46 protein-coding genes and 1 tRNA gene (1 of these 47 only partly in view) are annotated in these 42,702 nt (G+C 65.5%); 20 read left to right on the top strand and 27 right to left on the bottom strand.

Features of this window, described 5'->3' with window-relative positions; translation table 11 throughout:
- Positions 1-148: 148 nt before the first annotated feature.
- Positions 149-1,039 (bottom strand): UTP--glucose-1-phosphate uridylyltransferase GalU, encoded by an 891-nt coding sequence (gene galU / locus ACFUTU_RS04455; protein ID WP_377961110.1) that lies wholly within the window; start codon positions 1,037-1,039, stop codon positions 149-151.
- An 87-nt stretch (positions 1,040-1,126) separates the two neighbouring features.
- Here galU and ACFUTU_RS04450 point away from each other — a divergent pair, with 87 nt between their 5' ends.
- Positions 1,127-1,585: a VanZ family protein gene (locus ACFUTU_RS04450; RefSeq protein WP_377961108.1), complete on the top strand. Its 459-nt coding sequence runs from the start codon at positions 1,127-1,129 to the stop codon at positions 1,583-1,585.
- Between the two features lie 5 nt (positions 1,586-1,590).
- On the opposite strand, the gene ACFUTU_RS04445 is transcribed toward ACFUTU_RS04450, so the two are convergent.
- From ACFUTU_RS04445 to rfbB, 8 genes are all read right to left on the bottom strand, one after another.
- A complete protein-coding gene (locus tag ACFUTU_RS04445) occupies positions 1,591-2,370 on the bottom strand; it encodes an enoyl-CoA hydratase/isomerase family protein (RefSeq protein WP_377961106.1) in 780 nt (259 codons plus the stop codon).
- A 53-nt stretch (positions 2,371-2,423) separates the two neighbouring features.
- On the bottom strand, positions 2,424-3,650 hold the full coding sequence (paaE, locus tag ACFUTU_RS04440; protein ID WP_377961103.1) for a 1,2-phenylacetyl-CoA epoxidase subunit PaaE: 1,227 nt from the start codon (positions 3,648-3,650) through the stop codon (positions 2,424-2,426).
- A gap of 10 nt (positions 3,651-3,660) precedes the next feature.
- Entirely contained in the window at positions 3,661-4,212 is a 552-nt protein-coding gene (paaD, locus tag ACFUTU_RS04435; RefSeq protein ID WP_377961135.1) for a 1,2-phenylacetyl-CoA epoxidase subunit PaaD, read from the bottom strand.
- 5 nt (positions 4,213-4,217) lie between these two features.
- Positions 4,218-5,129, bottom strand: coding sequence for a 1,2-phenylacetyl-CoA epoxidase subunit PaaC (paaC, locus tag ACFUTU_RS04430; protein ID WP_377961101.1), 912 nt, complete (start codon positions 5,127-5,129; stop codon positions 4,218-4,220).
- The gene (gene paaB / locus ACFUTU_RS04425) at positions 5,126-5,533 is read right to left on the bottom strand and encodes a 1,2-phenylacetyl-CoA epoxidase subunit PaaB (RefSeq protein WP_377961132.1); all 408 of its coding nucleotides are present in this window, start codon (positions 5,531-5,533) and stop codon (positions 5,126-5,128) included. Before paaB ends, paaC begins: the two co-directional genes overlap by 4 nt.
- Positions 5,534-5,586: 53 nt before the next feature.
- Positions 5,587-6,624 carry a 1,2-phenylacetyl-CoA epoxidase subunit PaaA gene (gene paaA, locus ACFUTU_RS04420; RefSeq protein WP_377961098.1) on the bottom strand — a complete coding sequence of 346 codons (1,038 nt, stop codon included), beginning with the start codon at positions 6,622-6,624 and terminating at the stop codon, positions 5,587-5,589.
- A gap of 179 nt (positions 6,625-6,803) precedes the next feature.
- Positions 6,804-8,213 (bottom strand): sugar nucleotide-binding protein, encoded by a 1,410-nt coding sequence (locus ACFUTU_RS04415; protein ID WP_377961096.1) that lies wholly within the window; start codon positions 8,211-8,213, stop codon positions 6,804-6,806.
- Between the two features lie 4 nt (positions 8,214-8,217).
- Positions 8,218-9,216, bottom strand: a complete 999-nt coding sequence (gene rfbB, locus ACFUTU_RS04410) for a dTDP-glucose 4,6-dehydratase (protein WP_377961093.1) — start codon at positions 9,214-9,216, stop codon at positions 8,218-8,220.
- 65 nt (positions 9,217-9,281) lie between these two features.
- On the opposite strand from rfbB, the gene rfbA reads away from it, so the two are divergent.
- Positions 9,282-10,187: a glucose-1-phosphate thymidylyltransferase RfbA gene (gene rfbA, locus ACFUTU_RS04405; protein ID WP_377961091.1), complete on the top strand. Its 906-nt coding sequence runs from the start codon at positions 9,282-9,284 to the stop codon at positions 10,185-10,187.
- Positions 10,188-10,559: 372 nt separating this feature from the next.
- On the opposite strand, the gene ACFUTU_RS04400 is transcribed toward rfbA, so the two are convergent.
- The 3 genes from ACFUTU_RS04400 to ACFUTU_RS04390 are packed head-to-tail and all read right to left on the bottom strand — an operon-like array spanning position 10,560 to position 13,469.
- Positions 10,560-11,705, bottom strand: a complete 1,146-nt coding sequence (locus ACFUTU_RS04400) for a glycoside hydrolase family 26 protein (RefSeq protein WP_377961088.1) — start codon at positions 11,703-11,705, stop codon at positions 10,560-10,562.
- Positions 11,683-12,039, bottom strand: coding sequence for a hypothetical protein (locus ACFUTU_RS04395; protein WP_377961086.1), 357 nt, complete (start codon positions 12,037-12,039; stop codon positions 11,683-11,685). Before ACFUTU_RS04395 ends, ACFUTU_RS04400 begins: the two co-directional genes overlap by 23 nt.
- Before the next feature lie 2 nt (positions 12,040-12,041).
- Entirely contained in the window at positions 12,042-13,469 is a 1,428-nt protein-coding gene (locus tag ACFUTU_RS04390) for a glycosyltransferase family 2 protein (protein ID WP_377961083.1), read from the bottom strand.
- Positions 13,470-13,931: 462 nt separating this feature from the next.
- Here ACFUTU_RS04390 and ACFUTU_RS04385 point away from each other — a divergent pair, with 462 nt between their 5' ends.
- The 5 genes from ACFUTU_RS04385 (at position 13,932) to ACFUTU_RS04365 (ending at position 19,727) form a co-directional block, all read left to right on the top strand.
- The gene (locus ACFUTU_RS04385; RefSeq protein ID WP_377961081.1) at positions 13,932-14,525 is read left to right on the top strand and encodes a hypothetical protein; all 594 of its coding nucleotides are present in this window, start codon (positions 13,932-13,934) and stop codon (positions 14,523-14,525) included.
- Between the two features lie 353 nt (positions 14,526-14,878).
- Complete coding sequence (locus ACFUTU_RS04380) at positions 14,879-15,937, top strand: hypothetical protein (RefSeq protein ID WP_377961079.1); 1,059 nt, start codon at positions 14,879-14,881, stop codon at positions 15,935-15,937.
- Between the two features lie 321 nt (positions 15,938-16,258).
- Entirely contained in the window at positions 16,259-18,319 is a 2,061-nt protein-coding gene (locus ACFUTU_RS04375) for an Ig-like domain-containing protein (RefSeq protein ID WP_377961076.1), read from the top strand.
- 353 nt (positions 18,320-18,672) lie between these two features.
- Positions 18,673-19,098, top strand: coding sequence for an Hsp20/alpha crystallin family protein (locus tag ACFUTU_RS04370; protein ID WP_377961075.1), 426 nt, complete (start codon positions 18,673-18,675; stop codon positions 19,096-19,098).
- 164 nt (positions 19,099-19,262) lie between these two features.
- A complete protein-coding gene (locus tag ACFUTU_RS04365; protein ID WP_377961073.1) occupies positions 19,263-19,727 on the top strand; it encodes a hypothetical protein in 465 nt (154 codons plus the stop codon).
- A gap of 2 nt (positions 19,728-19,729) precedes the next feature.
- Here the strand turns inward: ACFUTU_RS04365 and ACFUTU_RS04360 are convergent, their stop codons facing one another.
- The 3 genes from ACFUTU_RS04360 to ACFUTU_RS04350 all read right to left on the bottom strand — a co-directional run bounded on the left by ACFUTU_RS04360 (position 19,730) and on the right by ACFUTU_RS04350 (position 21,143).
- Entirely contained in the window at positions 19,730-20,122 is a 393-nt protein-coding gene (locus ACFUTU_RS04360) for a hypothetical protein (RefSeq protein ID WP_377961070.1), read from the bottom strand.
- Between the two features lie 40 nt (positions 20,123-20,162).
- Positions 20,163-20,576, bottom strand: a complete 414-nt coding sequence (locus ACFUTU_RS04355; protein ID WP_377961068.1) for a J domain-containing protein — start codon at positions 20,574-20,576, stop codon at positions 20,163-20,165.
- A gap of 144 nt (positions 20,577-20,720) precedes the next feature.
- The gene (locus ACFUTU_RS04350; RefSeq protein WP_377961130.1) at positions 20,721-21,143 is read right to left on the bottom strand and encodes an Hsp20/alpha crystallin family protein; all 423 of its coding nucleotides are present in this window, start codon (positions 21,141-21,143) and stop codon (positions 20,721-20,723) included.
- 133 nt (positions 21,144-21,276) lie between these two features.
- Between ACFUTU_RS04350 and ACFUTU_RS04345 the strand changes: the two genes are divergently transcribed.
- Positions 21,277-21,591, top strand: a complete 315-nt coding sequence (locus ACFUTU_RS04345) for a MerR family transcriptional regulator (RefSeq protein ID WP_377961066.1) — start codon at positions 21,277-21,279, stop codon at positions 21,589-21,591.
- Positions 21,592-22,300: 709 nt separating this feature from the next.
- Here the strand turns inward: ACFUTU_RS04345 and ACFUTU_RS04340 are convergent.
- Positions 22,301-22,726, bottom strand: a complete 426-nt coding sequence (locus ACFUTU_RS04340) for an Hsp20/alpha crystallin family protein (RefSeq protein ID WP_377961063.1) — start codon at positions 22,724-22,726, stop codon at positions 22,301-22,303.
- Positions 22,727-22,954: 228 nt separating this feature from the next.
- On the opposite strand from ACFUTU_RS04340, the gene ACFUTU_RS04335 reads away from it, so the two are divergent.
- From ACFUTU_RS04335 to ACFUTU_RS04325, 3 genes are all read left to right on the top strand, one after another.
- Positions 22,955-23,027: transfer RNA gene (locus ACFUTU_RS04335), tRNA-Lys, on the top strand.
- Positions 23,028-23,091: 64 nt separating this feature from the next.
- Positions 23,092-23,340, top strand: a complete 249-nt coding sequence (locus tag ACFUTU_RS04330) for a hypothetical protein (protein WP_377961061.1) — start codon at positions 23,092-23,094, stop codon at positions 23,338-23,340.
- Positions 23,341-23,478: 138 nt separating this feature from the next.
- Positions 23,479-23,799 (top strand): hypothetical protein, encoded by a 321-nt coding sequence (locus ACFUTU_RS04325; protein ID WP_377961058.1) that lies wholly within the window; start codon positions 23,479-23,481, stop codon positions 23,797-23,799.
- A 29-nt stretch (positions 23,800-23,828) separates the two neighbouring features.
- On the opposite strand, the gene ACFUTU_RS04320 is transcribed toward ACFUTU_RS04325, so the two are convergent.
- The 5 genes from ACFUTU_RS04320 to ACFUTU_RS04300 form a co-directional block, all read right to left on the bottom strand.
- Positions 23,829-24,911, bottom strand: coding sequence for a LacI family DNA-binding transcriptional regulator (locus ACFUTU_RS04320; RefSeq protein WP_377961056.1), 1,083 nt, complete (start codon positions 24,909-24,911; stop codon positions 23,829-23,831).
- Positions 24,912-24,949: 38 nt separating this feature from the next.
- Complete coding sequence (locus tag ACFUTU_RS04315; RefSeq protein WP_377961054.1) at positions 24,950-25,855, bottom strand: carbohydrate ABC transporter permease; 906 nt, start codon at positions 25,853-25,855, stop codon at positions 24,950-24,952.
- Positions 25,852-26,733 carry a carbohydrate ABC transporter permease gene (locus tag ACFUTU_RS04310; RefSeq protein ID WP_377961051.1) on the bottom strand — a complete coding sequence of 294 codons (882 nt, stop codon included), beginning with the start codon at positions 26,731-26,733 and terminating at the stop codon, positions 25,852-25,854. The genes ACFUTU_RS04315 and ACFUTU_RS04310 overlap by 4 nt, the downstream gene beginning before the upstream one ends.
- A 104-nt stretch (positions 26,734-26,837) precedes the next feature.
- A complete protein-coding gene (locus tag ACFUTU_RS04305) occupies positions 26,838-28,169 on the bottom strand; it encodes an ABC transporter substrate-binding protein (RefSeq protein ID WP_377961048.1) in 1,332 nt (443 codons plus the stop codon).
- Between the two features lie 78 nt (positions 28,170-28,247).
- Positions 28,248-29,684 carry a GH32 C-terminal domain-containing protein gene (locus tag ACFUTU_RS04300; RefSeq protein ID WP_377961045.1) on the bottom strand — a complete coding sequence of 479 codons (1,437 nt, stop codon included), beginning with the start codon at positions 29,682-29,684 and terminating at the stop codon, positions 28,248-28,250.
- 209 nt (positions 29,685-29,893) lie between these two features.
- Here ACFUTU_RS04300 and ACFUTU_RS04295 point away from each other — a divergent pair, with 209 nt between their 5' ends.
- Positions 29,894-31,471 carry a glycoside hydrolase family 32 protein gene (locus ACFUTU_RS04295; RefSeq protein ID WP_377961042.1) on the top strand — a complete coding sequence of 526 codons (1,578 nt, stop codon included), beginning with the start codon at positions 29,894-29,896 and terminating at the stop codon, positions 31,469-31,471.
- Here the strand turns inward: ACFUTU_RS04295 and ACFUTU_RS04290 are convergent.
- Positions 31,468-32,019 (bottom strand): DUF3090 domain-containing protein, encoded by a 552-nt coding sequence (locus ACFUTU_RS04290; RefSeq protein WP_377961040.1) that lies wholly within the window; start codon positions 32,017-32,019, stop codon positions 31,468-31,470. The genes ACFUTU_RS04295 and ACFUTU_RS04290 overlap by 4 nt on opposite strands.
- A 155-nt stretch (positions 32,020-32,174) precedes the next feature.
- A complete protein-coding gene (locus tag ACFUTU_RS04285; protein ID WP_377961037.1) occupies positions 32,175-32,369 on the bottom strand; it encodes a hypothetical protein in 195 nt (64 codons plus the stop codon).
- 380 nt (positions 32,370-32,749) lie between these two features.
- Between ACFUTU_RS04285 and ACFUTU_RS04280 the strand changes: the two genes are divergently transcribed.
- Complete coding sequence (locus ACFUTU_RS04280; protein WP_377961035.1) at positions 32,750-33,067, top strand: hypothetical protein; 318 nt, start codon at positions 32,750-32,752, stop codon at positions 33,065-33,067.
- 59 nt (positions 33,068-33,126) lie between these two features.
- Here the strand turns inward: ACFUTU_RS04280 and ACFUTU_RS04275 are convergent, their stop codons facing one another.
- A complete protein-coding gene (locus ACFUTU_RS04275) occupies positions 33,127-33,330 on the bottom strand; it encodes a cold-shock protein (protein ID WP_377961033.1) in 204 nt (67 codons plus the stop codon).
- 264 nt (positions 33,331-33,594) lie between these two features.
- Here ACFUTU_RS04275 and ACFUTU_RS04270 point away from each other — a divergent pair, with 264 nt between their 5' ends.
- Complete coding sequence (locus ACFUTU_RS04270; RefSeq protein WP_377961030.1) at positions 33,595-35,016, top strand: ABC transporter substrate-binding protein; 1,422 nt, start codon at positions 33,595-33,597, stop codon at positions 35,014-35,016.
- Positions 35,017-35,186: 170 nt separating this feature from the next.
- Positions 35,187-36,611, top strand: coding sequence for an FAD-binding oxidoreductase (locus tag ACFUTU_RS04265; RefSeq protein ID WP_377961028.1), 1,425 nt, complete (start codon positions 35,187-35,189; stop codon positions 36,609-36,611).
- Positions 36,612-36,649: 38 nt separating this feature from the next.
- Here the strand turns inward: ACFUTU_RS04265 and ACFUTU_RS04260 are convergent, their stop codons facing one another.
- The gene (locus ACFUTU_RS04260) at positions 36,650-37,438 is read right to left on the bottom strand and encodes a helix-turn-helix domain-containing protein (RefSeq protein WP_377961025.1); all 789 of its coding nucleotides are present in this window, start codon (positions 37,436-37,438) and stop codon (positions 36,650-36,652) included.
- Positions 37,439-37,502: 64 nt separating this feature from the next.
- Here ACFUTU_RS04260 and ACFUTU_RS04255 point away from each other — a divergent pair, with 64 nt between their 5' ends.
- Together ACFUTU_RS04255 and ACFUTU_RS04250 are read left to right on the top strand one after the other, a co-directional pair.
- Complete coding sequence (locus tag ACFUTU_RS04255) at positions 37,503-38,015, top strand: VOC family protein (RefSeq protein WP_377961023.1); 513 nt, start codon at positions 37,503-37,505, stop codon at positions 38,013-38,015.
- A 44-nt stretch (positions 38,016-38,059) separates the two neighbouring features.
- The gene (locus ACFUTU_RS04250; RefSeq protein WP_377961020.1) at positions 38,060-38,353 is read left to right on the top strand and encodes an antibiotic biosynthesis monooxygenase family protein; all 294 of its coding nucleotides are present in this window, start codon (positions 38,060-38,062) and stop codon (positions 38,351-38,353) included.
- Between the two features lies 1 nt (position 38,354).
- Here the strand turns inward: ACFUTU_RS04250 and ACFUTU_RS04245 are convergent, their stop codons facing one another.
- Positions 38,355-39,494: an EAL domain-containing protein gene (locus ACFUTU_RS04245; protein ID WP_377961017.1), complete on the bottom strand. Its 1,140-nt coding sequence runs from the start codon at positions 39,492-39,494 to the stop codon at positions 38,355-38,357.
- A gap of 155 nt (positions 39,495-39,649) precedes the next feature.
- Between ACFUTU_RS04245 and ACFUTU_RS04240 the strand changes: the two genes are divergently transcribed.
- The 3 genes from ACFUTU_RS04240 to ACFUTU_RS04230 all read left to right on the top strand — a co-directional run bounded on the left by ACFUTU_RS04240 (position 39,650) and on the right by ACFUTU_RS04230 (position 41,696).
- Positions 39,650-40,069, top strand: coding sequence for a YidH family protein (locus ACFUTU_RS04240; protein WP_377961015.1), 420 nt, complete (start codon positions 39,650-39,652; stop codon positions 40,067-40,069).
- A gap of 13 nt (positions 40,070-40,082) precedes the next feature.
- Positions 40,083-40,451 (top strand): DUF202 domain-containing protein, encoded by a 369-nt coding sequence (locus ACFUTU_RS04235; RefSeq protein WP_377961013.1) that lies wholly within the window; start codon positions 40,083-40,085, stop codon positions 40,449-40,451.
- A 210-nt stretch (positions 40,452-40,661) separates the two neighbouring features.
- On the top strand, positions 40,662-41,696 hold the full coding sequence (locus tag ACFUTU_RS04230; RefSeq protein ID WP_377961010.1) for a hypothetical protein: 1,035 nt from the start codon (positions 40,662-40,664) through the stop codon (positions 41,694-41,696).
- Positions 41,697-41,732: 36 nt separating this feature from the next.
- On the opposite strand, the gene ACFUTU_RS04225 is transcribed toward ACFUTU_RS04230, so the two are convergent.
- A protein-coding gene (locus ACFUTU_RS04225) for an MFS transporter (RefSeq protein WP_377961008.1) crosses the window boundary here: on the bottom strand, positions 41,733-42,702 show its 3' portion. Its footprint extends 482 nt past the window's final position; 970 of the gene's 1,452 nt are visible here — the last part of the coding sequence; its start codon lies off the right edge, out of view; its stop codon occupies positions 41,733-41,735.

Raw genomic sequence — 42,702 nt, 5'->3', positions numbered from 1 at the left:
TCTCGTGGGATCGGAGTTTTGTATAAGAGACTGGAGCGGGCAAGCTCCGGAAACCCGGAGCTGGCCCGCTTTAGTATTTGCGAAAAAGGCTAGACAGGGAAGCCCAGAACGACGCCGGGGCTTTTCCTGTGCTCGCTAACCGCTGTAACTAACCCTTGAATTCCTTCATCCAGGACTTCAGGTCCTCGCCGAACTCCGCGCGTTCAGAGGCCAGCGTGATGACCGCCTTCAGATAGCTGAGCTTGTCTCCTGTGTCGTAACGGCGGCCTCGGAAAACGACGCCATAAACGCCAGCGCCGTTGCCGTCGGCCGCAGCAAGCGTCTGCAGGGCATCTGTCAGCTGGATTTCCCCGCCGCGGCCGGGCTCGGTCTTCTCGAGGACATCGAACACCGCAGGATGAAGCACGTAACGACCAATGACTGCCAGGTTGGACGGCGCCTCATCCGCAGTGGGCTTCTCCACCAGTCTGTTCACCCGGACATAGCCCTCACCATCGACGGCCGAGATGTCCGCGCAGCCGTAAGCGCTGATTTGAGACGGCTCCACCTCGATCAAGGCAATCACCGAACCGCCGGTCTGTTCCTGGACCTCAATCATCGTGGTCAAGAGCTCGTCCCGCTCGTCGATGAGGTCGTCCCCCAGCAGAACTGCAAACGGCTCATCCCCGACGTGCTGACGCCCGCACAGGACTGCGTGACCGAGGCCCTTCGGCTCACCCTGCCGCAGGTAGTGGATAGGACCAAGGCCCGAAGCGTGCTGCACTGCATCGAGGCGAGCCTGGTCGCCTTTGAGTTCCAGGGTCCTCTCCAGTGCCGGAGCCTGGTCAAAGTGATCCTCCAGCGCCCGCTTGTTGCGGCCAGTAATCATCAAAACATCGTTGAGCCCGGCATCGACGGCCTCCTCAACTACATACTGAATGGCAGGAGCGTCCACTACCGGCAGCATCTCCTTCGGCATCGCCTTGGTGGCGGGCAGGAAGCGCGTGCCCAGCCCGGCGGCCGGAATAACTGCTTTACGTACTGATTTCCCCAATGTCATGGTCGAACCTTACAAATTGACTTGCGGAAAGCGAAATTTCCACTCACAGATTTCGGCCTGCGTCGAGGCTACCGTAGCGTTTTCTCTATGGGGAGATGGAACCGGTCCGACGTCGCGGCATTTTCGCGTACCGTGCTGGCTCTCTATCTGGCCGCACTCGCCTTCGTGGCGTTCTGGCCGACCCCCGTTGACCGTCCTGTTGCCGGGCGGCTGCAGGCGGTGCTCTTTGCCCTTCACCACTCGGGAGTGCCCGAGCTGATCAACTACAACTTCGTGGAGTTCGCGTCCAACATCGTGATGTTCACGCCTATCGGCATGCTTGCCGCCCTTGCCTTCCCCGCATTTCATCGGGGGCGGATAGTGCTCAGCGCATTTCTGGCGTCGTGCAGCATCGAGCTGGGACAAAAGGTTTTTTTGCACGACCGGTTTCCCAGCGCGATGGACATCGTGGCGAATACTGCCGGGGCAATGCTGGGCGTTTGGATCCTGGGGGTTGTTGAGGAGTGGGTTCGGGAAGGTGGTTTCGAGAGGGTGCGGCAGCGGTAGGTCGATCACCCTTTGAATTCTGGCTCCCGTTTCTCCTGGAACGCGCGGAACCCTTCAGCGTAGTCCTCCGTCTTGCAAAGGCGCGCCTGCTCAGCGTTCTCCTCCTCCATCGACGTCCACAGGCCCAGGCGCTGGTCACGGATATGCGCCACCAATTCCTTGCTGGCCTTGAACGCTCCCGTCGCACCGGTCGCCACCCGGGACACAATCGCCCTGGTTGAATCCAGCAGCTCCTCAGCCGGCAGGGCGCGGCTGAACATCCCCTGAGCCACAGCCTCCGCACCGGAAATCAGCTCCGCCGTGTAGATCAGGTCCAGCGTCCGGTGCATTCCCACCCGCTCGGTGAAGTACCAGTGGCCGCCTGAGTCCAGCGTGGCACCCAGCTTGGCGAACGGTGAGCCAAATTTCGCGTTCTCCGCCACGTACACCACGTCCGTCGCCAGCAACAACCCCAGCCCGACGCCCAGGCACGCTCCCTGCGCTGCCGCAAACGTCGGCGCCGGGAACGCGCTCATCTTCTGCAGCAGCGGCTGCACCAGACCACCCAAGTAGGCCTCGGCGTCGTCCGTTTCCGGCGTCACACCGGCGATATCCCTGCCCGCGCAGAAGGCGCGCCCCTCTCCCCTCAGCAGCAGCGCCCGCACCTTACCGCGGGAGGCGGCGGCAGCGGCGTCGTCGTACGCCCGGGACAGTTCCGCCAGCGCCTGCTCGTCCAGCGAGTTCAGCTTCTGCGGGGCGTTGAGGACCACTTCGGCGACGCCGTCGGCGATGGAGAGGGAGATCATTGGTTCCTTCTTTCGGAGTGCGGCGGGGCGGGTTTCGACAGGCTCAACCGGCGTCAGACGTCGAAGTCGACGGTTACCTCTTTGCTGGTGGGGTGGGACTGGCAGGTCAGGACGTAGCCCTTGTCCAGCTCATCCTGCTCCAGCGCGTAGTTTTCGTCCATGGTGACGGTGCCGGTGACCACCTTGGCACGGCAGGTGCCGCACACTCCCCCGGCGCACGCGAACGGCACGTCCGGGCGGACCCGCAGCGCCGCGTTGAGGATGGACTCGCGGGCGTGCGTGGGGCTGGCGACGTCCCCCTGCAGGCCGTCCAGCTTGAACGTGATCTTGTACGTCTCCTGGGATTCGTCCGCGATAACGGGGCGGCCGGCGTTGCCCTCGGGCCGGTCCGGCTTGCCGGAGGTGAACAGCTCAAACCGGACGTGTTCCGGCTTCACGCCGCGCTCGGCCAGGGTGTCCCGGCACAGCTGCACCAGCTCGAACGGCCCGCACAGGAACCACTCGTCCACGTCGTCCGCGTGGATGGCGGTACCCAGCAGCTGCTGCAGCTTCTCGGCGTCAATCCGTCCGCTCAGCAGCGGCGCGATCCGCTGCTCACGGGACAGCACATGGTGCAGCGCCAGCCGCTGCGGGTACTTGTCCTTCAGGTCCGCCAGCTCCTCCAGGAACATCACGTCCATGGCGGCCTTGTTGGCGTAGATCAGGTCGAACCGGGTGTCCGGGTTGGCGGCCAGCAGCGTCCGGGCGATCGCGATCACGGGCGTGATGCCCGAGCCCGCGGCGATGGCCACGAAGTTCCCCGGCTCCCCCGCCAGCTCCTCCGGATGGTTCATGGAGTTCATGACGTTCTGCTCCACGGTGTTGCCGTCGCGGCCGTGCTTGGAGACGAACGCGCCCATGGGGCTCATCACGTCCAGCGTGTCCCCCGCCTTCAGCTCGGCGTTGGCCCACGTGGAGAACAGCCCGCCCAGGTCCTTCTTGACGGCCACCCGGATCTCGCTGCTGCCGTCCGCGAAGCTGCGCGGCTCGGCGCAGATGGAGTAGCTGCGGCGGATCTCCTTCGGCTCGCCGGTCTCGTCCGGGAGCGTGGTGCGCAGGGCCACGTACTGGCCCGGCAGGTAGTCGAACTGCCCGGCCAGTTCTGCCGGCACCGCGAAGGTCACCTCGATGGCGTCCTCCGTCAGCCGGCGCACCTCCGCGACGGTGAGGGAGTGGAAGGACGGACGACGGCGGCCGGTGGCCTCCGCTGATTCGGCTGCGGTCTGGCGGACAACGGGCATGGGCTTTTCCTTACAGGACTTTGAAGTAGTCGAACGGTTCCCGGCAGTCCTGGCACACGTACAGCGCCTTGCAGGAGGTGGAACCGAAGCGGGTGAGTTCCTTGGTGTTCAGCGACGAGCACTGCGGGCACTTCACGGCGAGGCTCAGGCGCACCGGTCCGTTGTGGCCCAGCGTTGCTTTGCCGGTGGGCGGTGCGATGCCGTACTCCTTCAGCTTGGCCTTGCCGGGCTCGGTCATCCAGTCAGTGGTCCACGCCGGGCTCAGCACCAGCTCCACGTGCACGCTGGGGTAGCCCTCCCTGTGGAAGGCGGTCTTGAGGTCGTCGCGGATGGCGTCCATCGCCGGGCAGCCCGAGTAGGTGGGCGTGATGGTGACCTGGACAGCGGGCACCGGCCCGCCGTCGACAGTGTGCTGTTCCTGCGTCACCTGCACCGAGCGCAGGATGCCCAGGTCCTCGATGGTGAGCACCGGGATCTCCGGATCGCAGACTGTGGCGGCGATGTCCCACGCCTTCTGCCGGGCCGTTTCCCCGGTCCTGGTCTCGAAGTCCGAGATGTACATGGCAGTCACCAGCTTGCTCCGGGATGCTCGCGGGCCAGCACCTGCATCTCCGCGAGCAGGTAGCCCAGGTGTTCCGAGTGCCGGCCGCGGCGGCCGCCGCCGGGCGCTGGCGGGACGTCCGGCACCTCCAGCTCGGCTTCCTTCAGAACCTCGCCGGTGAGGCGGTCAAAGTCCTCCTTCAGGCTGGAAGGTTCGACGGCGGCACCAGCCTCTGCCAGGCGGCTCACCAGCTCGTCGTCCACGAAGAGCTCGCCGACGTAGGGCCAGATGAGCTTCAGTCCGTGAATCATGCGGCGGCGGGATTCGTCCGTGCCTTGTGCGAGGCGGAGGACCCACTGGGTGCTGTGGTCGCGGTGGTAGTCCACCTCCTTCACGGCCTTGGCGGCGATGGCGGCCAGCGTGGCGTCGGTGGATTCGGTGAGCCGGCGGTAGAGCTCGAACTGGTAGTAGCTCACCACGAACTGCCGGGCGATGGTGACGGCGAAGTCCCCGTTGGGCTGCTCGAACAGGTGCGCGGAGCGGAACTCGTGCTCGCGGCGGAAGTAAGCGAGGTCATCCTCGGACTTCTCCCACGCTCCCCCGGCATAGCTGAGGAAGCTGCGGGCGTGGCCCAGCTGGTCCAGGGCAATGTTGCCCAGGGCCACATCCTCTTCCAGCTCGGGGGCGCGGGAGATCCAGTGGCCCAGGCGCTGGGCGAGGACCAGGGCGTCGTCGCCCAGGCTCAGCGCGTACACGGCCACGTCCTCGGTGGGCTTGGCCAGGCCGGTGCGGACCTCGAGCGCGATGTCCTCCGGGCGGAGTGCGTTGCCGGGGGTGATGCGGGTGGCGCTGGCTGATCCGTCGCCGCTGGCCCCTGCGCCGGCGACGCCGACGGAGATGTCGCCGTGGCCTGTGGTTTCTTGTGTCTCCGGGTTCACAGGTGCTTCACGCCTTCGCTCTTGGTGTAGTACGTGGCATGCCGGTAGTCCTTGCCCTGCGGCGATTCGAAGAACGAGCCCTTCGCGTCCGGGTCGCTGCTGGCGATGGCGTCGGCCGGGACCACCCAGATGGACACGCCCTCGTTGCGGCGGGTGTACAGATCACGGGCGTTGCGCAGAGCCATGGCGGCATCCGGCGCATGCAGGGAGCCGGCGTGCACGTGGGACAGGCCGCGGCTGGACCGGACGAAGACCTCCCACAGGGGCCAGACGCTGCGGTGCGGGGTTTCAGCAGGCTGAACCGCCGGGCTCGCGGACTTCTCGGGCTCACTCACGGGAGCGACCGGACTGCTCGCTGCCACGGGCTTCTCGCCGGGGAACTCTGGGTTGCCGTGTGGAGCCATGGCGACCGGGGTCCCCGGCCGAGCTTGCGAGGTTGGGGAGTCGACATGGAGGCTCATGCTGCGTATTCCTTCTGCTTGTTAACCTGCTTCGCTATCTGTTTCGCCGCGTAGGCGGCGGCTGCCTCGCGAACCCAGGCGCCGTCGTCGTGCGCCTGCCGGCGGCGCTCAAGCCGCTGCGAGTTGCAGGGGCCGCGCCCGGCCAAAACTTCCTTGAATTCGTTCCAGTCCAGCGGGCCGTGCTCCCACTTCTTGGTGTCCTCGTTGTAGCGGACCTCGCTGTCCGGGAGGGTGAGGCCCAAGACCCTGACCTGCTCCACCATCATGCCGACGAACCGCGAGCGCAGCTCGTCGTTGCTGAAGCGCTTGATGTTCCAGGCCATGGACTGCTTGGAGTTGGGCGAATCGTCGTCCGGCGGGCCGAACATCATCAGCGCCGGGGCGTACCAGCGGTTCACGGCGTCCTGCGCCATCTGCTTCTGCGCGGGCGTTCCGTTGGACAGTTCGAGCAGGATCTCGAAGCCCTGGCGCTGGTGGAAGGACTCTTCCTTGCAGATGCGCACCATGGCCCGGCCGTAGGGACCGTACGACGCGCGGCACAGCGGCACCTGGTTGCAGATGGCGGCGCCGTCCACCAGCCAGCCTATTGCTCCCATGTCCGCCCAGGTGAGGGCCGGGTAATTGAAGATCGAAGAGTAGCGGGCCTTGCCGGCGATGAGGTCGTCCATCATCTGGTCGCGGGACTGGCCCAGGGTCTCGGCGGCGGAGTAGAGGTAGAGCCCGTGGCCGGCCTCGTCCTGGACCTTGGCCATCAGGATGGCTTTGCGCTTCAGGCTCGGGGCGCGGGAGATCCAGTTGGCCTCCGGCTGCATGCCAATGATCTCCGAGTGCGCATGCTGCGAGATCTGGCGCAGGAGAGTCTTGCGGTAGGCGGCAGGCATCCAGTCGCGCGGCTCGATCCGGGAATCCTCGGAGATCACGCGGTCAAAGTACGCCTGGCCCTCGGCCTCCAGCTGGGCCTGCCCATTGTCAGCACCTTCGGCGCCCGGGGCTGCCGGCTGGCCAGGCACTGAGTGCAGGTTCTGCGCTGCCATGGTTGCTCCTATGCATATTCACGTCCGTACAGGACCTCTGTCCGTACCGGAAAGATTATTTACCGACCGTTCGTTCAGGATATGCGGAACGAAACTGCAGCGTCAAGCAGCGGGCACAGAAAAGCGCCGCTAACTTCGGGCGAAGTCAGCGGCGCTTTCGGAGCAGCGCAGGGAGTGGGTTACGGCCGCAGATACTCGCTCAGCGCATCACGCGAATGCCTCGGCGAGAATCCCACGGCGCGGATCTTATCCAGGTCCAGGGCGCTGTTCAGCGGCCTGGGAGCGGCCGCTTTGCCTTCGAAGTACTGAGCTGTACTGACGCCAGTTATATCGTCCCGAGATGAGCCCGCCAGTTCAAAGACGTCCGCCGCGATATCCGCCCACGACTGCGGGTCGCCGTTGTTGCTGAGGTTGTAGGTGCCATAGGCGGCACCGCTCTGAAGCAAATGGATGATGCCGGCTGCAATGTCCTGCGTGAAGGACAGCCGCCCCACCTGATCGTTGACAACTGACGGCTTGATTCCCCGCTCCGCCAGCAATGCCATTGTGCGCACGAAGTTGTTTCCTTCACCGATGACCCAACTGGTCCGCACGACATAATGCTTGGGGACGACACTGACAACAGCGTCCCCGGCAGCTTTCGTCTGGCCATAGACGCCAAGCGGGGTGAACGACTCGCTCTCGTCATGGACGTCGCGGCCGCCGTCGAAAACGTAGTCTGACGAGATGTGTACCAGCGTCAGGTCGTACTCGACCGCGATGCGGGCCAAACGGGCAACCGCATTGACGTTGATCTCCCAGGCTGCGGCACGCCCATCTTGAGTTTCAGCCGCATCTACGGCGGTGTACGCCGCAGCGTTGATGATGGTCGAGTAGTTCTTCCAGTTCCGGCTGCTGTATGAATCCGGGCTGGCCAGATCGAATTCGGCGCGGTTCGCGAAGTCCACCGAGTCGTCGCCGGCATAGATGGCCCTCAAAGCCTTGCCGAGCTGCCCGTCAGCACCCAGCACCAGCGTTTTCTTCGGCGCCATGGGGCGAACATCTGACAGTCGCGGGTGAGCCTTGTCCTTATCCGAAAGCTCCGCCTTGTCCAAGGGAACCGGCCATTGAATGGCCGCGCTTTCATCGGCGAGGTTCAGGAAGGTGTACTGGCCCTGGGCATCTGCGGACCAGTGATCGTTCACCAAGTAGGTGTAGGCCGTGTTGTCCTCGAGCGTCTGGAACGCGTTTCCGACTCCCCGGGGAATGAAGATGGCCTGGCTGGCATCCAGTTCAGCCGTGAACACCGCTCCAAACGAAGGACCTTCGCGCAGGTCGACCCAGGCGCCGAAAATCCTGCCTGTGGCCACTGAGATGAATTTATCCCAGGGTTCCGCATGGATACCGCGGGTGGTTCCCGCCTTCTCGTTGAAAGAGATGTTGTTCTGGACGGGCCGAAAATCCGGCAATCCCAGCGCGGTCATCTTCTCGCGCTGCCAGTTCTCCTTGAACCAGCCGCGGTTATCCCCATGGACGGGAAGATCGTAGAGAACTACGCCGGGGATTGGCGTCTCCTGAGCACGGAGCGGCTTCGAAAACTCGATCGTCATGGCGCTACTGGCCCTGTTCCTTGTACTTCGCTTCCGTGGCCGACTTCTGAGGGCGCCACCAGTCCTCGTTGTCCCGGTACCAGGCAATCGTGTCCTCAATGCCGGCGTCGAAGTCAGAGAACTCAGGCTGCCAGCCCAATTCCGTCCGAAGCTTTGTGGAGTCGATGGCATACCGCAGATCATGGCCGGCGCGATCCACTACGTGGTCATACGCGTCGGGAGCCTCGCCCATATGCTTCAGGATCAGCTCGACAACATCCTTATTGTTCTTCTCACCATCCGCCCCGATCAGGTAGGTGTCACCGATGCGGCCCTTGGCAATAATGGCCAGTACTGCCGACGAGTGGTCATTGGCATGGATCCAGTCACGAACGTTCTCGCCCTTGCCGTACAGCTTCGGCCGAACGCCGTCGATGACATTCGTGATCTGGCGCGGGATGAACTTCTCAACGTGCTGGTAGGGGCCGTAGTTGTTCGAGCAATTGCTGATGGTTGCCTGAAGTCCGAAGGAGCGGACCCAGGCCCGGACCAGGAGATCCGAGCCTGCCTTTGTGGAGGAGTAGGGGCTGGAGGGGTTGTACGGGGTGTTCTCCGTGAAGCGCTCCGGATCATCCAATTCCAGGTCGCCGTACACCTCGTCCGTGGAGATGTGGTGGAAGCGCTTGCTGTGCTTGCGAGCAGCTTCGATCAGCGTATACGTGCCGACGATGTTCGTATCGAGGAACGGCCTCGGGTCATGCAGGGAATTGTCATTGTGTGACTCAGCGGCGTAATGAACCACCACATCGCAGTCGGCCACCAGGTTTTCAACAAGTGCCGCATCGGCGATATCCCCGACGACGAGCTGAAAGCGGTCATCCGGCAACCCCTCGAGCGAGGCCCGGTTTCCCGCGTAAGTTAGCTTGTCCAGAACGGTAACAGCATTATCCGTGTGATTAAGGACATAGTGCACAAAATTGGAACCGATGAAACCGGCCCCACCGGTCACGAGAAATTTCTGCATGTTTCCCATATTTCCATAACGCCACCGATTTGTTTGAACCTACGAAATCACCGAAACTAGATCCCATGCGCGGGATTATCCTCGCCGGGGGGACCGGTTCAAGACTTCATCCGATTACGTTGGGCATCAGCAAGCAGCTGGTTCCTGTCTACGACAAGCCGATGATCTACTATCCGCTGTCGACTCTGATGCTCGCCGGAATCCGGGACATCCTGATCATCACGACCCCCCACGACGCCGACCAGTTCCAGCGTCTGCTGGGCGACGGCAGCCAGTTTGGCGTCAACATCACCTACACGCAGCAGCCCTCTCCCGATGGACTTGCCCAGGCATTCGTTCTGGGAGCCGACCACATCGGAGACGGACCCGTCGCTCTGGTTCTCGGTGACAACATTTTCTATGGCCAAGGCATGGGAACGCAGCTCCGCCGTTTCGCGGATATCGACGGCGGCGCAGTCTTCGGCTACCGCGTAGCCGACCCGACCGCGTACGGCGTCGTCGAGTTCGATGTCACAGGCAAGGTCATATCCCTCGAGGAAAAGCCGGAGAAGCCAAAAAGCCATTACGCCGTACCCGGGCTTTACTTCTACGACAACGACGTTGTCGAAATTGCCCGCAATCTCAAGCCCTCGCTGCGCGGCGAACTGGAAATCACTGATGTGAACCGCGAATACCTGGAGCGCGGCAAGCTCCAGGTGGAGATCCTCCCCCGCGGTACGGCCTGGCTGGATACCGGCACCTTCGATTCGCTCAACGAGGCTTCGGAGTTCGTCCGCACCGTCCAGAAGCGTCAGGGCCTCTCCATCGGCTGCCCCGAGGAGATTGCGTGGCGGCTCGGGTTCCTCACCGACGATGAGCTGCGCGAGCGGGCCGAGCCCCTCGGCAAGAGCGGCTATGGCCGCTACCTGCTGGACTTGCTCGCTGAGGATGCTGCAGAAAACCCCGAGCGGCTGGCGCTCTCCCTCCTGTAGCTCCGGTTCAACCCGGCGGACGAAGCTGATGCCCTGTCAGGGTCGGGGAGCGAGATTGCCCCTGTTCCCGCCTATGGCGACGGCTTGGGCTAGCTTGGGAAAATCTTGCGGGCACCCCCTGAACGGGGGTCAAAGCGGGCTCCGACTATCAGGTCGCCCGGGCATTCACAGTGTGCCGGGTAGAGGCTGGTCCTGTCACTGAAGCACAGGTAGCCGCTAACCGCAGCTTCAGGTCGCCGGATCCGGAGCGCATTTCCCAGCCTTGCACCCGGACCCGGCGACGACGCCAAGCTCATTCGCCAGAACGTGACATTCAGCCCATCCCCGACAAGTCTTAGGTGGAGCTGGCGGGCGAGGTGAGCGCCGTCGTCGTTATTTCACCGGTGCCATGCTGAACCTGTCCGGCATTGCCCTCACGAACGGGTCCCGGATCTGGGGTGTGGCCGTGGCACGCCAGTCGACGACCGGGCTGCCCGGCTGGTTCTCGGTTTTTGAGTGCTCGAACCAGAGCGCCATCTTCAGCCTCGGGAACCTTCTCTGCAGTCCCGGGTCGAAAAGCTGGGTCCACCAGGCCTCCTTGATCGCCAGTTCGGTAGCCCCGTCGCTGCGCGAGGTGTTGTAGAAGGCCCCTGTTTCCGAGATGGCAAAGGGCTTCCTGTGCCCGTCCGCGTAGTCCTTGTAGAAGTCGGGGACGTCGGTGTCATTGGTGTAGGCGCTCTTGAAGGTTCCGGTGATCTTGGCGGCCAGCTTCCCCCGCTCCGGGACTGTGTTGTCTCCCCAGGGGTAGGCCTTGCCGAAGTGGTAGAGGGTGATGCCCACCCAGTCCACGGCATCGTCCCCGGGCCAGTACGGAGCGTAGGGGTCGTCCTTCATGGTGAGTTGGCCGTCGTCGTTCGTGTCCAAGGCCGGAAAGTCCGGGCTGCCGGGACGGGCCTCGTACGGCCCTCCCGAATAGGGATAGCCGGCGCCTTCGTTCGGGGACCAGAGCATTGCGGATGAAGGGGCCTTGTGGACAGCGGCTGCAACCTGACGGAACTTATCGATGTAGGCCGTGGGCTGCTGGCCCCACGCATACCAGGCGCCGTTCATCTCATGCCCGAACCGGACGATGACCGGCACGCCCTTCTGGTTCCATGCCGTCAACAGGCTGGTCAGCGCCGTCAGGGCCTCGAGGGTAACGGCGGCAAGGCCCTGTCTCGGTTCAAGGGTGAGCATGAAGGACGAGCGGTGGTCAGCAAGTTCCTGGATCTCTTCATTGACCGCGCCCTCCTCCTCCGGACTGAACGGAAAATCCACGTAGCGCCCGTACACGGCCGGCGTTGAACCGAGGTGGGAGGCGTAGCCGGCCACCGAGTCGAATTCGGAGTCCAACTGGACCCCGAAGTAGGTTCTGCCGTCGGCGGGCACCGGGAACCGCTGTGGGCTATCGGTGAGACGGGCCGCCGTGAGGCCGCCCGCCGCCAGGGCCACCGCAACCATCAGGAACGCCAGATTCCTAAATATCCTCGGTTGCCGCATCTGGGGCTCCTTCGGTTTTCAGGATGATGAACGCCACGATCAGGGCAAGTTCGGTCAGGACCGCGGCGGAGATCACCAGGACCACCGGCGCCGAAAGCACCGCCACCTGCAGGGCCAGCGCCAAGGGAACGGCGATGTAGGCCGCCACTACCACGAGGGCGGCGAACATGAAGGCGGCACACCTAACCTGGGCCGCCCGGTCCGCCCGCCGCTGGGCCGACCGGATGACCAGGCCGGCCACCACAAGTGATGGCTCGATGTGGCTGCCGGTGAGGAGCAGGTCCTCGTTGATTGCCTGGCCGACGGAGACTGCTACTGCTGAAGCTCGTTCCATGGTTATTCACCGCTCCTGGTGCTCTGAAGGTCCGCGTTCTTGGTCTTGGGGGTGGGCACCCAGTGGACGCCCCGCTTGCCGGCAGTCCATTGGAGGACCGCCCAGAGTGCCGCCGGGCTTTCGATCAGACCGGCAACAGGCGCCAGCAGGACCGCCAGCGATATCTCACCGGCACGGCCCCACCTGTTCATGCCCGAGTCGGCCACGTTGTGCCAGGCCCCGATAAAGACCGAGCCCATCCACATGACGCCGACCATTGCCAGCCACGCGCTGCCCGGCGCCGGCAGCGGGGGCGCACCGTCCGAGAGCAGCGCGTCCAAGGCGCGGATGATGAATGCGGGAAAGACAAGTGCGGACAAAACTCCGACGACGGCGCCCAGGGCGAAGGTGCCAACCCGGTAGCGGGTGCCCCAGACCAGGCTGAACCTGGTGGCCCAGGGCAGTGACATGAACTGCGGGTTCCCGGTGAGGGACTTCATGCCCTGCAGGACGCCGAAGATCCAGCGGTAGCGCTGTTTGAACGCGCTGCGGACCGAAAAGGGCGGCTGTTCGAGCATGACGCACCCGTGCCACCCGAACACGTCCTTGCCGCAGCTGGTGAAGGCCTTCATGCCGAACACGTAGTCCTCGGCGATGAAGGGCTGCCCCGCCAGGCATCCGATGTCCCAGCCGATATCGTTCTCCAGCGATTCGTCGATGACGAGGTTGGACCCGTGCAGGTGCAGGGGGACGCCGGTCTCCAGGACGTGGCGGCATTCATAGCAGCCGATCGGCCGGTTGGCCTCCATGCCCCGGCAGAGGGGGCTGGCGTTCAGGTATTCGAGCGGGTAATAGATGGGTCCCTCGAGGATCTTCTTGCCGGTGGTGGCGAGGCAGTGGATGAGCTTGCGCAGCTCGGCGGGGACCATGACGCTTTCCTCGTCGTAATGCACGATGAACGTCCGCCCCAGTGTGCGGTTCCACCCCTTGCGCCGCTGCTCCACGATGTAGTGCAGACCGCGGGCCTTGAGTTTGGTGCCGTTCGGGGTCTCGTAGTCCGCGGGGATCACGAGGCTGTCCACAAGGATGGGCGAACCGCGGAAGGCGTTCCGGACGGCGTGCGACTGGTCCGCGGACTCGGTCACCACCTCCACGGACAGGAACCTGCCGTAGAACTCCGGGTCCTCATGGGCCAGGCGGACGGCGTTGCGGATCCCGCGCGTAATGACTTCCGTGCTGCCGGCGGACCCGCGGGTGGTGATCTGGATCTTCACGAACGGAACGTCCAGCTTTCGGAGATCACCGTTGGAGACCGGGGTCCGGCGCCGGTAGCGCGTCCACCGGAAGAGGAAACTCCACCAGTACAGGGCCATGCGGACGCCGATGATCGAGACACCGACGAACAAGACGGGACCGAGCACGGACAGCAGGAAGTACATCGAATTGGGCATGGGAGACCGTTCCATTGCAGCATCGACAGGGATACCGAGGTGCCCGCTTTCCGTTTCTGCCACCCGGAACAGCGTCCTCGATGCACTTCACCTTAGGGAACGGGGCCGGAGGACGGCATCAGTAATTACTACCCGAAATCCGGATCTGGGCCACTTGGTTTCAGGGCGAAACCACACGCATCCGGCGGGGAGCGCGGTGAAGGACGGACCGATTACCTGTTTTGGGTCCGCCCACTATGGCGGGGGAACCTCGGGAAAAGGGTGGGCAACCTTGGGAACGCGTCCGCCCCGCCAAGGACGGTTCGTGTTAATCCTTTGTAACCACTGTGGACTTTCATGGTTGGAGCAAGCCGGGACTGATACCGTCGTCGCTGGCTAGACATGTAGGAATTCAGACGTCATCGCGTGGGATTTTTGTATCCCACCCAACACAGGATTCGTAATTCGTCTCAGGGGGGACAAATGAAGAAGTCTATTGCAGCGCTTGCACTTGCCGGAACAATCGCACTGGCTGGCACGGCTCCGGCCATGGCAAGCACCTATCCGGCGCCGGGAAATGAGCAGGGACTCGTTTCCGACGGGACCATCGCCCGCGGCGAATCCATCACCTTCTCCGGCAGCGGCTACACCGCCGGCGAAACCATCAACATCACATTCCAGCGGACCGGCGGCAAGAAAAATTCGGAAGGCGAACGGCCGGCTCCGGCCAACTACAGTATCAGCGCTGACAGGACCGGCGCTTTCTCGACCACCATTACCTTCCCGGAAAGCGGAAACTACACGATCCGCGCCGTCGGCGCCACGTCCGGCACCACGCGCTCGGCAGCCGTCGTCGTAAATTCCGGCAATGGCGGAGGCAACAACAACGGCGGTGGCAACCACGGGGTGGGCAACGGCAAGGGTAAGCCCGATTTCGCTGCTGCTTCCAGCGTTACCGCCACCGGCACCGCCGATTCCGCCCTGGTCCTTTGGTCTCTTGTCGGCGCGGGTGCCTTGGCCGCCAGCGCAGCGTCGGCGGCAGCAGTTCGCCGCCGCGCCAAGAATGCCAAGGCGTAGGCTTTAGGCCGGCAACACCACTTCACAAAGGGCAGGTGCATTTCCGGGAAACCGGGGAAGCACCTGCCCTTTGTCCTCGACAAGCAGAGTGCTGGGCCGCCGCGTATCTGCCGCACATGCCCGTATATCTCCCGCAGGTTGGAAAAACACTGGGACGGTCCGGCCGCGGGCGCGCGGCGGCGGCTGCGATTCCCAAGGTTACCCACCCTGATTCCAAGGGCGCGGGCCGACACTTCGAGAGGGACGGGCGGTGGCCGCAGGTGCACCCTCCGGATCTGGCTTCCTAACCCCAGTCCGCCGCCAGTCCCGCCAGGGGTGCACACCGCGCCCCAGGAAGGAGGCGCTCGCACCCCATGCGCCGCAACCGTGTGATCGCCGGAGCGTCTGCCTTCCTCGTGGGAATCGCTGGCCTTTGGGTCGCGTCCCTCACCATCGGGGATGGGAACACCTCCGGGCATGTGCCGCTGCCGACTACTGGTACTGCCTTCGTTTTGCCGCCCGTCCTGACACCATCACGCAAGCCCAGGCCACCTGCGCCGGATGTCCGGATCGCTGCAGTCGGCGACATGAACGGCGTCAGGACCATTGACGACGACAGCCCGTCCGGCCTGAACGGGGCGGCGATCGCGCGGCTCGTGCAGAAGAACGACATTGACGCGTTCCTGGGGCTCGGTGACTTCCAGTACTCCGAACCGCACTGCGTTGACTACGTGAAGTACTGGACTCCGCTGTGGGGCGGCACCAAGTCCAAGCTGTACTGGGTGTCCGCCCCCAACCACGACTGGGAACCGGGCCGCAACGAGGACCTCGACAACTTCATGAACGGCCAATGCCCGGGTGCCCCCGCGAAGGCTGCGATCAACCGGCAGCGCGGGTTCATCGGGAACGGGGATCCGTACTCGAAGGACTTCGGGAACTGGCACTTCGTGTTCCTGTCCTCCGCGTACTGGCGGTACGACCCCGAATATGCGGAAGCGTTGACGCTGTGGCTGGACGACAACCTCTCCGCCGCCCAGGCGGCGGGCAAGTACCTGGCCGTCGTGTACCACGAACCGTACTTCACCTCCGACACGGACGAACATGAGCGGGCCCTTGACCACAAGCCGTGGATCGACGTGATGTACAAGCACCGCGTCCGCCTAACCCTGTCAGGGTCGCAGCATAACTACGAACGCACGTGTCCGGTAAACAACGAGGACCAGTGCGTCAGTGACGGAATGATCGCGTTCCAGGTGTCCACGGGAGGGATCGGCCTCCGCCCCTTCACGAACAAACCTCCCTTCATCGTGAAACGGTTCGCCGACACCCACGGGTTCCTTCGGATGACCCTCAAGGATGACGGTTCGTTCAGCTGGAAGTTCGTTCCGACGTCGGGCAAGAGCACGGACGCAGGAACGCGGGCCGCGCCGTAGCCCTATCGATCCGGACGGCCGTCTTCCTCCTCATCGCGCCGGGCCTCGTAGCTGGCCTTATCCCATGGCTCTTTTCGAGTTGGCGGTGGTACCACTGGGGCGGTCCGGCGACGACCTGCCCCTGCGCGACTCTGCCAACCCCGCAGAATATGGCTTCTTGGGCCGGGTCCCCCTGCAGGGGTGGCTGCGGGGGCCATTCCGGGTTGTGCGCACATGACCTTCGTGCAAGGTGCACGGGCGATGGTTGCGGTGGTTGGGGACGACTTCCTGACCTGGCCTGGAAGGTTCTGGGGGCCATCTTGAGCATCAAAGGAGTCAAAAGTGTCTACGAAACTGAGTAACCGAACGGCGGCCAGAGGCGGCCTCGCCTCTGTTGCGGCCGCTGCCCTGCTGGCCGCTGCATTGTCCCCGCTCGCGGCAGTGCCGGCCAGCGCCTCGACTGCCGGAGTGGGTCCCGTGGATCCGTCCAACGGCTTTCCCACCTGGTTTTCCGACGGGACGGTGAAGCTGCAGCTCTGCTACATGGCCGGTGCCGGTTGCCTCTCAGAGCCGCCGGACCCGGCCGCGCCGGCATCGTATCCGGACAACTTCCCGGAGGAGGCGTTCTGGTTCAACGCCGAGGCTTCGAGCGGAAACCTGCGCCTCTACGAGGCGGCGCTGGAAGGCGCCCACACCAACGGCGTGGTGGAGCCCGGTCAGCAGATGGGATTCGGACGGTTGCGGTTCATCGTCGAAAACATCCTTCCGAACACCTCCTACACCATCACGCACCCGTACGGCGTGAACACGTTCACCTCGGAGCCGGACCCCAAGAATCCCGCGGTGGGAAGGATCAGGGTCACCATCGACTCCGGCGTCTGCGCGCCCAGCCCGACGGTGCCCTGCGACTGGGCAGGCGTCGGAGCAGCCTTCCTGGGTGACTACAAAGCTGGCAGCACCGCTACCTTCCTCCGCCAGGTGGGCGCCGCCCCCGGAACATTGGGCGACATCAACACGGCACGGACGGTGACCGGCGCACCCTCGGGCACGAACGCCGTCGTAATCACCGGTCCCAATGCCGGCGGTCCCGGGATCAACACCCTCACCGTCAACACCTTCACGGTCCAGGGACTGATAGCCGAAGGATCCGACGGCGCCCCCTCCACCCCGGATCTGGCGGCAGCCAGTGACAGCGGACGGTCCGCCACGGACAACATCACCAACGTCACGGCACCCACCCTCACCGGCACCGTGCCCGCCGGAAGCACCGCACCGGTGCAGCTCGTCGTGGATGGAGCGGCGACCCCCGTGGCCACCACCGTTGCCGGCGGAAGCTACTCCGCCCGGCTGGCCCCCCTGAGCCAAGGTGTCCACAGGATTCAGTCCCGGACCGCGAACCCGGCGTACGTTCCGGACCCGCTGACGGGTGTTGTGCCGGCCGGCGTTCCACAGTTCCTGACCTCTCCGACGCTGACGTTCACCGTGGACAGTGCCGCACCTGTGGCCTCGGTCATTGCGCCGTTCCCGTCAACGCCGAGCCTGGACACCACGCCTACGCTGAACTTCAGCAGCGAGGCCGGCGCCAGGTTCGAATGCCAGCTGCTGCCCACCAACACCGACTGGGACCCCACCTGCGCTTCTCCGAAGACGTGGGATGCCCAGGGCAACGGGACCTACGTATTCAATGTCAGGGCAACGGACGCAGCCGGCAATGTCAGCGCGGTCGCCAGCCGGACGATACAGATCGGCCCTGCGGATACGGTGGCTCCCACGATCACCGGCCGGGCACCCGCAGCCGCTACAACCGGTGCGGGTACCGGCACGAACATTACCGCCACTTTCAGCGAGTTCGTCCAGGGCGTCTCCGGTAGTACGTTCACGCTGAAAAACGCCGCCGGCACCACCATCCCGGCGACGGTGACCTACGACCAGGCGACCCGCCGTGCAACACTGAATCCAACGGCCCTGCTCACCCCGAGCACCTCCTACACGGCCACCCTGACCGGCGGCACGGCCGCCATCCGCGACCTGGCCAACCACCCGCTCGTTTCGACCAGCTGGCGGTTCAGCACCAGTTCGGCTCCCACGGTGACCTCCAGGGCTCCCGGCATCAACTCCACCGGCGTGCTGCGGACGGCCAACGTCACGGCAACGTTCAGCAAGCCCGTCAGCGGTGTCAGCACGTCCACCTTCACCCTGAAGAACGCCGCCACCGGCGCGGCCGTAGCCGCCACTGTCACCCGCAACGGGACCACCAACCAGTGGATCCTCAACCCGGCAGCCACCCTTGCTGCCAGCACCAGGTACACGGTGACCATCACCGGCGGACCCACCGCAGTACGGGATGCAGCCGGCACCCCCATGGCCAGCACGGCCTGGAGCTTCACCACCGGCACCCGCTAACAGACACCAGCAAGCAAACAAAAGAGGCACCGGCCGTACACCAGCGGCCGGTGCCCTTCCCGTGCCAGCCTCGGCAGGCACCATCCGCGTCGCAGTCCTTGCAAGCCCCTGTTGCTGGCAAATAGCGAGCGTCGTTCAATCGCTACTGCTTTTGTCGGCGGCCCTGACAGGACAGTCCATCTTTGGAGATGCCTGGCAGCGCTGACGACCTCGTCCATAACCTGAAATGGGGCCCTGTTTCCGCTTCCGGCGGCCGGGTCCGCGGCCCCTTGCATCCTATCAATAGAAGTGCTAAAAAATCTATATCAGCGGATATAGATACTGCCCATAACCAACTACCAAGGAGGTATGTGATGTTGATGATGAATGATCCGTTCCGCCAGCTGGACCGGCTGGCCCAGCAGGTGTTGGGCACCGCCGCACACCCGGCCGCCATGCCCCTGGATGCATGGCGGGAAGAGAACGAGTTCGTGGTCGCGGTTGACCTGCCGGGCGTGGACGTGGAATCGATTGATGTTGATGTGGAGCGGAACGTCCTGACCGTCCGGGCTGAGCGGAAGAACGGAGCCCCCGAAGGCGCAGAGTTCGTCGCCGGTGAGCGGCCGCAGGGCGTTTTCAGCCGTCAGCTGGTTCTGGGTGAGGCGCTGGATGCCGACAATGTGAAAGCCGGGTACGACGGCGGTGTGCTGACGCTGCGGATTCCGGTTGCTGCCAAGGCCCAGCCCCGCAAGATCGAGATCACCAGCGGACAGGGCGCACAGCAGCAGATCAGCGCGTAGCAGCGGCGGCCAGGGTGACGGCGTGGTTTCCCGGTACCCGCGACCCGGGAAACCACGCCACCGCCCCTCATTTGGAGGAAGTTGTGCCGGTTTAAGGAGACCCTGGCCTGAGCGTTGAGCGGAGCCAGTGGGTTCCGAGCGAACTCACCCCCGTGGCTGCCCGGATGGTCCTGACGCAGGAGTCCGGAAGCGGGCAGGAACGGCCGGTGCCGGTACTGGCCTACACCCTGGTCCCGGTGGTGGCGTTCCGCGAGGACGGTGGCGACCTGACCTCGGCCCTGGTCTCGGTTCTGCTCTTTCACGGTTTTCAGCTGGCCTTGAGCCCGGACTTTGATGGCATCGTCGAGGACGCCGTCGAAACGTCGGCCAGCTGCAGCATCACAGTCTCACCCGAGGGGCTGCTGACCTTCAGCATCGGCGGCAAACTCCTCTTCCGGGATCAGCTCCGCTCCGGCAACCCCGATGATGACCTGTGGCTGGATGCCGCGCGCGGCAGCGACCACGCCCTGGTCATCAGCGGGGACAACCTCGTCATCACTTCCGGCGGCCTGGACCTGCGTCACGCCGCCGCGCAAGGCACGCTGGTCGCCGGTGCCGTTCCGGTGCACACCGGCCAGGCGTCCGAGTAGGCTCAGTCCACCAGCGGTGGCGGGCCGAAGAGGAACTCATTCGCATGGGACACCGCTTTGCGGAACGCGTCGTTCCGGAGCGCCACCAGGTGCTCGAAGTCGTCGGCGGCCGGTTCCAGGAAGCCGGTGAAGCCCGGCCGGAGCATCCAGATGTCCCCCGCCGGCGGCAGATAAAACACCCCAAACGAACGGTGCTGGCTGTCCTCCTCGTCCGTCCAGATGGGGACCACGGCCAAGGCGGCGCCGGTGGCCGGATTTATCCACTGCGCCCGCGGCAGGGGCTCCTCATGCGCCTCGGGATCCAGGAACGGCGCAGTGCCCTTGCCCCAGCGCTCCTCGAAGCGCTCGTGGAAGGCCGGGATCAGGTGTGAGTCGTAGCGGCGCCAGTCGCTCATCGTGATGGGTTCCTCTCCAGAATGTGATGCGTGCGTACGGTCAGGCCCACGGGCCGCTTTCCCACCGGACCGGGGTGACACGCAGCGGCGGTTCCCGGCGCCGGACCACGCGGACCGGGATCACCTGGGGGCTGCCGTACCGGCGTTCTTCCCGCGGCCACGACGGAGTCACGTCCGCTGTTCCCTGCTGGCCCGGTTGGCGGGTTTGCCCGGTCTCGGGACCGGAACGCCTGGCCCGGGCGGCTTCCCGGTCGTAGGCGCGCCGGCGCCGGGGATCCCGGAGCACGGAAAAAGCTTCCATGATCAGCTGCAGCTCCGCAGGCACGGCGTCCACGCCGCCCACATCCGGGTGGTGGCGCCGCATCAGGGCCCGGTAGGCGCGCGCAATCTCCTGCGGCGATGCGCCACGGGGAACGTGAAGCACCGCGTAATGGTCCGGGACAGGTACGGTCATCGTGAACTCCCGCCGCCGCCCCTGCCGCCGGAACGGCGGGGCAGGGTCGTGACTACAGGTTGGCGGCCAGCCGCCAGGGGCGGCCCCCGGAGTTTTGCCCGAAATCGGGGTCCGGGGGCCGCCCGTCGCGTGGACCGCGGGGGGCTAGGTTTCGATCTGCTGTTGCTGGCCTTTGCTTTCGATCTCGATCTTGCGTGGCTTTGCCTGCTCGGCAACCGGGATCCGCAGCGTCAGCACGCCAAGGTCGTAGCTGGCCTTGATGTTATCCGCGTCCAGGGTGTCGCCAAGAATGACCTGGCGGCTGAAGACACCGCGAGGCCGCTCGGAAACCACGAGCTCAACATTGGGCTGCGTGGCGTCCCGGCGCTCCGCCCGGACAGTTAGGACGTTCCGTTCGACGTTCAGGTCAACGGCGTCCGGCGAGATCCCGGGCAGGTCGAACGCCACCACAAACTCCCCGTCTTCCTGCCACGCGTCCATCGGCATGGCCGCCGGACGGGCTGCTGTTCCGAAGACCTGCTGTGTGAGCCGGTCCAGCTCACGGAACGGGTCAGTACGGATTAGCATCATTTCCCACTCCCTTCAGCATGTAGGTTGGCTACCCACCCTCTGGCTATGTGTGACGGTGGATATAGATTTCTTATAGCACCAGTGCCAAACTGGTGCAAGAGGAAGAACCAGCCATGTGACGGGAAAGCAGATGACGAACCAACGCAGCAACGCGCGCGGCCTGTACGCCATTTCCGTGGTGGCAGAATTGCTGGGAACAGGCCAGCAGAACATACGCCTCTACGAACGCCGCGGCCTGCTCACCCCTAAACGGACCGAAGGCGGAACCCGCCAATACAGCGAAGCCGACCTTGCCGTCCTGCGCCGCATCGCTGAACTCCTGGACGACGGGCTCAACCTCGCCGGCGTCGCGAAGGTCCTTGAACTGGAAATGGACAACGCACGCCTACGGCGGCAGCTCAAGCGCGCCCGCACTTCCGCCCATCAGGACAAAGAGAAGGATTAGGCCAAAAGTCAGCCCTGCTGAGGCACGGCCGAACTCCAGGTTTATCACCCGTCAGATGAACTGCCGGCCCTAGATGAACTGCCGGCCCGGCTGCTTGAAAGCCGGACGGGCAGGTCAGCGGGTGCCATCGTCAGGAGGGTGTCTTGGGCGGGCGGCCTGTCCTGTTCCGGGAGATCCATGAAGTGATTCCTGCAGGCCGGCCGGAAGGTGCGTGGGGCAGATTCCTGGCCTGTTCATCGGTGAGTGAACAATGGATCTGCGTGGTTGTCATCTGCTCAATGGAGTCCCGCGCCACAAAACGGGGTCCGTGGCCGGTTCTGACGATGATGCCGTGCAGAATGGAGCCCTTGCCGTCGTCCAGGACCCGGTCCAGCGTGCCGAAAGCATGGCCTGACCGGGATATGACAGGCGTTCCTCTTTCGAGTGCCGTATACGCAACCGGCCGTCCTTCCTCCATCACTCCCACGCCTCCTTCACCCCCGATGCGATCCTGACATCCGTGTTCACCGTGGCCATACCAGGACCCGGCACGCCCGCCGCTGACAGGCAGGCGGCGAAGCGGTCCCCGGCCGGAACTGGCCGGGGACCGCCGAAGGGACGGCCCGTACGCTGCTGCTGCATGTGCGCTATAAGGCGCGGTGGCGTTCCTGTTGGTGCCTGCCCGCCCAAAGAGGCAGCGTTGGCGTGTACCGGAAACCGCCCCAGCCTGTCAGGCCGCGTCGATCTGGGGGTGCTGGCCTCCTGCGACCGCGATGTCGATCTTTCGCGGCCCCGCCTGCGCCGCCACGGGGATGCGCAGGGTCAGGACGCCTGCGTCGTAGCTGGCCGTCATCCTCTCTGCATCCATGGCATCCCCCAGGAAGAGCTGGCGGCTGAAGACGCCGCGGGGCCGCTCCGACACCACCATCTCCGCGCCCTCGCCGGCAGTGTCCTTCCGTTCAGCGCTCACGGTCAGGACATTCCTGTCCACGCCCACATCAATGGAACCGGCATCCACCCCGGGCAGGTCCAGCGCAAATATGTAATCATCGCCTTCACGCCAGCCGTCCATAGGCATGGCCGCGGGATGTGCCACCGTGCCCAGCATTTGCCCGGCCAGGCGGCCCAGGTGACGGAATGGATCCAGCATCAACATGGCACACACCTCCTCGATCAGCATCGATCCGGATCTGTATCCGTTGACATAGATTTAAATAGCACTGCCCGGGGCGCTCCGCAAGAGCTTTTCAGCATTTTTTACCCGGCAGACTCTTGCTTCCCCCCGGCGCTGGTGCTAAAAAATCTGTAGCGGATAATACAGATTTCTAGGGTTGGATTTACCGTGGGTAGGTGAGCAGACGTCGGGAAGCAATGGAGGCCGGGTGCACCCGTAGCTCAGCCGGGAGAGCAGGGGACTTTTAATCCTCGGGTCGTGGGTTCGATCCCCACCGGGTGCACCTTGGAGGGGCAGGTGCGCGGTTCCCACAGCTGTGCAGTCCTCATGAAAGGTGGCGGTTGGACATGAACCCGGAGCTGCAGCGGTTGCGGGCGTTGGCGGCAATGATGGCCAACGCCGAAACCGCCTTGGACGTTGCCCGCCGGACGCTGCGGGAATGCTCTGCTGCGCTGCTGCGCACCGGAGAGGCCACCCTGGCCGAGGTCAGTGAGGCCACCGGCCTGGATCAGGGCGAACTGCTGGACCTTCTCAGCCGGAACACCCCCGGAAGGGAACCGGCCTGGAACAGGCCGCGGACCAGCGGCTTGTCCTGACGGCCGCGGGGTGCACGGACAGCGGACATAAACCTCTTGCCAGCATTCTGGCCCGGTGCTATAAATCTGTGCCAGCGAATACAGATTCCGCTTTATGGTCAGCCCCTTTCCCAAAAAACGGCCGACAGGGAGGAAATCATGGTTATTCAGTACATGGACGACGGTTTCGCCCCGCACGTGGACCGCGGGCTCGCCACTGCGAGGACCCGGCTTGAACCCAGCCGCCTGGACCCGGACCGGAACGGCGAGGCTGAGAAACATTCCCGGTCCATGGTGGAACACATCCTGGCCCTCGAACCCGAACGTGTCCCCGCCGTCACGGCCGAACTGTTCACGGAAGCGATCGCCATTGCCAATGCCGTCCGCCAGGCACAGGGACGGGGACCGGTCACCTCTTTCCGGGCCAGGGACTTCTGGGAAATCCTCAAAGACCTCATCGACAGTGTCCTGGAAAAATAACCCGGCGCAACAACACCGCCGCCGTAGCCCTACGCCGACGAATGCACCGCCACGGAGGCGCGCTCGACGGCGGGGCACGCGATCTTCAGCGCGCCGCCGCCGGGTGCTTCCTCCAGACCCAGGAGCATGCGGACCCCGGCCGCACCGAGCTCGTAGTGCGGCAGGGACACGGTGGACAGCGGCGGCCGGAGGTGGGCGGCGATGACCTCCTGGTTGTCGAAGCCCACCACGGCGATGTTGTCCGGCACGGAGAGCCCGGCGTCGCGCAGGCCGTCGTACAGCCCCATGGCCATGCGGTCGTTGTAGCAGTACACGGCGGTGACGTCCCGCTTGAGCAGTTCCCCGGTGGCGCCGTAGCCGCCCTCCTGGTCCGGGTACGCCTCCAGGACCAGGTTCGGGTCGAACGGGATTCCGGCCGCCTTCAGCGCTTCCGTGTACCCCAGGAGCCGCCCGTCCCTGGCCGGGGCGGGGGTAGTGGCGTTGATGAAGGCGATCCGCCGGTGGCCGCCGCGGAGCAGGATTTCCGTCGCGGACCGCCCGCCCTGCTCCTCGTCCGGGACCACGGCCCGGGCCGCGCCCGGCTCCGGCGAGAAGCAGTTGACCAGGACGAAGTCAGCCTCGCGCAGGGTTTCCGGGACCGCCGCGGCGCGGTGGAACCACGTCGAGTAGAGGATGCCGCGCACCTTGTACTCCAGCATCATGCCAATCGCGTCCTTTTCGAGGTCCCGGTTGCCCTCGGTGTTGGCGATCAGCAGCGCATACCCGTGCTTCCACGCCTCGTCCTGCGCCCCGTGGATGATCTGGCCCGCGAACGGGGTCGTGGCCACGCCGTCGGCCACGAGTCCAATGAACTTCGAGGTGCCGCTGACCAGGGTCTGGGCCATGGCGTTGGGGCGGTAGCCGAGCTGCCGGATCGCATCGTTGACGCGCTGCCTGGTTTCCTCGGCGATGCGCGCGTTCTTCTTCTTGTTGATCACCAGGGAGACCGTGGCGGTGGAGACGCCGGCGGCCTCGGCAACTTCACGGAGGGTCACGGGGTGGGCGCGGACAGGCACCTTCTGCGCACGGGCCGCAGGCGCCGGCCTGCCCGTGCTTTTCTCCTTTGAAACCATCTGCCCTCCGTCAGGAGTATATCCGCCTGCCGTCGCCGTCATCCCTTGGTCGCCCCGCTCTCCAGGCCCTGGATCATGGCCTTGTTGAGGACCAGGAAAACCAGCAGCAGCGGGGTGATGGTGACGCAGACGGCGGCGAACGTTGCGGTCCAGTCCACCTTGCCCATCGCCCCGATGTAGTTCTGCAGGCCCAGCGGGATGGTTTTCAGTTCCTCCGACAGGACGAAGGTGTTGGCGAAGATGAAGTCGTTCCAGATGAAGATGCTGTTGACCAGCACCACGGTGACGACGGTGTTCAGGGACAGCGGCAGGGTGATCAGCCCGAAGATCCGGTACGGTCCGGCCCCGTCCAGCGACGCCGCCTCATAGGTTTCGCGCGGGATGTACTCGAAGAAGGACGAGAACAGGTAGACGGACATCGGCAGTGAGAACCCCGCCAGCGGAATGATCATGGACTGGTACGTGTCCAGCAGGTTCACCGCGGAGTAGTCGATGAACAGCGGGACCAGGGCGATCTGGACGGGGACGATGATGCCCACCAGGAACAGCCCGCGGACCAGGCGGCTGAGCCGGAAGCCGAGGACCTGGATGGCGTAGGCGGCCATCATGCCCAGCAGCACGATCAGGATGTTGGCGCCCATGGTGACGATGAAGCTGTTCAGGATGTTTTTCCCGAGGTTTCCGGTTTCAAACGCCCGGGCATAGTTCTCCAGGGTGAGTGCCTTGGGCAGCGCGAACGGGTCCCCCGTGGCGAAGTCGTGCTCGCTGCGCAGGCTGGTCAGGAACAGCCAGGCCAGCGGGTAGACCTGGACGATCACGATGAGGGCGATCAGGATCCGGGAAAGCGTCCGGAACAGGTCGGGGCGGGTACGACGGCGGCGCGCGGCCTGGGTGGCCGGCGGCACCGGGGTTTTGGGTGCGGCAGGGGCTGTCTGGGTGATCATGACTCTGCCTTCCGCTTGAGCATGAAGAGGATGAGGCCGACGGCGACGAGGCACTCGATCACGATGAACACGGAGATGGTGCTGGCGTACCCGAAGTCGGTACTGGTGAATGCGGTCTTGTACATGTAGGTGGTGAGCAGTTCCGAGGACTGGCCGGGGCCGCCGTTGGTCATGAGGTACGGGATGTCGAAGCCGCGGAGCCCGTAGGTGGTGGCCATGATCGTCGTCGTGATCCAGACCGGGCGGATGTGCGGGAAGCGGATCTTAGTGAACAGGGTCCAGCGGTTGGCCCCGTCGAGGACGGCCGCCTCCTCCAGCTCCTTCGGGACGGAGATCAGTGCCGCGTAGATGATCAGCATGTACAGCCCGGTGAAGCGCCATCCTTCCGGGGCCGACACGGCGGCCAGGACCGTGTTCACGTCGGAGAGCCAGGCGCGTTCCAGGGCGCCGAGGCCCATCCAGTTCAGGAGCTGGTTGAGCAGGCCCACCGGGTCAATGGAGTAGATGCGCACGAACAGGAACGCAATGGCCACCGTGGAGATGACGGCAGGCAGGAGGTAGAGCGTCTTGATGAGTTCGCGGCCGCGCCGCAGCGAGGTCAGCAGGCTGGCCACCAGCAGCGCGCCGCCCAGCTGCAGGACCAGGCAGATGGCCAGGTAGCCGAGGGCATTGAAGAATGAGCGCCAGAAGATGTCGTCGGCGGTGAACATCCGGACGTAGTTGGCCAGCCCCACGAATTCCATGTCGCTGATGCCGTTCCAGGAGAAGAAGCTCAGGAACAGGGACTGGAGGATGGGGAACAGCACGGCTGCGCCGTAGAGGAGCAGCGGCGGGAGCAGGAAGACCAGGACGGAGAGCCGGGACCGGTTGGGGAGCATGCTGGGGCCTTTCGGGCGGGAGACCAAAGCCTTTCGGGCGGGAGACCGGCGGCCTCCCGCCGCGTAAATGATTTATTTGAAGAGCTGGTTACTTGAAAAACGGGTCACTTGAAGAACTTCGGGGCGTTCTGCGCGACGGTGCTGTCCATCGTGCTGGTGAACTGCTCGGGCGTGATGTCGCCCTGGACCAGGAGCACCAGCTCCTGCTGCAGCCGGCCGTTGGTGGTGGGATCGAGCTGGGTGTCCCACGGCATGGCCTGCTGGTCCCCCAGGTCGTCCGCCTTCTGGACTGCCTTTTTGTACAGCGGGGTGGCGTTGGCGGGGATCGCCGTCGTGACGTCCGTCGTCGGGGACAGAGCTCCGGTTGCCGCGTATTCGGCGGGGTACTTCGACAGGGCGAACTTGAGGAAGTCACTCACCAGCGGGTCGTACGTCTTGGAGTTCACGGCCATGCCGATGCCGGACGGGGAGACGAATTCGTTGGCGGCGGTGACGGATCCTTCCGTGGTGGGAAGCGTGATGAAGTCGATGTCGTTCCGGACGGCCGGGTTCAGCTTGTCCGTGGCCAGGCTGGGCAGCTCCCACGTGCCGATGTTGTACATGGCGGCCTTGCCGGAGGTGAACTGGTTCTGCGCGTCGGAGTAGCCCTGCGAGGAGAAGCCGTCCTGGAAGCATTTGGCCTTGCCCAGGGCGGCCAGCCACTCGACGGTCTTCTGGCCTGCCGGGTCGGAGAACTTGGCCTCGCCCTTCTTCAGCTTCTGGATGAAGTCCGGGCCCGCCTCGCGGAAGGGCTGGTAGGCGGCGTAGCGCTCCAGCGGCCACTGGTCCTGCCCGTCGATAGCGATGGGGGTGATGCCGGCCTTGCGCAGGGACGTGCACATGGCCGGGATGTCATCGAGGGACTTCGGCGCCGAGACCCCTGCCTTCTGCAGCAGTGCCTTGTTGTACCAGATGAATTCGAGCTCGAACTGGAACGGGATCATGTACAGCGAGCGGTCGTCGAAGCGCTGGTAGTCCAGCGCGGCGGGCCGGTAGTTGTCGTAGACGTTCAGGGTCTTGAGCAGCTTCTCGGCGTCCACCATCTTGCCCTGTTTGGCGAGCTGCCGGGCGAAGGGGGTGGCGTCGGTGTCGAAGAGCTCGGGAAGCTTGTTCGCGGCGGCGAGGGTCTCGAGCTTCTGGATGTAGGAGGGCCGGTCCGGCGTGGTGATCAGGTTCAGGGAGAAGCCCGGGTGGTCCTTGGCGTAGTCCCCGGCCAGCTTCTTCATGATGTTGATGACGGCGCCGTCGGCCGGACGGGACAGGAGCCAGGAAATCTCGCGCGGCTTGATCTCCCCGCTGGGGGTCACGTCGGCGGACTTGGTGGCCCCACCGGCGCAGCCGGCCAGGGCCAGCGCGGTGACAGCTGCCACGGCAGCGGTGCGGAACAGTTTCTTCATTGCGGCAAGCTTTCTGAATTGGAACGGAAATGATGGGAACGGATTGGTTGGAACGGACGACGGCGGTGCCCGGCGTGATCAGTTGTCGGTGCGCTGGCGGATCTCAAGCTGGGTGACGGTGACGGAACCCTCGCCGGCGAACACGCCGAGCCGGCCCGCCGCCAGGTCGTAGATTCTGGTGCTGAGCGCGACCTGCCGGTCGATGACGGCGACGCACAGGTCGCCGTCGACAATCACCTCCAGCGTGTGCTCCCCGGGAGGGAGGTGGCAGGGGCGCTCCAGCTCGATCTCGAAGGGAACGTCCCCGGAGACGTTCCACTGCGCGTCGCCGGTGACGGCGCGGGGCCAGCGGTCAAAGACCATCCGTCCGCGCTTCGGTTCCAGGCGGATGATGTAGGACCGGTCCCCGTCGGCACTGGAGCGCAGCAGCAGCCCGCATTCGGTGGTGTTGGCGCCGATGTCCAGCACCGCCCTGGCGTAGAACTGGCCCGGCAGATCGCCGTCGGACACTGTGGCCTCATACCCGTCCGGCACGCCCAGCCGTGCGGGCAGCCGGCTGGCCAGTGACACCGGGACCTCGTCCCAGAAGCTGTCCACAAGCTCATCGGCGAACCCGAATGCCAAAGTCCCGTCGGCGTTCTGCCGGGCCTCCAAAACCGCCATGGTGCCCGCCCACTGCCAGGCGCCGTCGTCGGAATTTCCTTCCTTGCTGGCAATCCAGCCGAAGAAGAAGCGGCGGCCGTCCCGTGCGGCGCTCTTGGAGGCGTAGAAGGCGCGGCCGTCGATGCTGTCCAGGGGCGGGACGGTCCAGGGGCCGTCCGGGCTCCTGGCCATGCGGTAGCGGGTGGTGAACGTTTCGGAGAACTCGGAGTAGACCATGTACCACCAGCCGCCCCACTCGAACACGTCGGGGCATTCATGGGTGATGTAGCGCCGGGGATCCCAGAAGGGCTCGGCGTACTCCCAGGTCACCAGGTCAGTGGACACGCACTGGGCGATGACGCCGCGGCGGCGCGCGGGCCCGGCGGAATGCCGTGCCGCCAGGAGCATCCGCCACTGGCCTGCGGCCTCATCGTAGAAGACGAACGGGTCCCGCCAGTCGCCGGACTCGTAGCCGTCCGGGGCGCCGAAGGTGTGTTCCGGGTGCTTCTGCCAGGTCTGCATGGCGTCCGTGCTCGTGGCGTGCATGACGAGCTGGAGCGGGGCGCCGTCGGCTCCGAGGTTGCGCGGGTTCTGGCCGGTGTAGAACAGGTGGTGGGTGCCGGCGCCGTCCACCACGATGCTGCCCGTATAGGCGTTGAAGTCCGGGTCGGTTTCGGTGCCGTGCTGCAGTGCGACGCCGTGATTGGCGAACTGCGTCAGGTCCTTGGTGGTGACGAGGTTCCATGAGGTGCCGGGTTTGGGGTCGGAGCGGACCTCGTGAAGGTAGTAGAGCCAAAACTCCCCGTCCTTCTCGAAGGGGATGAGGTCACCAACCCATCCGTCGGAGGGCTGGAAGAAGACTGGGCGATTCATCTGCGTTGATGTCCGTTCTGCTAAAGCGTTTGATCACGAGTAAAGCTAGCGGTTGCCGCGGAGTTGATCAAGCGTTTTAGCAGACTGATTTTCTTTCGCTAAAACGCTTGACCATCGCACCCGGATCGCCCTATCGTCCTAATGCGCCTCACCACCACCGAGTTCAGCCGGCTACGGCGCCGGCTGAACCCTGAGAGGAAACCACTTCAATGACGAACGGCATTTCACGACGCGCTGTCCTGTCCCGACGATCTGTCCTGCAAGGCACAGGCGCTGGGGCTCTCACGTTTTTTGCCACCAGCGCGGCAGCTGCAGCAGCCCAGGCCCAGCCATCCCTGCGGGCGGTCTACCACATGACTCCGCCGTCGGGCTGGCTGTGCGACCCGCAGCGGCCGGTCCATACCAACGGCGGCTATCAGCTCTACTACCTGCACTCGACGCAGAACAACGGCCCCGGCGGATGGGACCACGCCACGACCAGCGACGGCGTGTCCTTCACCCACCACGGCGCGGTCATGCCCCTCCAGCCCGACTTCCCGGTGTGGTCGGGATCGGCCGTCGTCGACACCGCCAACACGGCCGGCTTCGGCGCCGGGGCAGTGATCGCACTCGCCACACAGCCCACCGGCGGGATCCGCAGGTACCAGGAGCAGTACCTCTACTGGTCCACCGACGGCGGCTACACCTTCACCGCCCTCCCCGACCCCGTGATCGTCAACACCGACGGCCGCACGGCCACCACAGCCGCCGAGATCGAAAATGCGGAGTGGTTCCGCGACCCGAAGATCCACTGGGATGCTGCCCGCGGCGGATGGGTGTGCGTCATTGGCCGGGCCCGCTACGCGGCGTTCTACACCTCGGCGAACCTGCGGGACTGGCAGTGGGAATCCAACTTTGACTACCCCAACCATGCGCTGGGCGGGATCGAGTGCCCCGACCTGTTCGAGATGACCGCCGGCGACGGCACCCGGCACTGGGTGCTCGGCGCGAGCATGGACGCCTACAGTGTGGGCCTGCCCATGACCTACGCGTATTGGACGGGAACCTGGAACGGCACCGCCTTCACCGCCGTCGACCTTACCCCGCAATGGCTCGACTGGGGCTGGGACTGGTACGCGGCGGTGACGTGGCCGTCGGTTGAGGCGCCGGAGACGAGGCGCCTTGCCGTCGCCTGGATGAACAACTGGAAGTACGCGGCCCGCGACGTGCCCACCGATGCATCCGACGGGTACAACGGGCAGAACTCGATCGTGCGCGAGCTGCGGCTCGAGCGCCAGCCGGGCGGCTGGTACAGCCTGCTCAGCAGCCCGGTCCCGGCGCTCGCGGGCTACGCCACCGCAACCACCACGTTTCCTGACCGCACGGTCAGCGGCAGCTCCGTGCTGCCGTGGAACGGCCGCGCCTACGAGCTCGAGCTCGACATCTCCTGGGACGCGGCCGCGAACGTTGGGGTTTCGGTGGGCCGCTCCCCCGACGGTCTGCGCCACACGAACGTCGGCAAGTACGGCGGAGAACTGTACGTGGACCGCGCGCCCTCGGACCAGGCCGGCTACTCGCTCGCGCCCTACACGCGCGCGGCCGCCCCGATCGCTGCCAGCGCCCGGTCGGTGCACCTGCGGATCTTCGTCGACACGCAGAGCGTCGAGGTGTTCGTGAACGCCGGGCACACGGTTCTTTCGCAGCAGGTGCACTTTGCCGACGGCGACACGGGGATCGCGTTCTACACCGACGGCGGCCCGGCGAGCTTCACCGGCATCACGGTCCGCGACTTCGGCGGCGCTGGCTAGCCGGGAGGAGTGCAGATGTGTCCGCCGGCGTCTACGGGATTACCGCAGAGAGGGCATATGGGACGCCCGGCGTCCACTACCTCGCGCGTGCGCTTGGCGAATGCGCGGGCGGTGCCTACGGGCATCCGCACCAGGAGCATTTCGGGTACTTCATCGCCGTCCTGATCGAGGGGTTCGCCGTCGTCATCAGCATCGACATCGGTGATGGGGTAAGCCTCTACGACCACCTGGGCCGTCGTCGGATCCCAGCCCAGGCTCATTGCGCCGGTCCGGAACTGCTCCTCAACTGGCTCGAGTGGATCATTGTCGACCAATTCGACGGGAGTTCCGGTGGGAACACTGAAGCGGTTGCCCTCGACGGTGATGAGCTGATCGAGAATCTCGTCAATCTTCTCGGCGAGCAGGGCGGACTGCTGCTTCTCCAGAGCGATAGAAACAATCTGCGTCCCTGCGCGTACCTGCAGATAGAACGTGCGCGCGCCCGGAACACCGACGGTGCCGATGACGACGCGATCAGGCCAGACAAACTCGTGAACACGTGTAGGCATGCCAGTATTTTAGCGACACGGGCTTTGACGACTTTGCCGACGGCGCCAGCCCGTGGCTTATCGCTGGCTGGCGGTGGCACAGCCGGAGTGACGCGGCCAGGGTCGTCGTACCGGTCGCGGCCCACGCCATGGCGCGGCACCTCTCAGTGGTCGGCTCATTGGTCGGCGTCCACGTCGCCCCTGCGACTCTGCCAACCCACGATCAGGAACGTGATAGCCATGGTAAAGAACGCGAGCCAGGCCAGGTTTCCTACGAAAAGCAGTGCCACTGCCAAGGCGAAGAACACGATCCCGAGCGGAAAGAATGCTGTGCGTCCGAGCGTGCCCGCCCGATCATTTTGCTCCCCCATATGAGCCCCTTCAACAGGTGTTTTGCGTGCTAGGCACAGCCTCTCACGGATTCACCTAAAGCTCTCTTCCATTGAGCTCCGCCGGGCCCGGCACTGACAAAGGGGGGGAGTGCAGTTCCAGGCCCGGCGGACTGGCCGGAAGGCGCTTCCTCGGCCAGGTATGAAGATGATTTCAGCGGAAAGCTGGGAAAAGCCGATAAACCTTACGAAACTGATACCCGACCCTCAAAATATCGCGCCCCTCAGAAGCCTTGTTTGCCCGCTCCCCAAGGTGCCCAGGTGAAACGCGCCGGATTCCAAGGTTCACCGGGAATTTTCCAGCTGACGACGGCAGGCTATGAGACGACGGCAGGCGACCAATGAGTGAAAGGACAGGAGCGATGACGATTCTCGAGCTTCCACCACGAGGCGATTTCACGCCGTCGAACCGCAGGCCACCCGGCCCACATGGTGCGGACCAGCCGGTGCCGGCCGAGGGCGGCCTTCTGCAGTTTCAGCTCCGCCGCCTGATCGCCGGGGTCCTCGCTGACCCGGACTTGGATCCTGACATGTATGTTTCCCTGGCCGGGCACGTCGCAGAAGACCCCGATCATCCGGAGCGGGCGCTGCTGGCGCACCTTCGGGCTGTGCAAGACCCGGATGACCTGCCGCCATTCAAGGGCTCACCGCACATTCATCCACGGCCTACCGACCAATAAAGCTCAAGCGACGCCCGCATAACGCCGGGCAAGACTTGCTGGTGTTCGTTCAGGAACGGTTACAGCAGGCGGACATTTTCGGCTTGGGGCCCCTTGGGGCCATGGGTGACGTCGAACTCAACGTTTTGGCTGTCGTCCAGCGAACGGTAGCCACCGCCGACGATCGCCGTGTAGTGGACAAAGAGGTCCCCGGACCCATCTTCGGGGGCGATGAAGCCAAAGCCCTTTTCAGCGTTAAACCATTTCACGGTGCCTGTTGCCATTCGTGCCCCCAAGTGACTTCTTCGTCGTTATTACCGCTGGCACTGGCGCGCCCGCGTACGGAGGACGTCCTCCGTTGATCTACAACCGTAGAGCGAGCTTTCCCCGGGTGCAAGTACAGAGATATCCGGGCTTCACCCAGGCGCTTCTGCTTCTGCTTGGGGATAGCCTTGAGGAGTAGGGCAGGGTTGTCCATCACTGATCAGCCGGACTCTGATCAGCCGGACCGCCCTGGACTAGAAGCCCAACAAAACAGGGTCATTGCGGTGAACAGAACCAGAGGTTGGGCGCCCGTCGGCGTCCTGGCTGCACTGTCGCTGGCATCAGCGGCGCTTGTCGGCTGCATATCCGGTCCCGGGCCGGGCGGGTCCCCGGCCAAGGTCCCGGATTCTGAAGACATCACCGTCTGGATCACGGACACCCTTCCGGACCGGGTCTTGAAGATGCAGGCGGTCGCGGCAGGCTTCACAGCCGCCACCGGTCTGCGGGCGCAACTCGTCAGCGTGCCCGAGCACACGTTCAAGCAGACCCTGAGCTCGTCGGCGTCCTCGGGCAACCTGCCCGACGTCATTGGCGGCGTGTCGCTCAGGCATGTGCGCACCCTCGCAGCGGGCAACTACGTCGATGCACAAGCCAACGCCGCCGTGGTCCGAGCCCTTGGTGAACGGACGTGGTCACCGCGCTCCCTGCAGCTGACCCGCGACGGCGGGCGGCAACTGGCAGTGCCAGCCGCATCCTGGCAGCATGTCCTGTACTACCGCAAAGACCTGTTCGCTAGGGCAGGATTGGCAGCGCCGACCACGTACGCCCGCATCAGGGCAGCGGCAGAAAAGCTGCACGGGCCCGGGCTGGCGGGTTTCGTTGCGGCGAACAATGCCGGGCGGGCCATCACCCAGCAATCTTTTGAACACATCGCCCAGGGCAACGGCTGTGAACTGGTCAATTCACGGCGGATCATCACTTTTGACAGCCCCGAGTGCGTCGGCGCGCTCGGGTTCTACCGGGACATGCTCAGGAACTACTCCGTTCCCGAAATCCAGGACGACGGCACGGTCCGCACTGCCTACTTTTCAGGCAGGGCAGCAATGGCGGTCTGGTCAACCCTTTTGCTGGATGAGCTGGCGGGATTGCGGACCGACGCGAGGCCCAGCTGCCCCGACTGCACGCAGGACCCCGGGTTCCTGTCCAGGAACACAGGCGTGGTGGCGGGCATCCAGGGAAGCGGCGGGCACCCGCCGGCGGCCTTTGGCGACATCAGCTCCTGGGCTGTCACCAGCGATTCCGACACTGACCGGGCCCGGAAGTTCGTGGAGTACATCGTGGGTGACAGCTACGCGGACTGGCTTTCCATTGCCCCGGAGGAACGTCTTCCGGTCCGCGCCGGAACCGCTGCGCGACCCTCGGAATATGCTGATGCCTGGCGGACGATGCCAACAGGCATCGCCCGGAGGGAACCGCTGGGCATGTTCTATCCACCCGAGGTCCTCTCCGTCCTGCTCCACGGAGTCACCAATCTCAGCCAGTGGGGCATCCTTGAGGGCCAGGGTGATGTCGTGGAGGCCGTGATCGCCGAACTGCCGGTTGCCCGGGCCGTGGAGGACGTCACCACCGGGACAGCAGAGCCCCGCTCGGCGGCAGAGAAGGCCGCGCGCGCTCTCCGCGACATCCTCCGCACGACGAATGATTAGCACCACGAATGATTAGCCCGGGCAGCTGGCCGGACAGCCGCCGTCGAGCGTTTCATGCCGCCCGGCGGGGAACAAAAACGCTGTTGCCCGGTACAGGCCGCACTCCTAAACTCTGGACATCACAACAGGTTCCCAAGGGCTTTCACCCTCCGATCCGGAAGCGCCGACCGATGGCTACAGTTCATCAAAACAGCACCGAACGTGAGATCCGGCAGACGCTGCACGAGTTGCGCGGCCGGCTGTCGGGACAGCTGATCGAGCCGCAGGATCCGCTCTACGAGGAAGTCCGGGCGGTATGGAACGGCATGGTGGATGTCCGGCCGGTAGCCATTGCCCGCGCGGGCGCTGTCTCTGACATCGACGCGGTCCTCGACGCCGCGCAACGCGGCGGGCTGGCACTGGCGGTCCGCGGCGGAGGGCACAACATCGCCGGGCACGGCACCGTTGAGGGCGGCCTCGTCCTGGATCTCGGGGCGTTGAGGTACGTGCATGTCGACGCGGGCAACAGCCTGGTTACGGTCGGGCCGGGGGCGACGCTGGCGGACGTGGACCGGGCGACGGCGGCACACGGTCTGGCCGTTCCGCTCGGCGTAATCAGCGGAACGGGAGTGGCCGGACTCACCCTGGGCGGCGGCGTCGGCTGGCTGACCCGCTCCTACGGTCTGACCCTGGACAGCCTCGAGGCCGTGGACGTCGTCACTGCCGGCGGCGACCACCTGCATGCCAGCGAACGCAAGAATACCGACCTGTTCTGGGGACTGCGCGGCGGCGGCGGGAACTTCGGCGTCGCCTCCTCCTTCGCCTTCCGCGCACATCCCCTGCCGGCAACACCCCTGGGCGGAAACTTCTTCTACCGGCCGCAGCGCTGGCGGAACGCCCTCATCGCGTTCGCCGCCTGGACCCGCAACCTGCCCGAGCAGATGAACCCGATCATCTCCTTCCTGGTGCTGCCGCCCGAGTTCGGAATGGGCGACGAGCCGTGGATGGTGATCGGGTTCGCGTGGGCATCGGCGGACCTGCAGACCGGCCTGGGCCTCGTGGAACAGCTGCGCGTCCAGGTTCCGCCCGACGAACAGGAGATGGGGCCGACGCCGTGGCTGGACTGGCAAAGCGCCATGGACTCCGTGTTCCCCAAGGGCTCCCGCGGCTACTGGAAGAACGTCTCGTTCTCCCGCCTGGACGAGGAGGTGGTGGGCGTACTGCTGAGCTTCGCCTCCGAACTGGCGTGGCAAGGAACCGGGATCGACATCCACCACCTGGAAGGCGCCTTCGGGCGGGTACCGGAGGACGCCACGGCATTCCCGAACCGGTCCGCGCGCTTCTGGCTCAACGTGTACGGGTTCTGGAAGGACGCGGCCGAGGACGAACGGCTCACCGCCTTCGCCCGCAAAGCCTATGCCGCCATGCAGCCGTTCTCGGAGCACGGCGAGTACGTCAACTTCCTGGGCGCCGAACTCGGACAGCGGGACACCGACGCCGCGCGCCGGTCCTACGGGGAGGACAAGTACCGGCGCCTGGTGGCCATCAAGAATCGCTACGACCCGCAGAACGTGTTCCGCTACAACCACAACATCGTGCCGGCACTTGTCCGCTGAACAGAGCTTTGAAGGAGTTGCGGTACCGCCGGACGGAACTATCCGTTTAGTTCCCGCCGGTACGTGCTCGGGGTGAAGCCCAGGTACTTCTGAAAGTCATTGGTCAGGTGCGCGTGGTCGGCGTACCCCAGCTCGGCAGCTATCGCTGCCAGGTCCGCCGAGGGATCCAGCCGTGTCCGTTCGGCGGCGTCCTGAAGACGGCGGCGCCGGATCAGCGCGGCGGGGCTGAGGCCGATGTACTTCCTGGCCACGCGCTGCAGGGTCCGCTGCGAAACCGCCAGCGCAGACGCCGCGTCCTCCACCCGTACCAGCGAGGTGTCCGAACCCGTGACGTCCATCAGCCGGTTGGCGAGCAGCGCCTCCTCGGACACCGCAACCCCGGCATGGGAAGCCAGCCAGCCGGTAAAGGCATCCACTGCCTGCCCGCGGCGGGCATCGCCGTCGTGCGTGTTCATGGCCTCCAAAACGGAACGGTGCAGATCATCCGCGGCCACGGCCTCTTCCGTGTCCCGCAGCGCGGAGGGATCGCCGGTGAACAGCGGGACGGCCGCCGGCCGCAGCAGCGCGCCGACCGCCCAGCCCCGTCCGGCCAGATCACGGTGGGCTGCCCGGGTGGTCGGCCCGGAGAAGACCACGCCATCGGACTGCACCACGAGATTGGAGCCGGGATACGCGATCAGGTGCTGGCGGGAGGCGCGGCCGGGCTCTATGTCCCACTCGGGAATCCAGAACCACTGGACCAGGTCCGCCACGGAGGCAGGAGCCGGAAAGCGGTGAAAAGCCGGGAGCCGGGCCGGGTACAGAATCCCCTTGAACGAACTCTCCACGTGTCTCCCAGGCTGTCGCAAATCTCCAAGCGCCGCCGCTCACGGGGCACGTAGCGTCATAGACATGACAGATACTACAAGCACCGGATCAGCCACGGCCGCGCACGGGGAGCACACCACCCACGGAATTCCGAACGGCCTCACGAGCCTCACGCCCTTCCTGGCGGTGACCAACGCCAGGGCGGCGGTGGCCTTCTACCAGGACGTGTTCGGCGCCCGCGTGGTGGGCGCCACGGAGATGCACGGCGTGGTGGTCCACGCCGAACTCGACTTCGGAAACGGCCACCTCCAGCTCGGCGAGCCAAACCCCGAATACCATCTGGTTCCGGCGCGGGAGGGTGAAAGCGACTGCTACTCCATGGGCCTCTACTGCCCGGACGCCGATGCCCTGGTGCACCGCGCCGAACAGGCAGGAGCCGTGATCCGCGAGCCGCTGACCACGTTCGTCTCCGGCGACCGCTACGCCAGCATCCGCGATCCCTTCGGCGTCCGCTGGTCCATCATGACCCGCGTGGAAGACCTCTCCGAGGAGGAAAGCAACCGCCGGGTGGAAGAATGGGCGGCGCAGCAGGGGTAACGCCGCCCCGGCACCAAACCAGCTCCACCCGTGAAAGGAACGCCATGTCAGTTGTGAAGATCAACGCCATCCACGTCCCCGAAGGCAAGGGCCCCGAACTCGAGCAGCGCTTCGCCGCCCGGGCACACGCCGTCGACGGCCAGCCGGGATTCGAAGGCTTCCAGCTGCTCCGCCCGGTCAAGGGCGATGACCGCTACTTCGTCGTCACCACCTGGGCCACCGAGGAGGACTTCCAGAACTGGCGGGGCGGCCAGGCCCGCGAAGCGCACGCCGGCGAGGACCGCCAGCCCGTCGCGACCGGCGCGGACCTCCTCGAATTCGAGGTCGTCGAGCTCTGACCTAATGCGGGTGGCCGTTCAGCTGCGGCGGCCCCGCCGCGTGCCTCCCGTGTGCGCTCTGGGCGCCGGGCGCGGCGGGGCCGGCCCAGCTGGCCCATTCCTTCACGCTGATGGTGGGCCGTCCCAGCAGGTGCCCCTGGCCGGCGGCCACCGACAGCCTGGTCAGGACCGCAAGTTCCGCTGTGGTTTCAATTCCGACGGCGGCCAGCGACGCTCCCGTCCGGCGTCCGAATTCGACAAGGTCGGCCACCAGGTACTGGCGGCTGGGGTCGGCGTCGATATCCGCCACCAGGCTGCGGTTCATCTTGATGACGTCCGGCTGGAGGGAGCGGATGTGGCGCATGGAGGCGGCGTCCGCGCCCGCCTCCTCCACCGCCAGTCCCATGCCGTAACTTCGCAGCATCTTAAGGACGTCCAGCAAGGGGTCGAGTTCGCCGGACTGCAGTGGCTCCGTGAGTTCCAGCATGATCCGGGCGGGGTCCAGGGGGGAGTGCTCCAGGAACCCGGGCAGGCGGGGATCCAGGCACACGGCCGGGGAGAGGTTCAGGGCCACCCCCAGATGGCGCGGCAGATCCTGCGCTGCGGCCACCGCCGCCTGCAGCGCCGAGAACTCCAGGTCCGCGCCGAGCCCGACGGCGGCGGCGTTCCGGAACCAGGCTCCCGCGTCGTCGCCGTCTTCCTCCCAGAGGAAACGGGTCAGGGCTTCCGCGCCGATGACGCCGCCGCGGCCCAGATCATGGATCGGCTGGAAGGCCGTCACGAGCATGCCGCCGTGCAGGATGGCCTCAATGGCGGCCTTGCCCTGGCCTACGGCGCTGTTCTGAACGCTGCGCTGCGTCCCGTTCTGCATCCCGGCCGGGCGGCGTTCCGCAGTCCGCCCGCTGCCCTTGAGTCCGCTTCCCGCTTGCCGCGTCAGCGCACGGGTGAAGACCAGGTGCTCGTGGAGTGCCGCTTCCGGGTTTCCGGGATGGGCCGCCACATGTTCCCGCAGCCGCTCGCGGGCCGCGGCCCCCTCGGGATCCGTCCCGGCCAGGACCGCATCGATGATCTCGAAGGCCTGCTCGCGCACCAGTGGTGCCTCTGAGCCTGGATAATCATCCCCCGGCCAGCTGGCTTCGTCGGGGAAGGGCGAATCAACCAATGGGCACTCCTCTGGTTCCGGCCTTGCGGCCGACGTGTGGGATTCCTGCCGTCGGCACGCAGTCCTCCGGCATCGCCCCTGGACGCATCATAAGCGCGCGTCAACGGTCTTTACCCATGTGTGACAAGAATTTCACGAATTTGTAAACAACAGGCTTGGCTAGACTGTTGACCGTGCCGTCCACCCCGCCTTCACCAACCGGACCTGACCCCCACAGGGGCAGGCTGGCTGAGAGACTCCTGCCCGGGGGCACCGAACCGGACCCGCGGTTTACGCTGGCCAACGAGCGGACGTTCCTGGCGTGGATCCGCACGTCCCTGGCGCTCCTGGCCGGCGGCATTGCCGTGGAGGCCTTCACCACGGATGTCTTCCCCGAACCCGTCCGCCGCGGGCTGGCGGTCCTGCTCCTGCTCCTGGGGATGCTGCTCAGCGCAGGGTCTGCCGTCCGCTGGCTGCGGGTGGAGAGCAGCCTGCGCTCCAACCGTCCCCTGCCGCTGCCGCTGATCGGTCCGCTGCTCGCCGCAGGCTGCGCCGTCGCGGCAGGCGTGGTGATCGCCGTCGTCGTTCTTGCGTGAAACCTTCTGAGCCATGACCGGAAACCCTGCCCCCGCTCCCCTGCCGGACAAGCGCCCGTCCGACGGCGGCACCCTCCATGGCGATCCGGGGCTGCAGCCCGAGCGCACAGCGCTCGCCTGGGGCCGGACGGTGCTGACCCTGGTCGCCGCGAGCGCCGTCTGCCTGCGGTGGATGCCGGAACAGGGGCCGTTCGTTCTGGCCATGTTCGGGCTGACGGTCGCTGCCGGCGGCGGCATCTACCTCACCCAGCGGCGGCGCTATGGGCGCAGCGTCGAGGGTATCCGGGCGGGGCGCCTGCTGCCGGACATCGCAGCCATCCTCTGGACCGCCGGCGCCTCCGTTGCCCTGGGGGCGATCGGCATCTGGCTGGTGCTGTCCTGACCCGGGAGCCCCGGGCTTCCGTTTCCCAAGCTGCCCCATGGTTATTCCAAGGGGGAGGTCTGAGACTTCGAGTGGGGCGGCGGTGGTTTGCTAGCCCACTCCACCGCCAGCCTCGCCAAGCGTGGTTCCTGTTCTACACTCAGAAGTAGACACGCCGGGTGTGCCCAAAGTAGTGCACACCGCACCTCCACGAAGGGAGGCGCACCCCCAATGCGTCGCAATCGTGTTATTGCCGGAACCGCCGCAGTCCTCCTGGGCGCTACCGGCCTTTGGGCCGCGTCCCTCGCCACCGGCGGCGGGGACACCCCCGGACCGGGACCGCAACCCACCACGACCGTCGCCGCACCGCCCCAGGGCGCCACGCGCGGGCCTGACATCAGGATTGCCGCTGTGGGCGACATGAACGGCCCGGGAACGCGGGACCCGAAGAGCGCATCCGGGCGGAACGGTGCCGCGATCGCCAGGCTCGTGCGGACGAACCAGATTGACGCCTTTATGGGGCTCGGGGACTTCCAGTACGACACCGCACGCTGCGCTGACTACGTGAAGTACTGGACGCCGCTGTGGGGCGGCACGAAAAGCAAGCTGTACTGGGTTTCCGCGCCCAACCATGACTGGCAGCCCGGGCGGAACGAGGACCTCGACAACTTCATGAACGGCCAGTGCAAGGGAGCCCCCGCGAAGGCTGCCATCAACCAGCTGCGCGGGTTCATCGGGAACGGGCAGCCCTATTCGAAGGACTTCGGGACCTGGCACTTCGCGTTCCTGTCCTCCGCGTACTGGCGGTACGACCCCGCACGTGCCCGGCAGCTGACGGTGTGGCTGGACAGAGACCTGGCCGCCGCCAGGGCGAAGGGCAGGCACCTGGCCGTGGTCTACCACGAACCGTATTTCACCTCGAACACCAGCGAACACGGGCGGGCCGCTGACCACAAACCGTGGATCGATGTGATGTACAAGCACCGCGTGCGGCTCACCCTGTCCGGGTCACAGCACAACTACGAACGCTCATGCCCGGTGAACAACAGGGACAAGTGCGTCAGGGACGGGATGACGGCGTTCCAGGTGTCCACCGGAGGCATCGGTCTCCGGTCCTTCACAAGCAAGCCGTCCTACATTGCCAAGCGGTTCAGTGACACCCACGGCTTCCTCCGGCTGACCCTCCATGGCAACGGGTCCTTCGACTGGAAGTTCGTTCCGACGTCGGGGAAGAGCACCGACGCGGGAAAGCGCCCGGCGCCGTAGCAGCGCCGGGCACTTGCCCGGGTTAGGCAGCCAGGGTCAGGCAGCCAGGGCGACCGGCCGCCGTCGTGCAGGTGTTGCGGCAACCAGCAGCGCGGCGATCGCGACGGCGGCACTGAGCACGAGCCCCGGCCGGTACTGCTCAAGCATGGCGGCCGCGCCGGGGACGGGGCCGCCGTCGGAATGCCCGCCGCTGACCAGCGCGGTGGTGACTGCCAGGACCAGGGCCGCCCCCACCTGGGTGCTGGTCTGGATGAGCCCGGCGGCCAGGCCCTGCTCGGAGTCCTTGATGCCCGCCGTGGCCTGGACGTTGATGGACGGGAAGGCGAGGGCAAAGCCGATGCCCAGCAGGATGATCGAGGGCAGGATGTCCAGGACGTAGTTGGGCGTGGTGCCCACCCGGAGGAACAGCACGTAGCCGAGGCCCAGGGAAACCAGCCCGGTCAGGATCAGCTTGGTGGCGCCGAAGATGTTGATCAGGCGGTCGGCGAACGGCGCGCTGGTGGCCACGATCAGTCCGGTCGGGAGCAGGGCGAGGGCCATGGACAGCGGGCTCCATCCCAGGACGGACTGCAGGAAGAGCGTCACGATGAACTGGAAGCTCAGGTAGGAGCCGAACAGCCCGACAGCGCTGAGGTTGGCCCGCGCCACCCAGCCCTCGCGCAGGATGCCGAAGCGGATGAGCGGGTGCCTGACCTTGTTCTCGATCACGGCGAAGGTTGCCAGCACGGCGGCCGAGATGATGAATCCGGCGATTGTTGCCACAGATCCCCAGCCCTGCTCCGGTGCGGACACCAGCGTGTACACGAGCCCCAGCATGCCCAGCGCCAGGGTGACGGCGCCCCAGATGTCATGCCCGCTGTCCGTGGCATCCGGCGTGTCACGCGGAATGAAGCGGTAGCCCAGGATGACGACCAGCACGGCGATGGGCACGGACACCAGGAACGTCCAGCGCCAGCTCAGGCTGGTCATGAGGCCGCCGACGACGAGCCCCAGTGAGAAGCCGCTG

This window comes from Arthrobacter sp. NPDC057388 (genome assembly GCF_042668165.1).
Classification (GTDB): domain Bacteria; phylum Actinomycetota; class Actinomycetes; order Actinomycetales; family Micrococcaceae; genus Arthrobacter.
Note: the sequence above shows the minus strand (reverse complement) of the source record. Positions and strands in the feature narration are given on the sequence as shown.

Excerpts from the sequence above, each read along its gene's own strand:
- galU (WP_377961110.1), bottom strand. The coding sequence starts at position 1,039 with ATGACATTGGGGAAATCAGTACGTAAAGCAGTTATTCCGGCCGCCGGG.
- ACFUTU_RS04450 (WP_377961108.1), top strand. The coding sequence starts at position 1,127 with ATGGGGAGATGGAACCGGTCCGACGTCGCGGCATTTTCGCGTACCGTG.
- ACFUTU_RS04445 (WP_377961106.1), bottom strand. The coding sequence starts at position 2,370 with ATGATCTCCCTCTCCATCGCCGACGGCGTCGCCGAAGTGGTCCTCAAC.
- paaE (WP_377961103.1), bottom strand. The coding sequence starts at position 3,650 with ATGCCCGTTGTCCGCCAGACCGCAGCCGAATCAGCGGAGGCCACCGGC.
- paaD (WP_377961135.1), bottom strand. The coding sequence starts at position 4,212 with ATGTACATCTCGGACTTCGAGACCAGGACCGGGGAAACGGCCCGGCAG.
- paaB (WP_377961132.1), bottom strand. The coding sequence starts at position 5,533 with ATGGCTCCACACGGCAACCCAGAGTTCCCCGGCGAGAAGCCCGTGGCA.
- paaA (WP_377961098.1), bottom strand. The coding sequence starts at position 6,624 with ATGGCAGCGCAGAACCTGCACTCAGTGCCTGGCCAGCCGGCAGCCCCG.
- ACFUTU_RS04415 (WP_377961096.1), bottom strand. The coding sequence starts at position 8,213 with ATGACGATCGAGTTTTCGAAGCCGCTCCGTGCTCAGGAGACGCCAATC.
- rfbB (WP_377961093.1), bottom strand. The coding sequence starts at position 9,216 with ATGCAGAAATTTCTCGTGACCGGTGGGGCCGGTTTCATCGGTTCCAAT.
- rfbA (WP_377961091.1), top strand. The coding sequence starts at position 9,282 with ATGCGCGGGATTATCCTCGCCGGGGGGACCGGTTCAAGACTTCATCCG.
- ACFUTU_RS04400 (WP_377961088.1), bottom strand. The coding sequence starts at position 11,705 with ATGCGGCAACCGAGGATATTTAGGAATCTGGCGTTCCTGATGGTTGCG.
- ACFUTU_RS04395 (WP_377961086.1), bottom strand. The coding sequence starts at position 12,039 with ATGGAACGAGCTTCAGCAGTAGCAGTCTCCGTCGGCCAGGCAATCAAC.
- ACFUTU_RS04390 (WP_377961083.1), bottom strand. The coding sequence starts at position 13,469 with ATGCCCAATTCGATGTACTTCCTGCTGTCCGTGCTCGGTCCCGTCTTG.
- ACFUTU_RS04385 (WP_377961081.1), top strand. The coding sequence starts at position 13,932 with ATGAAGAAGTCTATTGCAGCGCTTGCACTTGCCGGAACAATCGCACTG.
- ACFUTU_RS04380 (WP_377961079.1), top strand. The coding sequence starts at position 14,879 with ATGCGCCGCAACCGTGTGATCGCCGGAGCGTCTGCCTTCCTCGTGGGA.
- ACFUTU_RS04370 (WP_377961075.1), top strand. The coding sequence starts at position 18,673 with ATGTTGATGATGAATGATCCGTTCCGCCAGCTGGACCGGCTGGCCCAG.
- ACFUTU_RS04365 (WP_377961073.1), top strand. The coding sequence starts at position 19,263 with ATGGTCCTGACGCAGGAGTCCGGAAGCGGGCAGGAACGGCCGGTGCCG.
- ACFUTU_RS04360 (WP_377961070.1), bottom strand. The coding sequence starts at position 20,122 with ATGAGCGACTGGCGCCGCTACGACTCACACCTGATCCCGGCCTTCCAC.
- ACFUTU_RS04355 (WP_377961068.1), bottom strand. The coding sequence starts at position 20,576 with ATGACCGTACCTGTCCCGGACCATTACGCGGTGCTTCACGTTCCCCGT.
- ACFUTU_RS04350 (WP_377961130.1), bottom strand. The coding sequence starts at position 21,143 with ATGCTAATCCGTACTGACCCGTTCCGTGAGCTGGACCGGCTCACACAG.
- ACFUTU_RS04345 (WP_377961066.1), top strand. The coding sequence starts at position 21,277 with ATGACGAACCAACGCAGCAACGCGCGCGGCCTGTACGCCATTTCCGTG.
- ACFUTU_RS04340 (WP_377961063.1), bottom strand. The coding sequence starts at position 22,726 with ATGTTGATGCTGGATCCATTCCGTCACCTGGGCCGCCTGGCCGGGCAA.
- ACFUTU_RS04330 (WP_377961061.1), top strand. The coding sequence starts at position 23,092 with ATGAACCCGGAGCTGCAGCGGTTGCGGGCGTTGGCGGCAATGATGGCC.
- ACFUTU_RS04325 (WP_377961058.1), top strand. The coding sequence starts at position 23,479 with ATGGTTATTCAGTACATGGACGACGGTTTCGCCCCGCACGTGGACCGC.
- ACFUTU_RS04320 (WP_377961056.1), bottom strand. The coding sequence starts at position 24,911 with ATGGTTTCAAAGGAGAAAAGCACGGGCAGGCCGGCGCCTGCGGCCCGT.
- ACFUTU_RS04315 (WP_377961054.1), bottom strand. The coding sequence starts at position 25,855 with ATGATCACCCAGACAGCCCCTGCCGCACCCAAAACCCCGGTGCCGCCG.
- ACFUTU_RS04310 (WP_377961051.1), bottom strand. The coding sequence starts at position 26,733 with ATGCTCCCCAACCGGTCCCGGCTCTCCGTCCTGGTCTTCCTGCTCCCG.
- ACFUTU_RS04305 (WP_377961048.1), bottom strand. The coding sequence starts at position 28,169 with ATGAAGAAACTGTTCCGCACCGCTGCCGTGGCAGCTGTCACCGCGCTG.
- ACFUTU_RS04300 (WP_377961045.1), bottom strand. The coding sequence starts at position 29,684 with ATGAATCGCCCAGTCTTCTTCCAGCCCTCCGACGGATGGGTTGGTGAC.
- ACFUTU_RS04295 (WP_377961042.1), top strand. The coding sequence starts at position 29,894 with ATGACGAACGGCATTTCACGACGCGCTGTCCTGTCCCGACGATCTGTC.
- ACFUTU_RS04290 (WP_377961040.1), bottom strand. The coding sequence starts at position 32,019 with ATGCCTACACGTGTTCACGAGTTTGTCTGGCCTGATCGCGTCGTCATC.
- ACFUTU_RS04285 (WP_377961037.1), bottom strand. The coding sequence starts at position 32,369 with ATGGGGGAGCAAAATGATCGGGCGGGCACGCTCGGACGCACAGCATTC.
- ACFUTU_RS04280 (WP_377961035.1), top strand. The coding sequence starts at position 32,750 with ATGACGATTCTCGAGCTTCCACCACGAGGCGATTTCACGCCGTCGAAC.
- ACFUTU_RS04275 (WP_377961033.1), bottom strand. The coding sequence starts at position 33,330 with ATGGCAACAGGCACCGTGAAATGGTTTAACGCTGAAAAGGGCTTTGGC.
- ACFUTU_RS04265 (WP_377961028.1), top strand. The coding sequence starts at position 35,187 with ATGGCTACAGTTCATCAAAACAGCACCGAACGTGAGATCCGGCAGACG.
- ACFUTU_RS04255 (WP_377961023.1), top strand. The coding sequence starts at position 37,503 with ATGACAGATACTACAAGCACCGGATCAGCCACGGCCGCGCACGGGGAG.
- ACFUTU_RS04250 (WP_377961020.1), top strand. The coding sequence starts at position 38,060 with ATGTCAGTTGTGAAGATCAACGCCATCCACGTCCCCGAAGGCAAGGGC.
- ACFUTU_RS04235 (WP_377961013.1), top strand. The coding sequence starts at position 40,083 with ATGACCGGAAACCCTGCCCCCGCTCCCCTGCCGGACAAGCGCCCGTCC.
- ACFUTU_RS04230 (WP_377961010.1), top strand. The coding sequence starts at position 40,662 with ATGCGTCGCAATCGTGTTATTGCCGGAACCGCCGCAGTCCTCCTGGGC.